Origin of the sequence: Runella zeae DSM 19591, assembly GCF_000423565.1 — a bacterium.
Taxonomy (GTDB): Bacteria; Bacteroidota; Bacteroidia; order Cytophagales; family Spirosomataceae; genus Runella; species Runella zeae.
The window spans coordinates 21,524-79,194 of record NZ_KE384044.1; the positions used below are offsets into that span (position 1 = coordinate 21,524).

General features: G+C 41.5%; 41 protein-coding genes. 24 read left to right on the top strand and 17 right to left on the bottom strand.

Annotated features, from left to right (window positions below):
- Positions 1-109: 109 nt before the first annotated feature.
- The 3 genes from G563_RS0129920 to G563_RS0129930 all read right to left on the bottom strand — a co-directional run bounded on the left by G563_RS0129920 (position 110) and on the right by G563_RS0129930 (position 4,154).
- Entirely contained in the window at positions 110-1,315 is a 1,206-nt protein-coding gene (locus G563_RS0129920; RefSeq protein WP_028668575.1) for an acetyl-CoA C-acetyltransferase, read from the bottom strand.
- Between the two features lie 330 nt (positions 1,316-1,645).
- On the bottom strand, positions 1,646-2,200 hold the full coding sequence (locus tag G563_RS36245) for a hypothetical protein (protein WP_037328577.1): 555 nt from the start codon (positions 2,198-2,200) through the stop codon (positions 1,646-1,648).
- Positions 2,201-2,507: 307 nt separating this feature from the next.
- Positions 2,508-4,154, bottom strand: a complete 1,647-nt coding sequence (locus G563_RS0129930; RefSeq protein ID WP_157585727.1) for a reverse transcriptase/maturase family protein — start codon at positions 4,152-4,154, stop codon at positions 2,508-2,510.
- 308 nt (positions 4,155-4,462) lie between these two features.
- Between G563_RS0129930 and G563_RS0129935 the strand changes: the two genes are divergently transcribed.
- The 14 genes from G563_RS0129935 to G563_RS0130000 all read left to right on the top strand — a co-directional run bounded on the left by G563_RS0129935 (position 4,463) and on the right by G563_RS0130000 (position 17,593).
- The gene (locus tag G563_RS0129935) at positions 4,463-5,617 is read left to right on the top strand and encodes a WYL domain-containing protein (protein WP_028668577.1); all 1,155 of its coding nucleotides are present in this window, start codon (positions 4,463-4,465) and stop codon (positions 5,615-5,617) included.
- 204 nt (positions 5,618-5,821) lie between these two features.
- Positions 5,822-7,021, top strand: coding sequence for a mechanosensitive ion channel domain-containing protein (locus tag G563_RS37375; protein ID WP_051211291.1), 1,200 nt, complete (start codon positions 5,822-5,824; stop codon positions 7,019-7,021).
- Between the two features lie 57 nt (positions 7,022-7,078).
- Positions 7,079-7,690, top strand: a complete 612-nt coding sequence (locus G563_RS0129945; protein WP_028668578.1) for a fumarylacetoacetate hydrolase family protein — start codon at positions 7,079-7,081, stop codon at positions 7,688-7,690.
- Positions 7,691-7,722: 32 nt separating this feature from the next.
- Positions 7,723-9,726 (top strand): M23 family metallopeptidase, encoded by a 2,004-nt coding sequence (locus tag G563_RS36255; RefSeq protein ID WP_037328579.1) that lies wholly within the window; start codon positions 7,723-7,725, stop codon positions 9,724-9,726.
- Entirely contained in the window at positions 9,659-10,108 is a 450-nt protein-coding gene (gene bcp / locus G563_RS0129955) for a thioredoxin-dependent thiol peroxidase (RefSeq protein WP_028668579.1), read from the top strand. Before G563_RS36255 ends, bcp begins: the two co-directional genes overlap by 68 nt.
- Positions 10,109-10,195: 87 nt before the next feature.
- Positions 10,196-11,053, top strand: a complete 858-nt coding sequence (locus G563_RS0129960; RefSeq protein WP_063828454.1) for a transketolase — start codon at positions 10,196-10,198, stop codon at positions 11,051-11,053.
- A gap of 12 nt (positions 11,054-11,065) precedes the next feature.
- A complete protein-coding gene (locus G563_RS0129965; RefSeq protein WP_028668581.1) occupies positions 11,066-11,656 on the top strand; it encodes a Uma2 family endonuclease in 591 nt (196 codons plus the stop codon).
- Positions 11,657-11,658: 2 nt separating this feature from the next.
- Positions 11,659-12,651, top strand: a complete 993-nt coding sequence (locus G563_RS0129970; RefSeq protein WP_028668582.1) for an AAA family ATPase — start codon at positions 11,659-11,661, stop codon at positions 12,649-12,651.
- Between the two features lie 14 nt (positions 12,652-12,665).
- Positions 12,666-13,238 (top strand): DUF4276 family protein, encoded by a 573-nt coding sequence (locus tag G563_RS0129975; RefSeq protein WP_169579824.1) that lies wholly within the window; start codon positions 12,666-12,668, stop codon positions 13,236-13,238.
- A gap of 40 nt (positions 13,239-13,278) precedes the next feature.
- A complete protein-coding gene (locus tag G563_RS0129980; RefSeq protein ID WP_028668584.1) occupies positions 13,279-14,235 on the top strand; it encodes a transketolase family protein in 957 nt (318 codons plus the stop codon).
- Between the two features lie 69 nt (positions 14,236-14,304).
- Complete coding sequence (locus G563_RS0129985; protein ID WP_028668585.1) at positions 14,305-14,862, top strand: RNA polymerase sigma factor; 558 nt, start codon at positions 14,305-14,307, stop codon at positions 14,860-14,862.
- Between the two features lie 77 nt (positions 14,863-14,939).
- The gene (locus G563_RS0129990; RefSeq protein WP_028668586.1) at positions 14,940-15,374 is read left to right on the top strand and encodes a hypothetical protein; all 435 of its coding nucleotides are present in this window, start codon (positions 14,940-14,942) and stop codon (positions 15,372-15,374) included.
- A 36-nt stretch (positions 15,375-15,410) separates the two neighbouring features.
- Positions 15,411-15,851, top strand: a complete 441-nt coding sequence (locus G563_RS0129995) for a Spy/CpxP family protein refolding chaperone (RefSeq protein WP_028668587.1) — start codon at positions 15,411-15,413, stop codon at positions 15,849-15,851.
- A gap of 47 nt (positions 15,852-15,898) precedes the next feature.
- Positions 15,899-17,593 (top strand): M14 family zinc carboxypeptidase, encoded by a 1,695-nt coding sequence (locus G563_RS0130000; RefSeq protein WP_028668588.1) that lies wholly within the window; start codon positions 15,899-15,901, stop codon positions 17,591-17,593.
- 252 nt (positions 17,594-17,845) lie between these two features.
- Here G563_RS0130000 and G563_RS0130005 read toward each other — a convergent pair whose 3' ends face one another.
- Both G563_RS0130005 and G563_RS0130010 read right to left on the bottom strand, forming a co-directional pair.
- Positions 17,846-21,202 (bottom strand): UvrD-helicase domain-containing protein, encoded by a 3,357-nt coding sequence (locus G563_RS0130005; protein ID WP_028668589.1) that lies wholly within the window; start codon positions 21,200-21,202, stop codon positions 17,846-17,848.
- A gap of 526 nt (positions 21,203-21,728) precedes the next feature.
- Positions 21,729-24,458, bottom strand: a complete 2,730-nt coding sequence (locus G563_RS0130010) for a TonB-dependent receptor (RefSeq protein ID WP_037328581.1) — start codon at positions 24,456-24,458, stop codon at positions 21,729-21,731.
- A gap of 187 nt (positions 24,459-24,645) precedes the next feature.
- Here G563_RS0130010 and yiaA point away from each other — a divergent pair, with 187 nt between their 5' ends.
- From yiaA to G563_RS0130035, 4 genes are all read left to right on the top strand, one after another.
- The gene (yiaA, locus tag G563_RS0130015; RefSeq protein WP_028668591.1) at positions 24,646-25,038 is read left to right on the top strand and encodes an inner membrane protein YiaA; all 393 of its coding nucleotides are present in this window, start codon (positions 24,646-24,648) and stop codon (positions 25,036-25,038) included.
- A 108-nt stretch (positions 25,039-25,146) separates the two neighbouring features.
- Positions 25,147-26,073 carry a polysaccharide deacetylase family protein gene (locus tag G563_RS0130020; RefSeq protein ID WP_051211292.1) on the top strand — a complete coding sequence of 309 codons (927 nt, stop codon included), beginning with the start codon at positions 25,147-25,149 and terminating at the stop codon, positions 26,071-26,073.
- Between the two features lie 31 nt (positions 26,074-26,104).
- Positions 26,105-26,500: a VOC family protein gene (locus tag G563_RS0130025; protein WP_028668593.1), complete on the top strand. Its 396-nt coding sequence runs from the start codon at positions 26,105-26,107 to the stop codon at positions 26,498-26,500.
- Positions 26,501-26,752: 252 nt separating this feature from the next.
- Positions 26,753-29,233 (top strand): bifunctional UDP-N-acetylmuramoyl-tripeptide:D-alanyl-D-alanine ligase/alanine racemase, encoded by a 2,481-nt coding sequence (locus tag G563_RS0130035; RefSeq protein WP_028668594.1) that lies wholly within the window; start codon positions 26,753-26,755, stop codon positions 29,231-29,233.
- A gap of 48 nt (positions 29,234-29,281) precedes the next feature.
- On the opposite strand, the gene G563_RS0130040 is transcribed toward G563_RS0130035, so the two are convergent.
- The gene (locus G563_RS0130040; protein ID WP_028668595.1) at positions 29,282-29,923 is read right to left on the bottom strand and encodes a coiled-coil domain-containing protein; all 642 of its coding nucleotides are present in this window, start codon (positions 29,921-29,923) and stop codon (positions 29,282-29,284) included.
- 285 nt (positions 29,924-30,208) lie between these two features.
- Between G563_RS0130040 and G563_RS0130045 the strand changes: the two genes are divergently transcribed.
- A complete protein-coding gene (locus G563_RS0130045) occupies positions 30,209-31,324 on the top strand; it encodes a fatty acid desaturase family protein (protein WP_028668596.1) in 1,116 nt (371 codons plus the stop codon).
- Between the two features lie 7 nt (positions 31,325-31,331).
- Here G563_RS0130045 and G563_RS0130050 read toward each other — a convergent pair whose 3' ends face one another.
- From G563_RS0130050 to G563_RS36265, 5 genes are all read right to left on the bottom strand, one after another.
- Positions 31,332-31,982, bottom strand: coding sequence for a response regulator transcription factor (locus G563_RS0130050; RefSeq protein WP_028668597.1), 651 nt, complete (start codon positions 31,980-31,982; stop codon positions 31,332-31,334).
- Positions 31,983-32,004: 22 nt separating this feature from the next.
- Positions 32,005-32,838 (bottom strand): sensor histidine kinase, encoded by an 834-nt coding sequence (locus G563_RS36260; RefSeq protein ID WP_051211293.1) that lies wholly within the window; start codon positions 32,836-32,838, stop codon positions 32,005-32,007.
- A gap of 199 nt (positions 32,839-33,037) precedes the next feature.
- Entirely contained in the window at positions 33,038-33,466 is a 429-nt protein-coding gene (locus G563_RS0130060; RefSeq protein ID WP_028668598.1) for a hypothetical protein, read from the bottom strand.
- Between the two features lie 152 nt (positions 33,467-33,618).
- The gene (locus G563_RS0130065) at positions 33,619-34,293 is read right to left on the bottom strand and encodes a hypothetical protein (protein ID WP_157585729.1); all 675 of its coding nucleotides are present in this window, start codon (positions 34,291-34,293) and stop codon (positions 33,619-33,621) included.
- Between the two features lie 2 nt (positions 34,294-34,295).
- Positions 34,296-34,706: a hypothetical protein gene (locus tag G563_RS36265; protein ID WP_051211294.1), complete on the bottom strand. Its 411-nt coding sequence runs from the start codon at positions 34,704-34,706 to the stop codon at positions 34,296-34,298.
- A 364-nt stretch (positions 34,707-35,070) separates the two neighbouring features.
- Between G563_RS36265 and G563_RS0130080 the strand changes: the two genes are divergently transcribed.
- On the top strand, positions 35,071-35,823 hold the full coding sequence (locus G563_RS0130080) for a hypothetical protein (protein ID WP_037328585.1): 753 nt from the start codon (positions 35,071-35,073) through the stop codon (positions 35,821-35,823).
- 39 nt (positions 35,824-35,862) lie between these two features.
- Here the strand turns inward: G563_RS0130080 and nadC are convergent, their stop codons facing one another.
- Positions 35,863-36,696, bottom strand: a complete 834-nt coding sequence (gene nadC, locus G563_RS0130085) for a carboxylating nicotinate-nucleotide diphosphorylase (RefSeq protein ID WP_028668602.1) — start codon at positions 36,694-36,696, stop codon at positions 35,863-35,865.
- A gap of 322 nt (positions 36,697-37,018) precedes the next feature.
- Here nadC and G563_RS0130100 point away from each other — a divergent pair, with 322 nt between their 5' ends.
- Complete coding sequence (locus G563_RS0130100) at positions 37,019-37,933, top strand: VOC family protein (protein ID WP_028668603.1); 915 nt, start codon at positions 37,019-37,021, stop codon at positions 37,931-37,933.
- A gap of 43 nt (positions 37,934-37,976) precedes the next feature.
- On the opposite strand, the gene arfB is transcribed toward G563_RS0130100, so the two are convergent.
- The 3 genes from arfB to uvrB are packed head-to-tail and all read right to left on the bottom strand — an operon-like array spanning position 37,977 to position 40,833.
- Positions 37,977-38,378 carry an alternative ribosome rescue aminoacyl-tRNA hydrolase ArfB gene (arfB, locus tag G563_RS0130105; RefSeq protein ID WP_028668604.1) on the bottom strand — a complete coding sequence of 134 codons (402 nt, stop codon included), beginning with the start codon at positions 38,376-38,378 and terminating at the stop codon, positions 37,977-37,979.
- Between the two features lie 10 nt (positions 38,379-38,388).
- Positions 38,389-38,805, bottom strand: coding sequence for an acyl-CoA thioesterase (locus G563_RS0130110; RefSeq protein WP_028668605.1), 417 nt, complete (start codon positions 38,803-38,805; stop codon positions 38,389-38,391).
- Positions 38,806-40,833 carry an excinuclease ABC subunit UvrB gene (uvrB, locus tag G563_RS0130115; protein ID WP_028668606.1) on the bottom strand — a complete coding sequence of 676 codons (2,028 nt, stop codon included), beginning with the start codon at positions 40,831-40,833 and terminating at the stop codon, positions 38,806-38,808.
- 759 nt (positions 40,834-41,592) lie between these two features.
- On the opposite strand from uvrB, the gene G563_RS0130120 reads away from it, so the two are divergent.
- From G563_RS0130120 to G563_RS0130130, 3 genes are all read left to right on the top strand, one after another.
- Positions 41,593-42,507 (top strand): TIGR01777 family oxidoreductase, encoded by a 915-nt coding sequence (locus tag G563_RS0130120; RefSeq protein ID WP_028668607.1) that lies wholly within the window; start codon positions 41,593-41,595, stop codon positions 42,505-42,507.
- Between the two features lie 144 nt (positions 42,508-42,651).
- Positions 42,652-44,586, top strand: a complete 1,935-nt coding sequence (locus G563_RS0130125; protein ID WP_028668608.1) for a polysaccharide biosynthesis protein — start codon at positions 42,652-42,654, stop codon at positions 44,584-44,586.
- On the top strand, positions 44,583-46,055 hold the full coding sequence (locus tag G563_RS0130130) for a bifunctional ADP-dependent NAD(P)H-hydrate dehydratase/NAD(P)H-hydrate epimerase (RefSeq protein ID WP_028668609.1): 1,473 nt from the start codon (positions 44,583-44,585) through the stop codon (positions 46,053-46,055). Before G563_RS0130125 ends, G563_RS0130130 begins: the two co-directional genes overlap by 4 nt.
- Positions 46,056-46,166: 111 nt before the next feature.
- On the opposite strand, the gene G563_RS0130135 is transcribed toward G563_RS0130130, so the two are convergent.
- Positions 46,167-52,256 carry an Ig-like domain-containing protein gene (locus G563_RS0130135; RefSeq protein ID WP_028668610.1) on the bottom strand — a complete coding sequence of 2,030 codons (6,090 nt, stop codon included), beginning with the start codon at positions 52,254-52,256 and terminating at the stop codon, positions 46,167-46,169.
- A 60-nt stretch (positions 52,257-52,316) separates the two neighbouring features.
- The gene (locus tag G563_RS0130140) at positions 52,317-56,852 is read right to left on the bottom strand and encodes a collagen-binding domain-containing protein (RefSeq protein ID WP_037328588.1); all 4,536 of its coding nucleotides are present in this window, start codon (positions 56,850-56,852) and stop codon (positions 52,317-52,319) included.
- Positions 56,853-57,671: the final 819 nt, after the last annotated feature.

Below are 57,671 nucleotides of genomic sequence, written 5' to 3' on the forward strand. Positions count from 1 at the left end.
GAGCATATTATTTTGTTCAAACACCTAAATCCTTATAAAGTCGGAGACTTTATACATAGCTTGCCCCAAACTATCATTTGGGGCAAAAACGGTACTGCGTCTCCGACGCTCAAATCCTTTCAAAAATAGTAGCGATTCCCATGCCTCCGCCGATACACAAAGTAGAAAGGCCGATTTGTTTTCCCGAACGTTCTAATTCATCGATAAGGGTCGCCGAAATAATCGCCCCCGTAGCTCCCAACGGGTGTCCAAGCGCAATAGCGCCGCCGTTTACGTTTACTTTGGCATGGTCAACCCCCAACTGCTCCATAAAATACAAAGGCACCGCCGCAAAGGCTTCGTTGACCTCAAACAAATCAATGTCGCCTATCGTCATCCCCGCTTTTTTCAGGACTTTTTGGGTAGCCGGTACAGGGCCCGTGAGCATGATTGTAGGTTCAGAACCCACCACCGCAAACGCCCTAATACGGGCGCGAGGCTGTAGTCCAAGTTGCTGTCCGATGGCCTTCGAGCCAATCAAAAGCCCAGCGGCACCATCCACAATCTGCGACGAGTTTCCGGCATGATGAACGTGATTGATATGGTCAAAATCGGCGTATTTCATCAATGCCAAAGCATCCAGCCCCATCGTACCCATCATCTCAAAAGCGGGTTTTAGCTTACCCAACGACTCTACGGTAGTACCAGCGCGCACGCCTTCGTCGCGGTCGAGGAGGGTGATTCCTAACTCATCTTGATAAGGCACGAGCGATTTCGCAAAGCGGTTTTCTTGTTGCGCTTTTTCTGCCCTACGGTACGACTCTACTGCAAAAGAATCTACGTCAGTACGGGAGTAGCCGTATTTGGTGGCAATCAAATCTGCCGAAATCCCCTGAGGCACGATGCGATGACGCGCCACAATTTGAGGATTCATGAACAACGCCCCGCCGTCGGTGCCCATTGCCACCCGACTCATGGACTCCACGCCGCCCGCCACTATCAAATCTACTTGCCCCGACATCACATAGGCGGCGGCCTGATTGATAGCTTCTAAACCCGATGAACAAAACCGATTGAGTTGCACTCCTGCCACGCTCTCGGCGTAGCCTGCTTCTAGCACAGCCGTACGGGCAATATCGGCTCCCTGCTCACCGATAGGCGTAACACAGCCCACAATGACATCATCTACATGACTGGTATCCAATTGGTTACGGGTTTGAATAGATTTCAATACCGACGTTAGGAGCTGAATAGGCTGCACCTCATGCAGCGACCCGTCAGATTTTCCGCGTCCGCGCGGGGTTCGCACGGCATCATACACATAAGCTTCGTTCATGAGAAATAGGGGAGTTTGAAAAATAATAAGTAAATGTGCAAATCGCTACGATGACCTAATTGAAAAATAAAAACTGAAAATCAGTGAGTTACATTACACATTATTAATAAAGTAACAAGAACCTCTCCTAATCCCACGCCCTTAGGCTGGGGAAAAATAAAGAGACGATATTTTTTGGTTTTAGCCCTGATAACATTCTCATTATCTATTACATTGACGGGTCAAGATTTACCGATACCCGATAATATTGCATAAGTACTCTGCTTGCATACTGTTGAAAGCAAAATTAAAGCCTAATTCTCAAAAAGCAAGAGTCATGAAGAATAAGTGTTACCCCAAGAATATTTTTTTGAGACATCCCCACAAAGCGCGTTTGTTTTTGTCGTCGGCTTGTACAATATCAAGCGACTCAGCCAACAAGAAATTGACACCTGCAATGCGCTTAGGGTCGTAGCGGTTCATCATGATTTCGAGGTTGATTTGGATGAAAGGTACCCCAAACGAAATAAAATGATGCACTTGCTTGTGCTGTAGCACCGCTCTAAAATCCATCTGTTTTGAACCTGCGATATTGAGAATATCTACGCCATCGAGGTTGAGATTGACCGCTTTGAGTACTTTCTCCAAAAAAATAGTATTGCTAGGCGATAAAGCGGGAGATTCGTCTATCAAGATAAGGGTTTTGTGGTTGAGCTGCGGAGGAGGAGCCCAAGTCGGTACCACAGCGGCAGGAACAGGTGCAGGAGGTTTTGGCACAATCGGCTCCGCTACCGGCTCACTTACCAGCACAGGTGCCTCAGCAATAGGGGCTTGTGCCACTTTTTGATCTTCCTGCACCCGATAGAGGGTTTCGTGCTGAAACAGTATCTTGTAGAAATTATCCATTTGAGCACAAATTTACAAACAGTTTGCTGCTTGATGCGATATTTGAGATTTAAAGTCTAACAATTTGCTATTAAAGCACTATTTCCAATTGACTATCAACTAGTTACAAAAATATGAGCACTTTTTTGATGATTGGGTTTCAAAGACTTATTTTGAAATTTGACCTAAAGAAAGATGAAGAATGATACTCAAAAAACAGCTCTCTTCTATAACGTTTTACGAAAGTGAAAAATTGAGATTGTTTAATTGAGTAGAATACCCTTGAAAGACTATCAAATATATATGGGAGATGCTTCTTATAAAATAGCTATTTTTTATTGTTACAATGTCTCTGTAAAGCTTGATTAAATAATTTTCTGTGATTCCTTAACTGAGCTTTAATTGCATCCTCCTTCATAATTTTACTTGCTCGCTTTACATAAGAAAAGTAATTACTGCGTAAGTTTTTTGGTTTCTCTTCACTTTGAAGTCGAAAATCTCCAACATGATTAATCTTAAAGCTTTTACGTCGTGTAAATATCTTAGTTTTATTTAAGTTGGCTAATCTGTAAAGTTTAAACAAGCGGCGTTTAAAAATAACAGGAGTTTTGCTTCCTTGCTTCTCTGCTATTTTTATAGCCTGTTTTGATTTGCGTTTTACCGTGCTAATCATTCTACGATAAAACTTCGCTAGGTTTGCTGACTTTATAAGGGTTTTATTCCCATAAAATTCAAATCCTAAATAAGTAAAAGGAGCTTCAATTTTACAAACTGTATTAGTCAATTTAATAGAAGTCAGTCTTGGAGGTTGATTACCGAAACGTCTTTTTGTAAACCAGAATTTTTCAGTCTTATCTTCACTAATTTTTATTAAACACTTTTGAATCTCTTGCTTTACAATCAACTCTATTTGCTCCGCAAATTCAGGATTACAGACAATAACCATATCATCAGAATAACGTCTGTAAAATCCATTTAGTCCTTTCACGACTTGATTAAACATCTCATTATCAAAATCTAAAAGATAAAGATTCGCTAATACAGCACTAATAGGCAAGCCTTGCGGAATACCCATTGGCCGTTTTTCTTTATCACGAAACGGAAAACGATGGATTCTTAATTCTCGATTTTTAATCTTGTTCCGAAACTCTTCTGCTGACTCAAAAAAGGCATGTATTCCGTATTTGTTTCTGATTTTAGCCAATTTTTTTTCATCAAAACCCGCTTTTCGTCCCGTTTTTCTGTCAGAGATACGAAGATCATCTAAAAGTATATAGGAGAAACGAGTTACTGCTTTGAAAACATTAAAATGGTCATCAGGTAGTTTATCTTCATTGATCAGATTAGTCCAAACTTTTTTGAGAAGTTGATGATTAAGGCTTGAAAAGAAGCTTTTAATATCAAAGGTTAAGACCATGCAACCGCCTTCATTTCCTCTATTTTTGATTTCCTCAAATACTTCATGAGCAAAATGAATTGTATTTTTTTTCTTTTGACTCTCTTCGTCCCATATTTTTCGATAGGCAATGATGCACTCTGATAATGAAGGGTTTTTGTCTAAGAGAGTTTTATATTTATCCTGTAATATTTCGGCATAATACCCCAAAATAAGCGCATCCATGTGAGTAGCATAGTGCAAAGGCCGACTTTTGATATGTCTCTTAAATTTGCCATTTATATCTTGGTAAGAGTGACATCTTTCTCCTTTTTCAGGATGAGCTTTATACCTTCTCTCATCAATACTTGCATGAATCAAAGGGAAAAAAGCATACTTAGCTACGTAGTTTTTATTCTTGATTTTGGACAAGATTTCTTTGCGACTTGCATAAACATCAATTTGAGGGGTAATGTGAAGATAACCTCTATTTTTTAGCCAAGAATGCGGTAGATGTTGATTCATAAAAACCTTGAAAGGGGGCGGTGTAACAGATTTTAATTCAGACATACGCTCAATAAGAGCAAGACCAGTACCCAAATTCTTGAGTCACACTTGTTATTTGCAATTCTGTACCTTTAACCCAAATTATTGTCCTTATGATGGAACTTACTTTTAGATTTATCTGCACAGTCGATTCTGTGAATAGCATAGTAACTTCCTTGAAGAAATTAATCCAAGAAAGTGCTTGCTTTATTCATGACAATCTTTGACCTGTATAATCTACATATACAGTGAGTTTTTTAAAACTTTATAGTCCATTCCAGATGTCTGTCATCTTACATCCCCTAACAAGGTGTAACAAAGATACGAAATTTTTGTAGATTTGTTAAAAAGTTATTTCATTCATGATAAGTAATACACCTTCTATCGGGGACATTGTAGCCCTAAATTCTCACCCTTACTACTCTGATCAAACTAATATATTGATTGGAGGTGATCCTCAATTAATATCACCTTTGATGATTGTAGTAGAAACCGTGGGCGATACCCAAAATTCATTCGATGAAAATGTTGGGATGCAAATACAAGAAAAAGGTGAAAGTTGTCAGTGCAAGTGTATCTGGTACTCTACAAAATCACATCAATTTGAAGAATCATGGCTTTCATCTAAAGCTTTAAAAAAAATAACTTCCAAGAATTTGAACCATACTATTGATAAACAACAATTTATTGATAAATCAATAGGTTATGGCTCTCTCGTAACTTTGAAAACAACTTCTTTGGAAATTGCAAAGCAGAAAAGTTCATTTTCAATAGAAAGTAATCGAGAGAAATCAACTATCAATCCCGTCCTTTCTTTTCTCAGCCCTGTAATGCAGGTTATTGGAACCAGCAAAAGCGATTCAAAAGAACCAAAATTTGATAGTAAAACAGGAAAGGCACGAAGTGTATCTGAATTGTTGGTAAAGTGCAAATGGTTTAATAGTTCATCAGATAAAATGTCTGAGAAACTCCTACCTATCGAAGCATTAATTTCTATACCCCCTATTAATGAAGAGCTTTTTAGCAAAATTGAAAAACTTATCAAATCACCAACCTCAATTAAATTAAAAATAGGGGATGAAGAAACTATTTTCACACCTCAAAAAATCAAATATACCCATGGGTTCTATTCAGTTGTTGGTTATGACCACTTACAAAATCGAACTATTAATGTTGAGATATTAAACTTAGATAATCCTTTAGAAGAGTACAAATTAATTCAAGAACGCTTTCCCTGCTTTAACCTTGAAAAGCACCCTGAAACTCAAATCGAAACGGGTATCAAGAAGGCAATTGAGCAAAAAAACTATATCAGAATAAAATATAGAGACCGAGCTGGCAACGTAACAACAAGAACGGTAAAACCCCATAGAACTCATGTTGTAAGTGAACCTTCTCCCATAGACAGTGTCTATTTAGTGGCTCATTGCCTTCTTAGAAATGCTGAACGGTATTTTAGAATCGAAAGAATATCAAGTGTGGAAATTTTTAATTTAAAGTATTCTACTAATCCCTGAGCAATTAATTTCAAAATATATAGTATTTCAATCGTTTCCTAGAATCCCCAAAGTTTGTTTATTTCTTTATAGAGGGATGCCTTACTTTCGAGTTTCAGAAGCTTGATGAAAGGCAAATGACCTCCATTTTAACCATAAAACACCCATTTACTGGCATATTTTTTTAACTTTGATTGATAGTTTTTCATTCAATCCATCGCGCCTATGCTGTTTTTACGTTCTAAATTCCCCTCCTTTGTATTATTCATTTCGTTGACATTTACCTCCTTTTTTGCTCATTCTCAATCACTTCAAGGTTTCAAGCTCCCTTCCCTTACCCAAGATACTGTTAAGCGAACTTCCATACGGGGGATGTTTTCTCAACTCAACAATACCGCTACGGTTAGCGATTGCAAAACGGGGAAAATTGTGCATATCCTTCCCCAAAAAGCCTACAAAGACCTCATGACCGCTTATGAGGAAGTGCGAAAAGCAGGCGAAAATAGAATGTACGTCGAAATTGAGGGATATTTGGCGGAGGGTCGCGCCGAAAGAGTCATTGTCGAAAAGCTGCGTTTTTATGAAAATACCCCCGTTTGTCCCTCGGCGGCCAAGTCATATTTTGCTCGTATGAAAGCCGATTTTTTTGAATACGGCGAAGCCACTATCGAGTGGGGTATCAAATTGGGGATTGCTTCGTTGATCCTTACGTTTGGTTTTTGGTTTATCAATTTTCTTAATAACCCCATCAAATCTTTCATTGATAAACGCCTCAAGATTGACCCTTCCGTCAAGAGTTTTTTGAAAAGCTTGTTGTTTATCAGTTTACGCATCAGCCTTATCATGCTCGCAGGTGGTTTTTTGGGCATTCGTGTCACGGGTATCGTAGCGTTGTTTAGTGCCGCTACGCTTGCCATTGGTTTTGCGCTGCAAGGTAGTCTTTCCAATTTTGCGGGAGGTTTTATTATCTTATTGATGAAACAATTTAAAGTAGGCGAGAAAATCACCGCTCAGGGTTATACGGGTGAAGTACGTGATATTCTGATGTTTAACACGGTGTTGGACACAGGAGACGGTCGCCGCGTGATGATTCCCAACGGCCCCCTCCTCAACAATACAATCATCAATCACACAAGGGCTGGCTATGAAAAGCGCGTCCTTAAGATTTTTACGACTTCTGATGTAGATACGGAACATTTGAAAGCAATCATCATTGACCAGATGACCACGCTCAACGATGAGACCCTGACCCTCGCCCCTGACGTAAAAGTGACGGATTGGAACGGCGACCGCATCGAAATCACGGTTTCTTACCAAACTCCTTCTGCCCAAAGTGGTGTCATTTACGAAAAAGTGATTCAAAGCATCAACAACCGCCTCCGCGCCGAAGAAATCAAACTATATCCTACCATGACAGGGACGTAATCAAGGTTAGGGTTTTGAGAAAATGCGTACCTTTGCGGACGATAAAAAACCGAATCTATGAAAATCATCTGCATTGGTCGCAATTACGTAGATCATATTCACGAACTACAAAACGCTATTCCCGAAGACCCCGTTATTTTTCAAAAGCCTGATACGGCTTTGCTAAAAGACAATGCCCCTTTTTACTATCCCGATTTTACCCAAGACCTTCATCATGAAGTAGAGATTGTGGTTAAAATCAATAAAATGGGCAAAAACATTGATGAGAAGTTTGCTCATAAGTACTACAATGAAATCGGTATCGGAATTGATTTTACCGCGCGTGACTTACAGTCTAAACTCAAGTCTAAAGGTTTACCTTGGGAATTGGCCAAAGCATTTGACGGCTCTGCTCCTATTTCGGAGTTTATTCCCAAAACTGAATTTGCGGATTTGCAAAATTTGAATTTCCATTTGGATGTCAACGGCCAAACCCGCCAACAAGGCAATACCTCACTGATGCTATTCAAAATTGACTATATTATTTCGTTTGTTTCGCGCTTTTTTACCCTCAAAACGGGCGATTTGCTCTTTACAGGAACCCCCAAAGGCGTAAGCCCTGTGAAGGTCGGCGATACGCTTACGGCTTACATTGAAGGTAAAAAGATGCTTGAATTTGAAGTAAAATAGCTCAAGTATTTCGTCACAAAAGAGGTTCTCGCATGTTCTTATTCAAACGTTTTTTACTGGTTTTTAGCTTTTTGCTTTCAAGTTTCTCCGCAGTTTTTGCCCAAAAAGAATCTTTTCCTAAAGGATATTTTCTATTTCCTATCTATCCTGGGCAAAAAAACACCTTAGCGGGGGTGCTAGGCGACCTCCGCACCAATCATTTTCATGCCGGAATTGACATTCGGACGCAGCAGCGTGAGGGGTTGCCTGTAGTGGCTGCGGCTGATGGCTATGTATCACGCATCAAAGTGCAAACTACGGGCTATGGCAACGTGATTTTTATCAAGCACCCCAATGGCATGACTACCGTCTATGGTCACTTGTTGTCGTTTGAGGAGCCTATTGGAAGTTATTTACTTGAAAAACAATACGAAAGGAAATCTTTTGAAATAGAATTGAATCCCTCTCCTGAACAATTTCCCGTAAAAAAAGGACAATTGATTGCGCTTTCTGGTAATACAGGAGGGTCGGCAGGGCCACACTTGCATTTTGAAATTCGTGATTCGAAAGACAATTATCTTAATCCTCTTTTTTTTGATTTTGACGAAATCGAAGACGAAATCCCACCTTATTTCAATTCCGTGGCGATTCGTCCGATAGGTCTAGAAAGTCGTGTCAATGGCGAGTTTGAAAGAATCAGCTTTCGCCCCGTTCGCCAAAAATCTGGAGTGTATAGCTTTGCGCAAACCATTAAGGCCTGGGGCGAAATCGGCCTAGAACTCATCGCTTTTGATGCGATGAATGGCGTTAACTTCCGAAATGGCGTCAATTGCGTAGAAATCAAACTCGACGGCGAAGAAGTTTTTGCTTACAATATGACGTCTTTTCCTAGCTGGTCAACACGTGATTACAACAACCTGATAGATTATAAAACCGAACAGAAAACGGGCTCTCGCTATTTGAAATGCTATAACCCTGACGGCAACAATTACAACATACACCGTACTGACGGCTACCGTGGAAAACTCCAAATCCGCGATACCCTCACGCATGAGGTACAGGTCACTTTGTTTGACTCTTACGAAAATTCGGCAATACTAACTTTAAAAATCAAAGGGGAACCTCCTCAGGAATTACTTCCTCCTCTTACCGAAAGTGCGCCTTCGCTGTCGTATATCAAAACCGACATGGAAGAAAATATACTTAAAATCAGTGCTTTGGGATTGTCTCAGCTCAGTTATGCGGAGGTATTTGTAAAAAGCAAAAGCGTTCAGTTAGCCCCTGCTTATCAGAGCAGTGGCGAAACCGTATACTTGCTGGATTTGAGAGAACACCTTCCTGATTCGATTCAGATTGGCAACAAACTTCTCCGAACTGATTTCAAACAACGCATCCGGCCCAATGCCCTTGCCACTTACGAAGGCGACCGCTATACCTTGCGATTTGGGAATCAAACTATTTTTGATACGCTTTATTTAGCAGTTCAGTCGCGCCCCAATGGCCTCGTTATCAACGATGAAATCATTCCACTGCGTGATGCACTAGGGATTAATTTCCGCCCCGATATTATGCCTTCCAACCCCGACAAAACCCACGCCTACCGCATGGATGGCAATCGGGTGCGTTTTATGGGTGGTAAATGGCGCGGCGATGTACTAGATTTTACAACGCGTGAATTGGGGAATTTTTCTCTTGCCACCGACGAAACGCCTCCTTCTATCCAATTGATTCAATCCAACAAAAAAAGCATTTCGGCTCGTATTTCAGATGGTATGTCGGGTATTGCGTCCTTCAATGCGTACGTAAATGGAGAGTGGGTGTTGATGAATTATGAATACAAACGAAATTATATTTGGTCGTCTAAGCTAGTTGATAGCCTTGATTTTGAAGGGGAATTAAGACTAGAAGTGACTGACCGCGCCGGAAATATCGCTATCTTGCAGGCCGAAATCAAAGAACCTGTCATAAAACCCACTACTCGAAAAAAGCATGGCACTGCAAGTAGGAGAAAAAGCGCCCCTGTTCGAAGCAAAGGATCAAAACGGAAACGTCGTTAAACTCAGTGATTTTGAAGGTAAAAAAGTAGTTCTCTATTTTTATCCCAAAGACAATACCCCTGCCTGTACCGCCCAAGCATGCAGCCTGCGTGACAATTATGAAGCTCTTCTTGCCAAAGGATACGTGGTACTAGGGGTAAGTATCGACGACCAAAAATCGCACCTCAAATTTGCCACTAAATACAACCTTCCTTTTCCAATCCTAGCCGACCCCGACCACTCGCTCGTCGAGGCTTTTGGCGTTTGGGGTGAAAAAATGCTTTATGGCAAAAAATACATGGGTACCATACGTACCACTTTTATTATCAATGAAGAGGGTATGATAGAGGATGTAATTACGAAAGTAAATACCAAAAACCACGCCGAGCAGGTACTCAACTAAGTTTTTTTTCAAATTTTGTCTTAAAAGTGTCAATATGACATTTATATTTGTATCAATTTCCAAACTACCAATATTTCAATAATTCAAATGACTGAACTTCAAAGCATTGCTTCGCAAGTAAGACGCGATATTTTACGGATGGTACACGGTTGCCAATCTGGTCACCCAGGAGGGTCGTTGGGCTGTGCCGATTTGTTTGTGGCACTTTATTTCCAACAAATGAAAATCAACAACCGTAAAGGCAAAGGAGGCTACTTATCTTTCAACCTCGACGGCAAAGGTGAGGATTTGTTTTTCTTGTCAAATGGCCATATTTCACCTGTATTCTATAGTGTATTGGCTCGTCGTGGGTATTTTGATGTCAAAGAATTAGCCACTTTCCGCAAAATCAACAGCCGCTTGCAAGGCCACCCCACTACGCATGAGCACCTGCCAGGTGTACGTATTGCGTCGGGTTCGCTCGGACAAGGTCTATCGGTGGCGATTGGAGCGGCTTTGGCCAAAAAACTCAACGGAGAAAAAAATCTCGTTTATTGCCTCATGGGAGACGGTGAGCAGCAAGAAGGCCAAGTGTGGGAAGCGGTACAATTTGCACCCAACAACAACGTGGACAATCTAGTGGCTTTTGTAGATGTAAACGGCCAACAAATCGACGGGTCTACCGACAAAGTCAACAACAACCGCGACCTCGGCGCTAAATACAAGGCTTTTGGATGGCGCGTACTGAGTGTAGATGGCAACAACATGGACGAACTTGTGACCTTGCTTCGCAAAATCAAACGCTTGGTGGGCAAAGGACAGCCTATCGCCGTAATGATGAAAACCGAAATGGGTCAAGGGGTAGATTTTATGATGCACAGCCACAAATGGCACGGCGTAGCTCCCAATGACGAACAACTCGCCAAAGCCTTGGCACAGTTGCCAGAGACTTTGGGTGATTATTAATCCCTCAATACCATGATTACGAGCCTCGACCAACTCGACTTGTCAAAGCAATACACCTATGCAGACTACCTCAAATGGCGGTTTCAGGAAAGGGTAGAGCTTATCAGAGGGCGGATTTTCAAAATGTCGCCCGCACCGGCGCGAAAGCATCAGGCTATCTCGATGCAGCTCATCAGTATGATGTATAGTCATTTTAAAGAGCATGAATGCCAAATGTATCATGCCCCTTTTGATGTGAGGCTACCTCGCCAAAATACTCAATCTGGGCAACAAATCTATACTGTTGTACAACCCGATTTGTGTGTCATCTGTGATAAGACGAAATTGGACAAAAGAGGATGTGTAGGTGCTCCAGATTTAATCATTGAGATCCTTTCGCCAGGCAATAGCAAAAAGGAAATGAAAGATAAATTTGAGGTGTACGAAGAGGCAGGAGTACGGGAATATTGGATTGTTCAATCGACCGATAACAACGTACTCGTTTATACCCTCAACGAGCAAGGCATTTTTATTGGACATCGGCCTTTTATCGAAGACGAAATCATGCACTCCTTCATTTTTCCCGAACTTAAAGTTGATTTGAGGGAAGTTTTTAAAGATTAAGAATGAAAATTCAGCGCATTCATATCAAAAATTTCAAGTCAATTGTGGATTTGGAAATCATCGAACCCAACCCGTTTACGGTCTTTGTAGGCCCCAACGGGTCGGGTAAATCGAATATTTTTGAGGCGTTGGAGTTTTGGAGTTATTTTACAAAAGTAAATACTTGGGATTTTTCTTCCCTCTTTGGGGGAGCCGAATACATTATAAACAGAACAAAAGAAGTCAATGAGTGCGAATTTGAAACTTCTATAGAAAGGTACGCTGAGTCAAAAGCAAGAATAATCTTAGGGGATTCAAAAAATAATACAAGTGGCAGCTTTTTTCATGGATTGTATACAGAAAGAATTCCAGATAGAGAAACAGCTCTTGATAAATTATTTAGTAGTTTTTCTAGAATTTTTGTTAAAAATAAAGAACTCCAAAAAATTAATTACTCCGATAATACTAGGCTAAACCTCTCAACCGATAATCTCGAAAAAGTACTCAAACGCATTCTCCAAGATGACGAAAAAAAGCAAGAAATCAGAGAATGGTTAGATTTGTTTATTCCTGGGTTTGAAAGAGTTGAAATTGTCTCAAGCGAATTGAGTAGTACCGATACACTCGTCATCTACGAAAAAGGAGTCCAAAAGCCTTTTACCAAAGACCTACTTTCGGATGGCACTTACAATATTCTAGCGCTATTGACCGCCGTTTACCAATCCGACCAACCGCAGTTTTTGTGCATCGAAGAACCTGAAAATGGCCTTAATCCCTACGTAATCAGAAAGCTAGTAGATTTTTTTCGCGATGCTTGTGAAGAAAAGGGGCACTATATTTGGCTCAATACGCATTCAGGTACTTTGGTTGATTGCCTTACGCCTGAAGAAGTGATTCTGGTAGATAAAGTAGGAGGACAAACCCAAATCAAACAATTGAAAGGCTTGAATCTCCACGGTCTAGATATGGCGGAAGCTTGGCTTTCGGGAGCATTAGGAGGAGGTACTCCATGGTAAAAGTAGGTTTTATTGTGGAAGGAGATACCGAAAAGCAGATTGTATCGTCTGACTTATTCAAAGCTCTGTGCCGTAAGGCAGGTATAGAAGTAATCAATGGTATTTTTCCTACCAACAAAAGAGAACGAGGAAAAGATGTTTTCAAAAATGCAGAAAAATTGCACTCCTTCACTCAGCTGCTCCACGACATGGGTGCAGAGTATATATTTTGTATGAGGGATTTAGAAGATTTACCCTGCATTAGTTCAGCTAAAACAGAAATCCAAAACACTGATGAAACCGTCATAAAAATCATCGTTGTCAAACAGATTGAAACTTGGTTTTTAGGAGATGTAGCATTATTAAAAACCTATTTTGGCAGTAATTTTCTTGAATTATTTCCAGAAGTAGCAAATCCAGAGACAATCATAAAGCCTAGCGAAAAACTGAAGGAAATTTCAATAGCTACCAGAAATGGCAAGGGTATTGGCGACAAATTGCTTTTTGCAAAAAGTCTACTCAGAAATGGTTTTACGATTGAGCATTCGGCAGAAAACTGTCCAAGTGCTCGATATTTTTTAGATAAATTAAAGTCAATCAGTCACTAAATTGCAACTTGAAAGCGGATTGCCGCTCACATTTTTTTATATGAAAAAATACACATTCACCGAAAAAAAAGATACCCGTAGCGGCTTTGGCGTGGGTATGCAGGTACTAGGCCAAACCAATCCTGAAGTCGTAGCGCTTTGTGCCGACTTGGTAGGCTCCCTCAAGCTTGATGCTTTTATCAAAGAAAATCCAGAGCGTTTTATCCAATGTGGTATTTCGGAAGCCAACATGATTGGTATGGCTGCCGGCCTCACCATCGGCGGTAAGATTCCGTTTGCTACCACATTTGCCAATTTTGGTTCGGGACGGGTCTATGACCAAGTCCGCCAAAGTGTAGCTTATTCAAACAAAAATGTCAAAATCGCTGTATCACACGCCGGTTTGACATTGGGCGAAGACGGCGCCACTCACCAAATCCTCGAAGACCTCGCTATGATGCGCGCACTGCCCGGCATGACCGTCATCAATCCATGCGACTTCAACCAAACCAAAGCGGCTACTATCGCAGCTGCTGAGTACGAGGGGCCAGTTTACCTTCGTTTTGGTCGTCCAGTAGTGCCAGTATTTACGGATGCTGACCAAAAATTTGAAATTGGAAAAGCTTGGATGGTCAACGAAGGCACCGACGTAAGTATCTTTGCCACAGGCCATTTGGTATGGGAAGCGATTCAGGCCGGTGAAATCCTCGAAGCAGAAGGTATCAACGCCGAAATTATCAACATTCATACCATTAAACCTTTGGATGAAAAAGCTATCTTAAAGTCGGTGAAAAAAACGGGTTGTTTGGTTTCGGCCGAAGAGCACCAAGTAGCCGGCGGTTTGGGTAGTGCCATTGCAGAACTATTGGTGCAAGGCACGCCTTATCCACAAGAGTTTATTGCGGTAAAAGACAGCTTCGGCGAAAGTGGCACTCCCGCGCAGCTTATGGAAAAATACGGTCTCACCGCCAAAGACATTGTGGCAGCCGCCAAAAAAGCCATTTCAAGAAAAAGTTAATGATGATAGGTTATCCGTTGATTGAAAAAAAAATATTACCTACATTGACGGATAACCTTCTTATTTTGCATGACCGACCAATCCATCCTTGAGAAGTTTGCCAACCCTGAAAGCCGCAATTTTGCTTTCAACCAATTGGTACGTAAATACCAACAAAAAATATATTGGCATATTCGAAAGATGGTCATTGACCACGACGACGCCGACGACCTCACCCAAGAAACCTTCATCAAAGCTTGGCAATCGCTCGAAACCTTCCGAGGAGATTCTCAGCTTTTTACGTGGATTTATCGCATTGCTACCAACGAATGTCTCAATTTTTTGAACAAAAAAAGACGTCGTTTTTTTATGCCCATTCATGATGTAGAAGGGGAATTGCTCGAAAAACTTGAAAGTGTTTCAAGTCAATCCGAAAATCCTATGAGCGGCGATGAAGTACAATTGAAACTTCAAAAGGCTTTGTTGACGTTACCCGAAAAACAGCGTTTGGTGTTTAATATGAAGTATTTTGATGACCTCAAATACGAAGACATTGCCGAAATCACCGGCACCTCGGTGGGAGCATTAAAAGCAAGTTATCACCATGCTGTCACAAAAATTGAGAAGTTTTTGAACGATAGCGATTAAACTTTATTACTAAAGCATTGTCAAAAGTTTGTATGCTTAAATTCTTCATCCACAACAATAGCTGAACCTAGAGAAAAATGAAAAGGATAAAGTTAGAAGACCTCGACCGTAAGCTTCCTTATCGTGAACCCGCAGGATATTTCGAACAACTACCGACCACTGTTCAGTCTCGTATCTATGAGCAAACTGTTCAGAAAGAAAATCCTTTTAGCGTGAGCTGGTCGTGGAAGCGTACTGCCCTTGCAGGTGCCGCCGCTAGTATTGTGGGTGTTTTGTTGTGGGTGACTTATCCCCAAAAGCAGCTTTCTTTGAGTGAAGAAACACTAAGTCAAGTCACCAACGACGAAATTTTGACTTACCTAAAAGACAACAACATTTCTCAGCAAGAGGTGATTGAACAAACCCAAGCTCCGATTGAAAGCGAAGAAGATGTGTTGTTTCAGCAACTCAACGTCAACGACGAAGACCTCAAGAAAGCGCTTCAAGATGAAAATATTGAGGAAATGATTTAAGCGCAATCGTCTATTATGTTATCAAAAATTTTAATCATGAAAAAGGTTCTTATTGCATTGCTTTTCACTATTGTGGTCGGAACGGTATCCGCCCAAGAAGGTGGTAAACAAAAACTCGAAAACGCTAAAATTGGTCTCATTACCAATCGCCTCAATCTGACCGTCGAGCAGTCGCAAGAGTTTTGGCCAGTGTACAATGAGTTTGACGGCAAGAAAAAGGAAATTCGTAAACAAATGCGAAAACTCATTGCCGAAACGAATACTCTCACCACTCCCGACGAAAAAATCTTGTCTAATATTCGCGAGACCCTTAATCTTCAACAAAAAGAAGTAGATTTGGAACGCGAATACATGAACAAATTTTTGAAGGTTATCAACGTGAGACAGTTGGCTGAGCTTTATAAAGCCGAGCAAATGTTTACTCAGATGCTCTTACACCGCCTCAACAAAAAGGCAACGCCTGAGCGAAGCAACTAAACCTTGCGGCTGAATCCACCTTTTCAGCTTTTTATACACTTCATCTTATGAACAAACTCTGGCTTTTGGTCTTAATGAGTCATACTCTTTTTGCCCAAACCATCTCCTACGAAACCTCCCAAGGTAGAGAAACTGCCACTTACGACGAAGTCATTCGGTTTTATCAAGATTTAGATAAAAAATACGACCAAGCCACATTGGTACAAGTAGGGACTACCGACATCGGCAAGCCCCTACATTTGTTTGTAATGTCGGCCAACAAAATCTTCAAACCACAAGCTGATAAAGTCACTATCCTTGTCAACAACGGGATTCATCCAGGTGAGCCTGAAGGAATTGATGCGAGCATGATGTGGGTACGAGAATTGTTGGCAAAAAAAACATTGCCTCCCAATGTTGTATTGTGTGTAGTACCAGTATATAATGTGGATGGGATGCTCAATCGTGGGGTATCACGCATCAACCAAAACGGCCCCAACAGCTATGGGTTTCGGGCCAACTCGCGCAATTATGACCTTAACCGCGATTTTATCAAAACCGACTCTAAAAATTCGGAATCATGGCAGAAGATGTTTCAAACATGGAGGCCTCACCTCATAGTGGATACACACACGTCCAACGGCGCTGATTATCAACACGCTGTCACTTATTTTCCAACCCAAAAAGACAAGTTCCACCCACTGGTTTCTGAATTTTTCACCAAGCAATTCAAGCCCCAACTAGACGGGCTTCTTACCAAAGCGGGTTTTGACCCTGTACCTTATGTCAATGCTTTTGGGGCTACCCCCGAATCAGGTTATAATGGCTTCAATGATACACCACGCTATAGCTCAGGCTATTCGTCTTTGTTTAATTGTGAGACTTTTGTGGTAGAATTGCACATGCTCAAGGATTACCCTACCCGCGTCAAAGGTACTTATGCTTTCTTAGAAGCAACGCTTCAACTTAGTATCAAACACGCAGGGACTTTGATTAAAAATAAGCAAAAAGCTGACGAAGCGTTAGCTTCTCAAATTACATTTCCTTTAAGCTGGAAACTAGACCGAACCGTAGCCGATTCGATTACTTTCAAAGGATTTGGCGCCAAATACAAGCCAAGTGAAGTAAGTGGTCTCAATCGTTTATATTATGATCGCAACGAAGTGTTTACCAAACGTATTCCTTTTTTTGACCACTACGTACCTGACATCACTATCGAAAAACCAAAGGCTTATATCATTCCGCAAAGTTGGGCGAGGGTGATAGAACTTCTTAAAATAAACGGGGTGAAGCTAGAGCCGCTAGCCAAAGATATATCAATGGAGGTAGAGGCCTATTATATCGAAGATTACAAAAGCCCCGCCAAGCCTTATGAAGGGCATTATATTCATACAGGGGTAGTTTTGAGAAAAGAAAAACAAACTCTGCCTTTCTATAAAGGTGACTACATAATATATACTAACCAACCCTCAAACAGATATATCATTGAGACCTTAGAACCCCAAGGGCCAGATTCTTTCTTTGCTTGGAACTTTTTTGATAGTGTATTAGGGCAAAAAGAACACTTCTCCGCCTACGTATTTGAGGATGTAGCGGCAGACTTGCTCCGTAAAGATGCAGTTTTGAAAGAAAAATTAGAGGAACGTAAGAAAAAAGACGAAGCTTTTGCCAAAAGTGGCGCGGCCCAATTAGAATTTATTTATCGTAACTCTCCGTATTCTGAACGCTCTTATTTGCGTTATCCAGTGTATCGTTTACCATAGTAGATTCTATGGCAGGCTCAGCCTCATCTGAAGGCTCGGTTTCATCTTCGTCGAAGTAAAAAAATGGGTCCATATAAAAAGGGGTTTGCTTATAGTCGTTTAACTATATATACGCAAAACACCCCCTGAGGTCACTAAAATTCCCTAATTATCATAACTTTTTTTTAGGATATATAGAAAGAACGAAAGGGCATATAAAAATAGTAACAACAAACTATTTTTATATGCCCTTTTTAGCTTATAATCAAAGGCTTATACTTTTAATACTTCATTCCGCTCAATATATACCAAAAGAGCCTCTACTCGCTCATAGCCCATCTCTTTGTAAAGGTTGGCATACCTTTTGATCTGACGAATGTGATTTTCGAGAGGTACGCCTGTTTTGTAGTCTAATACTACTACACGATCTGCTAAGTAAACGATGCGGTCGGGGCGGTGCAAATTGCCATCGGGAGTGAGTATCTCACGTTCATTGAGGACTTTTGTTTCTTCGTCAAATAGCCCTGCTAAATCTGGATGCTGAAGGATTTTATCCAAGCTTTTTTGAATGTCTTTTGCCTCTGCTTGTTCAATAATTCCTTCTGTTTGCATCCGTAAAAGCGCCGTTGGCACATCTTCGGGCGTACGTACCATCGAGAGTGCATGGTGTACTTTATTGCCGTGGTCTTTTTTGTGTTCAAAAGTTTCTACGTCAAAAATACGATTGGCCAACCTTCGCAAACGCAACTCACGGCTTCGGTCAGTAGAGATCACTTGAGGCACATAAAAAAATGAACTTTTCTCATGATTATTATCTGATTTAGAAGGTGTTGTGGAAGAAGCTACCGTTTGAAGCTCTTGAGTTGTTTTCCCCATTTTTTCCAAATATTGATACAGCCAATAGCTTACTTTTCGGGGTGTTTTGATTTTGGCAAAATTTTCTTCTTTGGCCAATACATACAGCTTTTTGGTAGGTCTCGTAAAAGCTACATAAAGCAAATTGAGGTTTTCGACAAATACCCTTTGGCATTCGTCGTAGTATTGAGTAGCTATATGGGTAGTGGTAAGTTCTAAATCAGCTTTTACCTGAACCGACCCTGTCTTCATCCATTTTCGTTCGGCGTGTTCTATGCTACTGCCCTTTTCTACCTCTTCAAGTGTATAATCGGTCAGCGAAAGTTCGTCGGTGGGCTCAAGCTGTACCCACATCGTATCTCGCTTGGCATCGGGCACAAATTTCCAGTCGGCATAAGGAATAATCACGACGGGATATTCAAGTCCCTTAGACCGGTGAATCGTCTGAACCGTAATGGCATTGGGGTCAGAAGGTGCCGAAATCGAAACTTTATCTTGTTGGGTTTCCCAATAATCCAAAAAATCGGCCAAATGACTTCCTCTTTTGGTATTGTATTCGAGTACTACATCCAAAAACCTAAACAGATAATCTCGTTCCTCTACCATCTCAAAGAGTCGGAAGATTTGCACTAATTTTTCTACCAACTCATACACACTGATTTGCAGTAGCTTATAAGGATCCAACAAAGACATCCCCTCCGAATGATTTGGAACAGTGTGGGGCAATAGGTTTTCAACATAACCGTAGAAATCCTTCATTTCTACCGAATCTACCACCGTTTTGAGTTGTTTGTTGTCGGTGTTATCAGGAATCCGTTTCAAAATTATCCTAAAAAAAAGATACAGTGCTTCGTACTTATCGAGGCGGCTATCGGGCTTCACCAATACGCGCATAAAAGCCGTGACGAGATTGACTGCTCCCGAAAAACGCAACGAAAGCGAATCGTCGGAGATGATATTGTATCCATTTTCTTTTAGATAATTAGCGATTTTTTTAGCGTCTCTCTTATAGCGACAAAGTACCGAAATATCTCCCACACTGAATCCGTCTCTCTGCGTACTTTGTTCAATCAGTGCCAACGTCCGCTCAATCATCGCCGGCGTATCGTTTTCATCGTCAGTAGTATTGGTATCTGCCTCAACAAACTCAATCTCTACGCTTCCCCCCGCTTTTGGTTGGGGAGGTAATTCTTGAGCAACTTGTTCAAACACTTCCTTAGAAAGCGGGTAAGTGTCGCGGTAAAGTTCTTCTACGGTTTGAAAAAAGGCATTGTTGAATTCAATAATTTCTTTGGCACTACGTCGATTGGTCCGCAATACATCGCTTTCTAAATGCCAACGAATATTTTCGAGCCGTTCGATGGTAAGCTCGCTATCTCCCAATGATTGATAAAGACGGTCAAAGTTTTTGGAATATAAAGCGATGATTTGATCCATGTCGCCTCCCCTAAATCGATAAATCGCCTGCTTCGAATCCCCCACCGCCAAATTGAAATGATCATAACCGAGGCTATTGTCAATCAAAGGTAAAACATTGGCAAACTGCAACTTAGAAGTATCCTGAAACTCATCAATCAAGATATGATTAAACTTTTCCCCCATTCGTTCATAAATAAACGGCACAGGGTCTTCGGTTACGATTTGGAGGATTTTTTGGTTAAACTCCGAAATATGAACGCGATTGTTTTCGCGCAGTTGTCGGTCAAATTCCTCTTTGATTTCGTTGAGCAGCGACAAATGATACAAGTGCGGCGTAAGCTGCTGATAGAGATAGTAAAGCCCTCCATTTTGCTCACGCAGCCTTTCTATGTGTTCATAATAGCCTACCAATTCAGCTTTGATATTCTGTACGGTCTCTACCACAAAGGGTCGTGCGGTTTTGGTAAGCCATCCTTTATCATTTTCAAAAGCCTCCTTTTCACGGCTTCCTGGCGTAGACATTGCCTCAATGGCATCGGTGCGTTTCTTAAAATACTTAAATACCGTACCGTAGGCGAAGTCTTTTTCATCGAGGCCATTTTCTAGAATGAGTTGCAAACCTTGTTCGGCCCATTTACCTACTTGCCCTTCCCACTTTTTGACAGCTCCTACCAGCTGCCGCCTGATTTTCTTGAAGTCTTTGGCCGAAAGGTGCGTATTTTGTTTGATAGCTGCATAGCGCTGTTCGTTGAGCAAATCATGCGCAAAAGCAGCTAATGCTTCTGGTAAGCTGTGGTAGTTTTGTCCTTGTTGACTTGCTTCCAAATAAAATGCCTCCAAAATATCCGTAAGTTCGCCATAAGAATCGTCGCCTGTTTTTTCGAGCATTCGCTCTACTGCCATTAAAAGAAGTTCGCCTGCTTCCATTTCGACCTCAAACGAAAACGGGATTTCGAGTTCGTCAGTAAAAGCACTCACTACACGCTGCACAAAACTATCAATAGTCAGAATCGCAAAATCACTGTAATCGTGCAGAATTTGTTTAAAAATTCGTTCGGCACGTTTGCGCAAATCTCTCTCCCGCAACACATAAGCGCCTTCTCTATCAGCTAACGATTCGGGATACAATTCACGCAAAATATCATGAAGCATAGAATCATCTTGCCCACTCGCAAAGGCCTTCAGCTTGCTCATGATGCGCTCTTTCATCTCACGCGTGGCCGCTTTGGTAAACGTAATCGCCAAAATATGTTTGAAATAATAAGCGTTTTCGTTTTGTAAAACGAGTTTTAGATACTCTTTGGTAAGGGTATAAGTCTTGCCCGACCCAGCCGACGAACTAACGATTTTAAACATGTTTACCGATGTATAGCTCCTACGGAGCAAGTTTATTTATTTCATTCACCGCTATTGGCTAACGATTTGCAGCTCCTATGGAGCATTTAATTTATTTCATTTACCGCTATTGGCTAACGATTTGTAGCTCCTACGGAGCAATTTTATTTATTTTATTCACCGCTATTGGCTAACGATGTATAGCTCCTACGGAGCATTTAATTTATTTCATTCACCGCTATTGGCTAACGATTTGTAGCTCCTACGGAGCATTTAATTTATTTCATTTACCCCCAATTCGCTATCGATATGTAGCTCCTACGGAGCAATTTTATTTATTTGCTATTCCTCACTTGGCTCCCATGGAACAATTAACCTTCTGAGTATAGGCTGAGCATAACTTATTGATAGCACACTAAGAAGGCAAAAAAGTAAGAATAGAGGTTTCATCATGTGTATAAATATAGAACCTACAACAAAGGTATTTAAAAAAAGAGGCGACTATATTAGCTAGTCACCTCTTAACTTGTTTTTAGAATTATTTTTCTTATTCCAGCACCCAACCTACGTATACAATGCGCCCAATAGACGCAGCGCCATATACTTGAACGGCATTGGCATTGAGGAGATTTGTACCGCCAAGCCGTAAACTACTCTTTAGTTTGGGCAATCGGTAGCTGACTTGGCCGTCGAGTGTCCCGAAAGCTTCAATGTATCCTTCATCTACTGGCATAAAATACTGATAACCACTATTATGACGATAATTAAACGCATAAGTAAGATGCTTGATAGGCTCTCCATTGACGCCCAAATTGAACTTATGAATAGGCGTATTGAAGCCCAAAATCAGCCCAGGCACATCATTTTCGTTGATATTTGACCATGTATAATTAGCGTTGAAATTGAGCTTTTTATGATAAAAGTATTCAACACTTGCTAACACGCCTTGCGTCCGAACTTGGCGGTCGGCGTTGGCCCAAGTCTGAATCAAACGCCCACGGGTACGGTCGGTGGTGGGTTTGGCAAAATCACCCGTAGCCGCCGGAAGTGGCACACCTGTAGGGGTGAGACCGTCTTCTCGTCCATAAAACCGCAAAGTGCCAATGAAATCGTTGTACAAAGAACGATAATAGCTCAAATCTACGTACAAACCTCTGGCTAACTGCCCTTTATAGCCAATCTCCCACGTATTGACCTGCTCAGGAGCTATTTTTTTGATGGTGATAGGTTTCAGAAAATCAGGATTTGCTTGACCATTGGGAAGCGCCGAAACGGCATTGAGTCCTTGATAGCCTTGTGCTATATTGCCCGCCACTAACAAACTCCCAAAATCAAGATAGATAAATTGGTCTAACTGCGCAGGTTGACGATAGGCTTGGGCATAATTGAGCCGAAGATTGTGCTGACGGTTGCTGCCTACACTCAAAACCGCCGAAAGGCGTGGAGAAAAGCGTCCGCCAAAATTGCGGAATCTATCATAACGCCCTGCCGCCGCAAGTTTGAGGCGATTTTGCCAAAGCGAATAGCGTGCTTGTCCATATACTCCCCCATCCCAATTTACGATACGCTCACGGATTTGGAGGTCGTTGGTATTGGGAGAAATGGGGGAATTGGGGCCGTCAGAAAACAAAGTCCCTGCGGATTGCAGAAAATGAGTACGGTACGAACCTCCTGCAATCAAATTGAGTTTTTGGATATTCCATTCTCTTTGCGCGCTAAAATCCCAAAAACGAGCAGTGTTAGCAAAAGCAGCACCACGTACCGTTTTGGTGCCATTGATATCAATAAGACCTACACCGCTGACGATTTGTTCGCGCAATTGATTAAACAAAGGACTTCCTACGGGCAATTGCACTCCTGACGCCAATTGCGATGCCAATGCTTGCGCTGCTTCGATACTTTGCCCTCCTGCCACTGCTTGCGGCAAGGTATAATTGGCCGGAACTCCTCCCGTAGGATTAGCCGCATATACATTGGGCAAAGCCGCTCCCGCCGCTAGTCCATTGCCACGCGCAGCTGCAAATACTTGATTCCATAAAGCAAAATAGTTTTGGGCAAAAGTAGGATAACGTACCCCTGAAGTGGCAGGAGCCATGGGAGCATTCATCAAGCCATTTGCCAGTGAATTCATATCGTAGGCTTTGCCGCCATAATCAAACACCGTATAAGCCCTTATAAACCACTCATCAGTTTTTAGCTCGAAACGATGCACGTCGTATTTCATACCACGCTGAGCGTAGCGGCTTGTACTTTGAAAGATTCCATTACTCACAGCCAATTTATATTCATAAACGGCTTTCAAACGATTATTGATTTGCCAATGTAGCGACGGATTGATACGGAAGTTCCCTGCTTTATAGTTACCATTATTAAATAGTTTAAAAGGATTTTCTGCCGATTCATTCCAGTTGGCCATTTCGGCTTCGGTATATCCTTGGGTATATATTCGATACGCTGCGCCGTTGTTGAGAGCGGTCAAAGCAGGAGTCGATACCGTAGAGCCAATCTCTCCATAGCGGTTGATGGCGTTCCAACCCGCCGGATTGCCCGTGGCGTTGTTGAGCGGGTCAGAGCCGGCCAAGCCTCCAGAAGTCACTCGTTTGATAGCTGCATTGTTGGAAGACAAAAACTCATCAGCCTCAAAGTAGTTGGCGTTCAATTTAATAGCCCACTTGCTGCCTAATACTTTGGCATAGCGAACTTGGGCATCTATCATACTTCGATTGCCTCCTCTAAGCGATGCCGATAAGCCTTGGTATTTGAAGGGATCTTTGGAATGCATGAGCAGTACGCCATTGAAGGCATTAGAGCCGTAGAGGGCAGAGTTGGCTCCAAACACAATGTCCACGCTTTCTAGATCAAGTTCTCCGATTCCGACCCAATTTCCATAATACAACGAGGCAGTAGGAGAAGTTACATCCACATAGTCGGCCAACTGCACTACCCTCTCGGCTTTGGAGCTATTGAAGCCGCGCGTACTAAAACTCGTAATCAGCCAGCTCGACTGACTCACATCAATGCCTTTGAGACGTCCTAAAGAAGAAATCAGTTCTGAAGAAGGCTGCTTTTGTAATTGGGCATTGGTCACTCTCTCCACTGTTATGGGGGTTTCCATGAGGGGTTCCGCAGTACGCGAAGCCGAGACAATCACTTCTTTAAGATATAATGTATCCAATTCTAAACGCCCAACCGAAACTTTTTGGGGAGTTTGCGCCCTTAAAAGGCTCGAAGCACTGAGTAGCAAACTCATTAAAAATGAAGTAAACAGATTTTTCATAATCAATATTAAAGGTGGTTTTGAGGGGACAAACTTAGAAAGAAACCTTTAGGTTGTATATCTTTTCTAAGCTCAAAAAGACCTTAAAATAAGTGTATCCTCAGAAAATCAGTCATTTAGTTGCATATGAGTGGTTTTTCTTAAAAATTCGCTTCACAATTTTTTCACCTAAAATCAATTACAGCCAATGTACCAAAAACCGTCTGGTGCTTTTATTGCGGCGTCGTGGATTGCCTTAGCCGCAGGTATGGCAGGATTTATCATCGGCCTATGGAGAGCCGAAATGCTCCTCAACGAAAAAGGATATTATTTTACCATTTTAATGTATGGATTGTTTTCGGCAGTGTCGGTCCAAAAGTGCGTCCGCGACCGCCTAGAAGGCATCCCTGTTACGGACATTTATTATGGAATCAGCTGGTTTTCGACCATTCTGTCCATTAGTTTATTAGCCGTTGGGCTTTGGAATGCCACCATGCTTCCGAGCGAAAAAGGATTCTATGCCTTTGCTTTTTTGCTCAGTATCTTTGGGGCTATTGCGGTTCAAAAAAACACCCGCGATAGCGAAGATGCTAAAAAATAAACATAAACAGTAAATGACTTGGTAAAGGTAGCTTACCTTTGCCAAGTCTAGAATGCAGAAGAGAGAATCATTCTAGCGAGAATAATACACCCCAAAAATCTCATTTGTATGATTGCTCGCTTCCTGATGTTGGTTTTTTGTGTTGGTTTTGTAAAACTCTACGCTCAAAAAAAACAAATCGCCATTACCGTCGATGATTTGCCGTTTGTAAATGAAATTTCGCTTCAAAACTCCGTTGAGAATACGCAAAAATTCACACAAACTTTGAAGAAAAATCACATTTCGGCGATTGGATTTGTCAACGAATCGGCCCTTTATCGGAAATGGGGAGAAGTCGATGAGCGCATTGATTTGCTCAATACCTGGCTCCTCAACGGGCATTCGCTCGGCAATCATACCTATTCCCACCCTTCTTTCAATACGACTTCCCTTGAAGATTACAAAATTGACTTTCTCAAAGGCGAAAACGTAACCTCCAAACTTACCAAAACACACGGCAGTGTGTTGCGTTATTTTCGGCATCCTTTTTTACAAACGGGTAGCGATAGCCTCAAGAGATATGGCTTCAACCAATTTTTGGCACAACGTGGCTATCAAATAGCCCCTGTCACTATCGACAACGAAGATTATATTTTCAATAAAGTATATCGCGATGCTTATTTGAAAGGCAATCAAGCCCAAATGAAACGGGCCGTAGAAGCTTATATCTCGTATTTAGAGGCTTTGTTTGACTATTTTGAAAAATTGGCTTTTGCCCTCGAAAATCGCCCCATCAAGCAGGTTTTGCTTTGTCATGCCAACTTGATTAATAGCCAACATTTTGACAAGGTAATCGCGGTGATGCAAAAACGAAATTATGAATTTGTAACGCTAGACGAAGCCCTCACCGACCCCATTTATCAGAGTACCGAAACCTACGTGGGCAAAGGAGGATTTTCGTGGCTTCATCGCTGGAAACTAAGTAGAAACGTCAAATTCCCTCACCATGAGCCGTCTATCCCCGACGATATTATGAAGCTGTACGAGGCCAAATAATGTTTTGCTCTAAATTGATGATTATTTTTCGATGCACATTGGACATATTTCCTTGTTGGTAGCAGATTACGACGAAGCCATTGATTTTTATACTCAAAAACTTGGATTTGTTGTTTTGGAAGATACACTTCTCTCTCCTCAAAAGCGGTGGGTGCTTGTGTCGCCTTCGCCTACGTCAGAGTGTAGTTTATTGCTAGCTAAAGCCGCCAATGAAGATCAGCAAATGCAAATTGGGAGACAAAGCGGAGGGCGTGTTTTTTTGTTTTTATATACCGATACCTTCTGGGAAACGTATGAGCACCTCAAAGCGCAAGGGGTTATTTTTTTGGAATCACCACGGCAAGAGCCTTATGGTTGCGTAGTTGTATTTCAAGATTTATACGGCAATAAATGGGATTTATTAGAAAACAAAAAGCCTAAAAGCTAAGTACCTTTTATTCTCTAAAGATTTGCGTCAGAGACGCAGCACCATTTTTGACCCAAATGATAGTTTGGGTCAATCTATCGCTCATCCCAGCATGAGGTCGGTACGGAATCGTATCGCCAATACAACGACATAAAGCCCCTGACTTTAGTTAACATTAGGTAAACAATTACCTCTATTTTATCTATCTCATTTTGAGTTTTACCAAAAACATCAGGCATAACCATTATTTTTGGCAGAAATTTTCTGACAAAAATGACGATCACAACCTTCCAAAACACAGATATTCAAACCAATGCGACTTATTTATTGACTGATAGTCGACAATTGATTTTCCCTCAGCAAACCCTCTTTTTTGCCATCAAAGGCGCGCGACACGACGGGCACCAATATATTTTAGAACTCTATCAAAAAGGCGTACGGCAGTTTGTGGTAGAACAAAAATCCCTCTCTGAGGCGCTTATAGCGCAGCTGGAGCCTTTGGAAGACGCTCAAATCTGGGAAGTAGAAAGTAGTCTCAAAGCCCTGCAAGACTTGGTCAAACGCCACCGTGCACAGTTTGACATTCCAGTGATTGGCATCACGGGAAGTAATGGCAAAACCATCGTAAAGGAATGGCTCAGTCATCTTTTAAGTGCTGATTTTCGGATTGTTAAAAGCCCCAAAAGCTATAATTCACAGATTGGCGTACCGCTGTCGGTATGGCAAATGAATGAGACGCATACGCTAGGGATTTTTGAAGCAGGTATTTCGCAAGTTCACGAAATGAAAACCCTGCAAGAAATCATCAAACCTAGCATTGGCATTTTTAGCAACATTGGCTCGGCTCATGATGAAGGTTTTAGGAGTCGCAAACAAAAAGTAACCGAAAAACTTCGCCTCTTTACTCAGTGCAAACAGCTCATCTATCGAGCCGACTACTCTGATATTGACGAAGAAATCAAGCTTATTCTGAAACCAGTCAATCCTCAATGTGAGCTTGTCAGTTGGGGGCAAAGTCCTCATGCTACGATTCAAGTAGAATGGCAAATCGACCAAGAAAATAGCTACATCGTACTGAAGTCGGCATTAGAAGTGTACGACAATCATCTGTTTTCTGTTCCCTTTACCGATGAAGCCTCTATCGAAAACATCATTCATTGCATCATACTGATGCTTACAATGGGCATACCCTCTCACGAAATCCGTCAGCGGGTATTGCGCCTCCGCCCGATTTCGATGCGCCTTGAGCTCAAAGAAGGCACTAACAATTGTTACTTGATTGACGATACCTACAACAACGATTTGGTAGGGTTGAGTATCGCCCTTAATTTTCTGAGCCAACAAGAACAACGTCCTCAAAAAATAGCGATTTTGTCGGACTTGCTCCAAACTGGTCAGAAAGAAGAAGAGCTATATGCTCAAATCAATACTTTACTTCAAGAAAAAGGGATTCAGAAACTTATAGCCATTGGCGAGGCTTTTGCTCGCAATGCCCATTTGATACAAATCGAGGCCGCCTATTTTGCTTCTACCGACGATTTTTTGGCAAACCTCAGGCCTCATTCATTCCGCGATGCGCTCATACTTATCAAAGGAGCTAGGCCTTTTCAGTTTGAGCGAATCGTGCACCGTTTACAACAAAAAGTGCACGGAACTGTACTCGAAATCAACCTTGATGCGCTCACTCACAATCTCAATTTTTATCGAAACAAGGTGGGCAACAACACCAAAATCATGGCAATGGTCAAAGCCTTTGCGTATGGCAGTGGTAGCGCAGAAGTAGCGCAGTTGTTGCAATTTCACCGGGTCGATTATCTAGCAGTAGCCTACGCTGATGAAGGAGTGACCCTACGTCAAAATGGGATAGAGCTACCAATAATGGTCATGAACCCTTCGCCCAACACCTTCGATAAACTCATTGAATACCAACTAGAACCCGAAATTTATAGCCACAAAATACTAGACGAATGGTTGTTCTTTCTGAATTCGTTCGTTACTGATTCTACCCCCAACTATCTCATCCACCTCAAGCTTGACACCGGGATGCATCGGCTTGGGTTTACAGAAACAGACATACCGTTGCTAATTCAAAAATTAACCCAACATCCTCATATTCAAGTAGCGTCGATATTCTCCCACTTAGTAGGTGCCGACGAAGCGATTCATAATGACTTTACGCAATTACAGCTCAAGCGTTTTGAAGCCGGTACAGCCTTGCTCCAAGAAGGTTTGGGTTACAAGCCTTTGCGCCACATTCTCAATTCTGCGGGTATAGTGCGCTTTTCTGAGCATAAATTTGAAATGGTTCGATTGGGGATTGGACTGTACGGGGTAGAAGTCAATCGTCTCGAACAAAGAGCTTTACAGCAAATTGGAACTTTCAAGACGGTAGTATCGCAGGTCAAACAACTACCCGCTGGCGAAACCATCGGCTACAGCCGTATGGGAGTTTTGAGCAAGCCTTCGACTATTGCAACTATAGCGATTGGCTACGCCGATGGCTACGACCGTCGTTTTGGAAAAGGCGTGGGCAAAGTACTCATTAATGGCGTGCTATGCCCGGTAGTCGGCAATGTATGCATGGATATGACGATGGTAGATGCCACAGGAGTGACCGTACAGGAAGGCGATGAAGTGATTATTTTTGGCAACGATTTACCGATTTATCAATTGGCCCAGCAGATCGGGACTATTCCTTACGAATTGTTGACAGGCATCAGCGAACGAGTCAAACGTGTTTTTTATAAAGAATAAAGGCTAGGAAATTGCTCCCTAGCCTTAGTTTCATTTCTGTCAATTGAATCACTGTTTGGTCGGAATTTTGGCTTTGGCATCATCAAAGCTTCTCTTTTTAGTTTCTAAGTCCGTTTGGGAAGTAGCTACATCTTTCTCGTTGATTTCTAGCTCCTTTTTAAGATTTGCTAGTTCTTTTTCGGTTTTTTCGATGTCTTTTTTAAGACTTTCTCCCTTACGGGTAAGTTTGCTAAAATTCTTTTCGGCATCTTTCATGGCTTCTTCGGCTACGCGTGCATCATCATACAAAATAGCATCTTCGGCAAATTTTTTCAAGAATGCCTCCGCTTCCGCATATCCTTTAGTACCTTGGGTAACATAAGAGCCATTTCCTAAGTCCAAATAGATAAAAACCTGCGAAAGTCCTTTTTTTGAAGTCACTTGACTTGCCAAGTTGATCGATGATGAAGATACACTAGGAATATTAGCGGTAGCTACACGATACACTCCGCCTCTGGAGCTATTGACTTTACCATATTGTTTTAAATAATCTTCCCAGTACTTTCCCAAATACTTTTCTTCGATTTTCGTCGTTACATATAAGCCTTCAAAAGTAGATTTGTCAATTTCTCTCTTGTCAGGTAAAACGGTTTGTGAGCTGGCTGAGTATCCCAAAACACAGGCTAAAGCAATAATAAGTATCTTTTTCATTCTTATTTGGTTTTTAATTTTGACGTAAAATACGCCCTTTAAGTCACAATTTTACGAATAAGACTCGACAATTTTCCCAATGAACCAAAAGGTATTTTTATGATTTTTAGCAGTTTTAGACTAAATTTCGTACTTTTACCATAATTCAAACTTATATTTATACCCTCGTTCAACCACGATTCATAGGAAAGCTTCACTATCCAGTCTGCAAGTCCCTATATTGCCTACTCTCAATGCAGTTTCCTACCAATCTATGATGAGCTTACATCTCTAAACCTGTAGCAAGTGAAGTCTAAAAGTAATCCAAGATTTGTCAACAAAGACAAGAATTTATTTTTTCCTACCCTCAAGAAAAGAGTAGATGCCTATTTTAAAGAACGCAATCTTTCCAAAAATGCCAACCAAGTCTTAGTTGTAAAAACGATAGCGCTTACCGCTCTGTATGTGCTTCCGTTTATTGGGGTGTTGGTTTTTCATCCTCCCTTAGGAATCAGTTTAGTGCTATGGTTTTTGATGGGTATTGGCCTAGCTGGCTTAGGAATGAGCGTGATGCACGATGCAAATCACGGTGCTTATTCCGAAAATGCTACCATCAACTACTGGATAGGCAACATCTATCTTAGTATGCTGGGTGGCTCTACTTTCAATTGGAATCTACAGCATAACGTCTTGCACCATATGTATACCAATGTGGTACATGTCGATGAAGACATTAACGATAAGCTCGTGCTTAAGTTTTCGCCCCATACACCCGTCAAATCATTTCATCAGCTTCAATGGCTATATGCCTTCTTTTTTTATGGTTTGCTTTCGCTTTATTGGGTTACTTTAAAAGACTTTATTCAATTTACGATTCATATCCGCAACGGTGTCAATACCAACACTAAAGCTCAAAATGCCGTAACGTTGTCCAAAATCATATTGGCCAAAGTGCTGTATTACGCTGTGATCATTGGTATTCCTACAATTGGATTTCATATTCCTTTGGGAGAAGTAATCCTTGGCTTTTTATTGATGCACTTTGTAGGGGGAATTATCTTGACCACGATTTTTCAATTAGCCCATTCGGTTGAAGGTACAAGTCATCCACTACCCAACGAAAAAGGGATTATCGAAAACGACTGGGCGATTCATCAGCTCAACACGACGGTCAATTTCTCACGTCACAACAAATGGCTGTCGTGGTACGTGGGTGGGTTGAATTTTCAAGTAGAGCACCATTTATTTCCCAAGATTTCGCATGTTCATTATCCGGCTTTGTCGGGGATTGTCAAACAAACTGCTCAGGAGTTTGGTGTGCCTTATCTCGAAAATCCAACTTTTGGAGTAGCCCTTAAGTCTCACATGGCTACCCTATACCAGCTTGGAAGGCTTCCCGACATGAATGAGGCCATCGGGTAAAAAAAGCTTATAACAAATCGTTTTTGAAAGCATAAGCTACTAAGCCCGCTGTATTTTTGGTACCTGTTTTTTCGAGCAATCTCAAACGGTGCCCTTCCACAGTACGCGGGCTTACAAAAAGCTTTTCGCTGATTTCGAGCGTCGACAGCCCTTCGCAAAGCTGCTGCAATACTTCCATTTCACGGGGCGAAATTTGCACTTTACTATTGAAAAGCGGCGCTGGTGGCGTAGCACGAGTGATTACTTTCCGGTGGAGAGCTTTGGATACAAAATCACTATAATAAAAGCCATCAGACATTACCCGCCGAATGGCATTTTCAACTTCTCCTGGTTCTGAATCTTTCAGTAAATAACCATTTACCCCTTTTTCGAGCAAGTGAATAATAAATCGGTCTTCTTCGTGCATTGATACAATAATGACTTTCACATGCGAAAAATGTAATTGAATCTGCTCGGTAGTTTCGACCCCATCCATGACGGGCATTTGCAAGTCTAGTAGGGCAATATCGGGCGTAACTTTCCCTAAAAGATCCAAAAGTTCTTTTCCGTTTGCAGCTTCTCCTATCAGCTCAAAGTCCTTGATTTGATTGAGCATCGCGGTCATACCTTTTCTAAAAAGATTATGATCATCAGCTATTACCAATTTTATCTTCTCCATTTGCATGTTAAATTAAGTCTTTCTACCGTTGAGTATTCATTTTTTCTATACTCGCTTTTTTGTCCACCAAAGCACAACTTTTTAGTTCTATTACGGCCCTACATCCTTTATTAGGGGCGGTTTCGTACTTTATTTTACCTTCTATGATTCGGAGTCGTCCTTCTATATTGTCAAGGCCAAGTCCGGGCGAAACCCGTTTGCGTATATCTTGCAAGTTGAAACCCTGGCCATTGTCTTCCACCACAAGCCCAAAATAATGCGGCGGCAATGACATCTGAATGTGTATGTTTGTCCCACCCGAGTGTTTGAGCGCATTGTTGATAAGTTCTTGTACTACCCTATAAAGCATCAATTCTACTTTGGGCTCAAGTCTGAAATTTTCGTCTCCTGCGTAGCCAAAAGTAATTTTTACGTCGTTGCCATAATTACTTTTAGCCACAAACTCCTGCAAAGCAGCCGGTAGACCAAAACGCTCCAACGTAGTAGGGACCAGCTCTCTACTAATACGCCGTACATGGCTTATGGTTTCGTCAAGAGCTTCTCGCACTTGTTGGGCTAGGCGCTCGGCTTGCTCTTTTGAACCTAGCTGACCATACAAAGCATTGAATGTCAGTTTTGTAACTGAAAGCAGTGCTCCTATGTCATCGTGTAGGTCTTGGGCGATGCGTCGTCTTTCAGCTTCAGTCGAAGCCATAGACACCTCCAAGAGTTTTTGCTGAAACTCTGCTTCCATGTCTTTGACGCGAATCTGCTGCTCAATCTGTTTGCGTTGGTAGTACATCACAAACAATACAATGAACAATGCCATGATGAGCATGATACCCGTTCCAATAATTACGATATAGGGAGATTCCATATACGGGTTCTGATGACTCTATGAAGTCACCTCAAAAATACACAGAAAAACGGTGGGGTAGGATTAATTTTAGTAAACGGTTCAAAAAAAACATATCCTTCGTCTTACCCCTAAGCAATTGATTTATAGTTATAGAAAGCAATATATCTACAAAAAAAGCCGAGCTATTCACTCGGCTTTTTAATTTTTTTATTCAAGATTAAGGATTGCAAAAACCCGGGCATGGTAGTGCTTCTCCTCCTGCCACTTCACTATCAGTTGTACGTGCATTGGCAATGGTTGTAATGTCTCTACCGTCTTTATCAATACCAGTAAAAACCAATGAGTTCTTGCCGTTTTTATCTTTTGCAAAATAAAAACGTAACCCCACTACTCCTTTTTTGTTCATAAGCTTTTCGATTACATCTTTTCCAAAAGCCACTCCTCTGATTTCGTCAGAGCTTGTCTTTTGATACTCTTCCATCTGTTCTTTTGCATCTTTAAAAGAAATAACAGAGCCAATACTCGGCGATACGCGTTGTTCTTCAGCGGTCAGTAATTTTTTTGTAGGAGCTATGCTTACTTCTTCATCTTTTTGACAGGCGAACGCTAACACAGCAAGGCTAATAGAGATTAATTTTCTTTTCATATTCCGGCAGTGGTTTAGGCAAAAAATAGAATTCACAATTCACTGACCAAAGGTATTGAATTGTAAATTCTATGACAAACACTTTAACAAAATTATTGGGAGGTTAAAGCATTAGCAGCTATCAAGTGCAATATACAATTAACTCATTATCATCAAATTCCAGCATCTGGAGAGTCAACCTTCCAAATAGCGACCGTTGCTAAAATATTAAAAGCAATACTGAGAATAGCATCTATGGGCCAATAAAGTTTCCCCAAATCAGGATTGCCATTAAAACTATTGATTGCCAAATACATAAAAAAAGTTCCTGCGTAGTAAATCAAAGCTCCTGAGCTAAACCAAAACAAGGGAAAGTTACTCAACCGTGGAACTTCTAATTTTTTTAGCAACTGGAAAAAGTACTGTAAAAGCAAAATAATGGCAAAAGCCCCAGCAAGTTGATAGGAAAATCGATTAAAATGGATTGTATTCCAGTTTGAAACAGTTTCAAAATCATATAAGGTAAATATAATAAAAAAGATATTTGAAACTATAATAAAATACTGCCAAAATTTACCAGTCAATAACTGAGCATATAAATATGAAATAAGCCAAAAATTAACCATACAGTGGATATTATACAGAAAGACAGTATTTAAGTCAATTTCTTTTATATTCCTTAAAATTTCAATGACAATACTTAGCGTATTTCTAATGAAAGTCATTAAAATATATAAAGCTATTATAAAATGTGTATCCTTTAAAACTGCTTTCTTCTGTAGAATTATAAAGAAAGGCAACAAAATACTAACATCCGAAAGAGTTGTAATAATATCTGGAAAACTCATTTTTATTGGCCAAATGGAGGAATAGGTTTACCTTCTCCTGCTCCACCAAACTCCTCACCATCCTTGAGACCAGTGCTATCCACTTTGAAAGGTATTTCATTGCCTTTTTCATCCACTGGAACAATAAACAACCGAGGCATGATTTCTGTCCCTTTGTTTGTATCTATTTTATATTCTGCTTCCGAAGCTACTCCATAGTAAAGAACAAATCCAACGCATCCCGTACGCTTGGCCATCTCTTCAAATACTTTTGCGCTAAAATATTCTCCTTTTCTAATTCCTTTAGTATCTTTTTTTTCCCCAGCCAAAGGGATATGTTTCTCCCGATGAGCTTCCCGAAATGATTTAATTTCAGCAGACGACAAATACTTGCCTGCATCACCTAATAATTCTTCCTTATAATCTTTGGACATAACTACATAAAGTTGAAAGGTTTAACAATGCTGCAAGCTAGTAAGGCATAGTCGAATCTCCAAACCGTTCAATCAATCACTTAACTAAATTTACTTTTTTTGAAAAACACGTATTTCTACTCTAAAATATTCCAAACTTAGGCACGACCTTTGTAGTGGGTTTGGTTGAATCAGCATCAAACAGGTGCAAGATTTTTTCTCATAGGTTAGGTTAGGAAGAAAAAGCCGAAGGCATTTGCCTCCGGCTTTTTTAGTATTATCGAAAATTTCCCCCTAAATCCTTTGGCGTCTTATATTATATATGTTCTTTTGTAAACATGAAATTAGCTTCCATGCCCTAATTCGGGACATTTATTCTCAAACAATGGTACATCTTATTTTTAGAGCATCTCTATCCACTCTTCTTGGTTTTGTTATCTCTTATAGTTGTTTTGCCCAGCCAGTAAACCCTATTCGTAGAGTAGTGGATGCTGGTGTTGCCTTCAAAGACAATGCCCTCAATATTAACTTTTTGCACAATCAATACTTGCGAGTAGACCGTCAGGGATTGCTTCAAATCGGATGGGGTTTAAGAGTGGCGCATGTCCAAGGAAGTAGCCTAGATTTTATTACAGCTCCATCCAAGCTTACCACTGGTAAGACTGGATTTGCGTCGCTGAGTGCCCCTCTTTTATTACGCCAAATAGACACACTCCAAATCAAAACTGGCATCACTTTGCTAAACTTCAATTTAGGAGTACAAGTGGCGCTGTTTGACCGATTAGACGTAGGAGTCAATGCCGATATTATTGGGTTTGCTTTAGGCACCAAACGCAGCGGATACTACTTAGGGTCAAGGGGTTATAGTGCTACCGATTCGCTCAACATTCACCAGACTTATCAAGAAGCGAAGCCCGCTCGTTTCAATTTACAATTACTTGGCGACAATGCTTTGGGAAGTCTTAATAGTGAGATTTACGCTCGTTTACGGCTTACTCAGAGGGTGGGGATTAAGGTAGGCTATTTATTTGCCATCAATGAATACAAAACTAGTCAGCCGTTGGTAGACGACAACCGTCGGTTTCGGTTTCGGTCACAAATGCTCTATTTAGGGCTTAGTTTCCCTATTTATAACTAAAGACGAACCTGACGCTATCAACAGCAGATTCGTCGTTGATTAATAAGCCTTTAAGCTTAAATCTAAGCTTTTGATTTGGTGCGTAAGTGCCCCACATGAAATATAGTCCACGCCCGTTTCGGCTACGGCCCTCAACGTATCTTCTCTGATACCTCCTGAGGCTTCGGTAGGGTACTTATCTGCTACTTTCTCAACGGCAGTTCTTAAATCTTCCAAACTGAAGTTGTCCAACATAACTCTCTGAATACCACCTACTTGAAGCACTTCATCCAATTCTTTAAGGTTACGAACCTCTACTTCAATTTGGAGTTGACGGCCTGTACGCCTTACGTAGTCATTGGCTTTGGTGATAGCCGCTTCGATTCCGCCCGCATAATCGACGTGATTGTCTTTGATAAGAATCATATCGTATAGCGCATAACGGTGATTAACAGCCCCTCCAATACGCACGGCCATCTTTTCAAAAATACGGAAATTAGGGGTTGTTTTACGGGTATCAAGAAGCTTGGTCGGTAAACCTTCTAGTAGATTTACCAACGAACGAGTATAGGTAGCAATACCACTCATTCGTTGCATCGTATTGAGAACCAAGCGTTCAGCTTTTAAAATAGATTGAGCATCGCCACTTACATGTAAGACTATATCTCCTTTTTTGATAGGTTGTCCATCCTCAATCAAAATCTCTACTTCTAAGAGAGGGTCTACTTCCTCAAAAATAATTTTCGCTACTTCTACCCCTGCAATTATGCCGTCTTCTTTGACAAGGAGGCGAGCCCGACGCTCAGCATCGCGCGGAATAGTAGAAAGTGAAGTGTGGTCTCCATCGCCCACATCCTCCGAAATTGCTAACCGAATGTAATCACGTATATCCATGCTGCAAGATAGGGGTTTGTGAGCGATACCACAAATATCTACCCTTTTTGAAAAAACTATCAAAAATAAAACGTCGCCTATTTTCCCCAAAAATCCCCAAAAGCGTGTATTTTTTTCTACTATAATTTACCCCTCTATCTGGCACCTATGATTGATTGAGAAAAAAATTTTAGGGTTTATTTTTTATGTATCCTCCTCACAACGAGCCTCAATAAAATCATATTTTTTCTCTGCATTGTAAAACCCCCGACTCTTTACTATTGCCCCTATAACGAGGTACAATTTTTTTGATTTTGGAATATCACCTCTTATATATATAAAGATGAAAAAAGCCACTGAAACACAAATGATGGGGAAGCTCCAAGCCGTAACGGTAGTTACCAATAGCTGGGTGCAAAGCATCCGATTTTATACTGAGGCGTTGGGATATTTTCTTCTCGAACGCGGAGAACTTACCTTAGTTCAAAAAGAAATTTTTGGTCGCCATTTAGGTAAATATGCTCTCCTAGGACACGAAGATGGTGCCGTCATAAGACTTATTGAAACATCACATGCGGGTGCTTTGCCCAATCGTATAGGCGCTCATCCATGGGATAGCGGATTAGCATGTATAGAGACCACTACGACTGATTTAGAAAAAGCTTACTGGAAAGTTTTAAGGGCACGTTTTGGGGCGATTGTATCTCCTAGCGAAATAGGCGCTCGCTCGAATCGTCAAGCTACTTTTATTGGGCCTTCTGGAGAGCAGCTCATTGTGAATGAAAATAAGCAAAAGCTTCCATTCAATAGTTCTTTTTTGCGCAGAGAGGGCGTAGAGGCTCCTTTTAATACGCTTGTAGCGCTGCCAAGCAAAGAACATATCAAATTGTATGACCAAGTTTTGGGGTTTGCACCTGCCACGCATTTCAATCCTTCGTTTGTACCCGAACTTGTAAATTCTGAAGCCAATGTAATGGATGAAGAGTATTCGGGAAGTTATAGTACAGCTCACGCTTTCTCTCTCGACCCTGTGTGTGTATCATCGACCCAATACCAATCTTTCCCCTGTGATTTTTTTAAAACTGGCATAGCTTCCGCCTGTTGGAAAGGCACTTATACGGATGATTTATCTTTGAAGCTACAAGAAGTAGGTTGGAATATCTTGAGCGAGGTAGGCTTACCTGTACGCCACAATCCCGAACCCGCAGCACTGGTATTTAGGGGCGTAGTAGGAGAAATTTTAGAGATAATACACTAAAAATCAAAAGACTACCAAAGTAAGGACAAGTACTTGTGTGTATTTATTCAACGATTTTACGACGCATGGCTTTTACGGCGGCATTTCGCTGCTTGGCTTCAAGCCTCTTTTCTTTGGACTCTGCCGTAGGGCGTGTGGCTTTGCGAGGTTTGGGTTTTTCAAAACACTTCTGAATCAAAGCGTCAAACTTCTTGATTACTTTGTCTTTGTTGGCTAATTGGCTTCGTTCGGTTTGATGATACAATACCAATATCCCCTCGCTGGTGAGTTTTTGACTCAGCTTATTTTGCAATAAAACTTTGGTATCTTCGTCGAGTACGTTTGAGTTAGGAATATCAAAACGCAACTCTACTTTTGTCTCTACCTTATTGACGTTCTGTCCTCCTTTTCCACCACTACGGGCGGTTTGAAATTGGAGTTCTGTATGGAGTATTTCGGGGTTCATTTTTAATATTTTATTCACTTGGTTTTTCAAAAAAACAATCTTTTAGAGAGCCTTCTATCCGTCTCACCCTCATCGACCTCCGGTCAACGGCCACCCATACACTTTTGGCTTTTACCAAAAGCTGCTGATTCACTTTGTGATAGATTTCATAGTGTCTATCCCAAGTAGCAGCAGTGTAAGCTCCCACCCATGTTTTGATTTGAAGGCTATCTCCCAAGACCGCTGCTTTAAGATAATCTATTTCATGACGACGTACTATCCAACTGACTTCGTTTTGGAGGTCGGTCGATGCCCTACTTTCCCAATGCGCTATGGCAGCTTCTTGTAAATATTGTAAATATACCGCATTGTTGACATGGTTGAGCATATCAATATCAGCCTCGGCTACTACTTTTGTAAAAAAGAAAGGGCTTGCTTCTTCTATCATTTACGTTTGTTGCCCTTTTAGTTTTTCTCTCAATTGTAGCAATTCATCACGATAACGAGCCGCTTCCAAAAAGTCTAAATCCTTGGCTGCTGCTTCCATTTTGCGTTGTGTTTCGGCGATCAGTTTTTCAATTTCTGATTTACCCATGTACTGAACTACGGGATCAGCCGCAATCCTTATTTCTTCAGGCTCTACGTAGTAGCGTTTAGCACTTCCTTTAGCATCGGCCACCGACGTCTGCTCCATGATCGCCTCCCTACTCTTCAAGACCGTACGCGGTACAATCCCGTGCTCTTCGTTGTAGGCCATCTGAATCGCCCTCCGTCGGTTGGTTTCGTCGATAGCCTTTCGCATAGAGCCTGTCATCGTATCAGCATACATTAGTACTTTACCATTTTCGTTACGAGCAGCCCGGCCAATGGTCTGAATCAACGACCTTATATCCCGCAAAAAGCCTTCTTTATCGGCATCCATAATCGCTACCAAAGATACCTCTGGCAAATCAAGCCCTTCGCGTAACAAGTTTACCCCTACTAAGACATCAAAAACCCCCAAGCGTAAGTCTCTCAAAATCTCTACCCTATCAAGGGCTTTTACTTCGGAGTGAATATAGCGGCCTTTGATTCCCACTCTTTCAAAATATTTGCTAAGCTCTTCGGCCATTCTTTTGGTAAGAGTAGTAACCAATACTCTTTCGTTGCGCTTTACCCTGGCATCGATTTCTTCCAACAAATCATCTATCTGATTGAGACTAGGCCGTACCTGAATCTCGGGATCAAGCAAGCCCGTAGGGCGAATAATCTGCTCCACCACTACCCCATCTGTACGGCGCAATTCATAATCGGCAGGAGTAGCACTTACAAATATGACTTGTTTGGAAAGGTTTTCAAATTCTTGGAATGTCAGAGGGCGATTGTCGAGTGCACTTGGCAGCCGAAATCCAAAGTCTACCAATGATTCTTTACGAGAGCGATCGCCGCCCCACATTGCGCGGATTTGGGGCATGGTGACGTGGCTTTCATCTACCACCAAGAGATAATCTTCTGGGAAATAATCCAACAAACAAAAGGGTCGTTCGCCGGGTTTGCGACGGTCAAAATAGCGCGAATAGTTTTCGATTCCTGAACAATAGCCCAGCTCTCGCATCATTTCCATATCAAATTCCGTTCGTTCTTTGATACGCTGCGCTTCCAAATGCCGACCATCCAATTCAAAATAGCGAACTTGAGCCACCAAATCATCTTGGATTTCGTGGATAGCATTCAACAATACATCGCGTCCGGTCACAAACAAATTGGCGGGGAAAAGAGCAATCTTTTTTTCGGCAGAGATTTTTTTACCATTGTTGGGATTGATACGTTGAATGTCTTCAATTTCATCCCCAAAGAAAATAATACGATAGGCAAAATCAGCATAGCCAGGATAGACGTCTACGGTATCACCTTTGACCCGAAAGTTGCCACGAGTAAACTCGGCTTCGGTACGACTGTATAATATCTCTACCAAGCGAAACAAAAACTGATTGCGGCTGATTTTATCCCCCAACCCTACTTGTACAATACTCTTGCGGTACTCATCGGGATTGCCTGCACCGTAGATACAGGAGACCGAAGCCACCACCAGTACATCTCGCCTGCCAGACATCAACGAAGATACTGTTGAAAGCCGCAACTTATCAATTTCTTGATTGATAGCTAAGTCTTTTTCGATGTAGGTATTGGTCGTAGCAATGTATGCTTCGGGCTGATAATAATCATAATAACTAATGAAATACTCGACGGCATTGTTAGGAAAGAACTGCTTAAATTCTCCGTACAACTGTGCTGCGAGGGTTTTGTTATGGCTAAGTACAAGCGTTGGACGATCCAACTGAGCCACCACATTAGCAACTGTAAAAGTTTTTCCGGAGCCTGTCACCCCCAATAACGTCTGAGCAGGTTCGCCGTTGGTGAGTCCTTCTACGAGCTGAGCTATTGCTTGGGGCTGGTCGCCCGTAGGTTGATAATCAGAAATAAGTTCAAAGGGCATAGCTGCAAATGAATAGTAGCTTATATAACAAGCTTCTATACCCCAAAAGTTCGTTGGTATATCGCTAAAAAAACATTGCCTCACTTCCAAAAAGTGAGGCAAGTGCCACATTACCCTACTCTATAAAATTATACTTTAGATACTAACAACTATCATGCCAAATTAGATACCGTTTCTCTCAAATACACTTTAGGGTATACTTTTAAAACTTATAGGAGTAAGTATCGACAGGCTCTACTGTTAGATATTATTTTAAAAAAATCTAAAATAAAATAATTTAAACTAAAAAAAATACAATAAAAAAGATAAGGTCAATTTCTAAAAAAACGCTCTACAAATAAAAAATCGTCCCACCATAATTGTATTAACAACTAAAAATCAGCATCTTAACTCTTTAAATCTTAGATTTAGTTGTATCTACGCTGTTTTTCTACCTCGCCAAAAATCTATCACTACTTTAAATAGTACTATTTTAACCAAATTACAAAAAAATGTAATTACTAAGCCTCTTATTACATGACAGATAAGTACCTAAAATACAACTATTTATATGCCAAATTTCGCACTACCCTCAAAAATATTCAAAAAAAACATACCATAGTAACAATACGACGCTTTTTGTTTGTGGTTATCCATCGTCTTCCTCTTCTTTTCTTACAATTACCGATGATTTGTAATGAATTCTATAAACAATCGTTGTATCCAAAGACTTTTATATGAACCTTATTGTATTCTTACGTTTAAAAAAAATTCACAACGATGTCTCTGACTGTTTTAATCACTGGAGGAACCGGTATTATTGGCCGCCGACTAACGGAGCTTTTATTAGCGAAAGGCTATAAAGTAGCATACTTGAGTCGTCGAGAAGTAGAAATTTCTGATGTAAAAGTCTACAAATGGAACCTCGACAAAGGATGGATTGACCCCAAAGCATTAGCCGAAGCGGATTATTTAGTTCATTTAGCGGGGGAAGGAATCGCCGATGGACGCTGGACGAATCATCGCAAACAAACGATTATCAATAGCCGCACCAAAACGATTGAATTGATTGCGCGTGAGCTGCAAGGGCGTCCATACAAGTTAAAGGCATTTGTATCAGCCTCTGGTATCAGCTTTTATGGAACTGACACTGGCGATAAGCACCTTTTAGAACAAACGCCCTCTGGAAGCGATTTTTTGGCGCATGTTACACGCAGTTGGGAAAATGCCGCTGATTTGGTAGCCCATGTAGGTATCCGAACTACCAAATTACGCACCGGAGTAGTACTAACTGATAAAGGCGGAGCACTACCCAAAATAGCCCTTCCTATCCAATGGGGAGTAGGCGCTCCTTTGGGCAATGGCAAACAATGGGTATCTTGGATACACATCGACGATCTTTGTAATATGTATATCGAAGCCCTTGAAAATAATCAATGGAGAGGCGTGTACAATGCGGTAGCACCTAGCCCTGTGACCAATACCGAACTTACCCGTCTTATTGCAAAAGTGATTCAGCGTCCTTTGTGGCTTCCTAATATTCCAGCATTTGTCTTAAAAGCTATTTATGGTGAAATGGCAAATGTAGTACTAGGGGGCAACTATATCATCAACCAACGGATTACGAAAGAAACTGATTTTCGTTATCAATTTAGCGACCTTGAACAGGCTTTAGAAAATCTCTTTAAAAAGTAAAAACTGACACATCAACAAAAGGATTTCAAAATGATTGCTTATCTTTGAAGTTGTTCGTTTATGTATGAAGTGTTCACAAGCATATTTTTAACTTCACTTCAAAAATAGTGGCCTTTTTGCCAGCTAATAGTACACTTACCCATTATGATTGAACGATTTTTATCCAGTTATTCAAATCGATTTGTTTCTCGCTATTTGATATTAGCTATTGATGGAGGCATCGTCGTCATTTCGTTTGTAATTGCTTGTATTTTACGTTTCAATCTCAAAGTTTCGGATGTCAACTGGGCACTATATAAGTATTATTTATTGACGCTATTTATAAGTAGACTCCTATGCTTTATTTACTTTCGCTCGTATAGTGGTATCGTACGTCATACTAGTGTAGAAGACACCTCTCTCATTTTCAAGGCCATCACTCTTAGTAGTTTTCTTACCATTGTCACGTCTTCTTTACTTACCTATACCACTGACAATTACCTATTTTATATTCCTATTTCGATTCTTATCATCGAATACTTTATTTCTCTTTTTTTGATGGTAGCGAGTCGTTTTTTGGTGAAAGATATTTATAAAACCCTCATCGCCAATGCCCCCGGAGAAAAAGTAGACGTTCTCATCTACGGAGCAGGGGCTTTAGGTATCTTGACCAAAAACACCCTCTTGCGAAATCGTTATAAAAAGTACAACATTATAGGTTTTATTGACGATAACGCATCATTGAATTTCAAAACAGTAGAGGGGGTACAGGTCTATCCCGAATCAGAAGCTATTCATCGTTTTATCAAAGACCGAACCGACACTAACCTTGAAGTGGTGCTGGCAATCCAGCATATCAAACCCCACCGTAAAAACGAAATCATCGAAAATTTCCTAAAACAGGATGTGGTGGTAAAGGTGGTTTCGTCTGTTTACGAAAAAATAACAGATCAACAGCTCAAATCCTCCGAAATACGCCCGATACGTATCGAAGATCTTTTGGAAAGAGAGCCTATTCAAATAGACAACCAAAATATCAACCTTCTTTTGGCCGGCAAAATCGCCATAGTAACAGGTGCAGCGGGCTCCATTGGAAGTGAAATAGCCCGGCAGTTGGTTCGGTTTCGGCCCAAAACACTTCTCCTTTTAGATCAATCAGAATCAGGATTATATGATTTAGAGAACGAACTAAAACAACGTTTTCGACAATACTTAGGCGAATCTACCGAGATTGTTGTACAAGTAGCCGACATCACCGATGAAATCAGAATGCGTTACATTTTTGAGAATTATCGACCTCAATTTATATTTCATGCAGCCGCCTACAAACACGTCCCTTTGATGGAAGAACACCCCTATGAGGCGGTCAAAGTAAACGTATTTGGGAGCAAAATTGTGGCCGATTTGGCAGTCGAAATGGGAGTAACAAAATTTGTGATGATATCGACCGACAAAGCCGTAAATCCAACTAATGTAATGGGAGCTACCAAGCGCCTAGCTGAGATGTATGTGCAAAGCCTCAATAATCGCTTTCATTCAACCCGTTTTATTACTACCCGTTTTGGAAACGTACTTGGCTCAAATGGCTCAGTGGTACCACTTTTTCAGAAACAAATTCAGGCAGGCGGCCCGCTTACGGTCACCCACCCTGATGTCATTCGGTATTTCATGACTATTTCAGAAGCGTGTCAGCTAGTATTGGAAGCAGGAAGTATGGGGAAAGGTGGGGAGATTTTTGTTTTTGACATGGGCGAACCTGTTAAAATCGCTGATTTAGCCCAAAAAATGATTAAACTCTCGGGGCTTCGTTTAGGCAAAGACATTGAAATTCAATACACAGGTTTGCGCCCAGGAGAAAAGCTTTACGAAGAATTACTAAGTGACAAAGAACATACCCTACCTACCTATCATCCTAAAATACAAATTGCCCAAGTTGATACGCAGGCTTTTCTTGAAATAGCCAATTCTCTCATTGAACTTAAAAGAATACTTAAAAAAGGGGATAAAGCTTTGCTTGTAAATAATCTCAAAATCATTGTTCCCGAGTTTATCAGCAACAATTCGATCTATGAAACTTTGGACGACTTGGAGTTAAAATGAAAATCTTTTCGACTTCTCAAATCAGAGCTTGGGATGAGTATACCATTACTCACGAACCTATTTTGTCTATAGCTCTCATGGAAAGAGCCTCCTCCGCCTTTGTGAAATGGTTTTGTGCCCGTTTTGACAATCACCAACCTATCAAGATATTTTGTGGAATGGGCAATAACGGCGGCGATGGACTGGCTATTGCACGCCTTTTACACCAACAAAACTACCAAGTAGAAGTATTTCTTCTTAAACATTCGCCACAGGGCTCTCCTGATTTTGAGACCAATCTGGCCCGTTTCAGCTCATTTCTAAATCCCCGATGGTTGGTTGATTCAGAAGATTTTCCACCCCTCCTCCCTTCCCATATTATTATTGATGCTCTTTTGGGGTCGGGGCTTTCACGCGCCGCTAGTGGCACCCTCGCAGATTGTATCCAACATATCAATCAAAGCACGGCCACTATCATTTCGGTAGATATTGCCAGTGGGCTATTTGCAGATTTTCCCAATGCTCCCGACAATGTGATTGTGAAACCTACTTTTACGGTGTCATTCCAATGCCCTAAACTTGCGTTTTTGCTTCCTCAAAACGCTGATTATGTGGGCGATTGGCAGGTAGTAGAGATTGGGCTTCATCCAGAATACAAAGCCTCAACCCCTTATCTTTATACACCTGTTTGTCCTAATATAGGAAACTCACGACAAAAATACGCTCATAAGGGAAGTTTTGGCCATGCATTACTTATTGCAGGAAGTTACGGAAAAATCGGTGCGGCAGTTTTAGCAGCTAAGGCTTGTTTGCGCGCTGGCGTTGGATTATTGACTGTCCAGTTGCCCCGTTGTGGATATGATATTTTACAAACTAGCCTACCAGAAGCTATGGTAAGCCCCGACTGGCATTGGATGGTCAATACGACCGTTCCTGATTTAAAACCTTATTCAGCGATTGGAGTAGGACCAGGCCTAGGAAAAGATTCTTTTACGCTTATTATGCTCAAAGAACTGCTCAAATCGGTAGAGTCACCCATGGTAATTGATGCCGACGCACTCAATTTGATAAGCGAAAATCCAGAATTATTGAGTTTGGTTCCTCATCATTCTATCCTTACGCCTCATCCTAAAGAATTTCAAAGATTGCTAGGCAAAACTTGGGACAACGATTTCCAAAAAATAGAAGAACTGAGAAATTTTTCTCAAAAGCATAATGTAATTGTTTGCTTAAAAGGAGCTCATACGGCTATTGCACTTCCGGATGGCTCTGTTCATTTTAATTCGACTGGTAATCCGGGAATGGCCACAGGTGGCAGCGGAGATGTGCTGACAGGGATTATTACTGCTTTGTTGGCTCAGGGTATTTCGCCTATCGAATCGGCTATTTTTGGGGTTTATCAACATGGGCTAGCTGGCGATCGAGCTGCCCAAAAGTGCACCCAGCCTGCCCTAATTGCTTCGGATATTATAAATGCAATGGGCTGGTAATTACCAGCCCATTGCACGTTAACTATTCCTCTTATATAACTTCTTTTTACGATACTCTCACACACCGATATTTTAAATTTTTAAAACTCAGAATATCGGTGTTTACAAACTTTATTTTCCTCCTATTGGATTGTACGTAGTGACGGCTTTTCTCTTAGTAACCGTATAAGGTACACATTTTTGAGGTGGGCAATTACAATCAGGTGCATTGATAATTAGTTTAGTTTTGCACAAATCGGTAGAAGTTACCGTCACTTCTGCATTCTGATTTACCGGCACCCCTGTTATTGTAAACGTACCATTTTCGTTGTTCACAACCTGTCCTAATGTACTTGTTACGGCATCATTTGAACTCACTGTAAAGGAATAAGTCTGCTGATTATCGGCACACTTAGGTGCTTCGCTTAAGGTGAGGGTTGGAGCGGGATAAATGGTAAGCGTCAAAGCAATACGTGAACTTGTACAATTTGAAGCATCTATTTTACGAGCTTCTACATAATACGTACCCGCCGTTGTAGGCTTATAAGTCAAAGTACCTTCGGCAATTTTGTTACCACCTACAGCAGCATCATACCAATCTGCCGTTTCTCCTGTTCCTACAATTACGGTCAGAGCAGTGGCCGTATCTCCTTGGCAAAAAGTCTGATTAGTACCAATAGGAGGGTTTACAGAAGGACAATTACAGACAGGAGCAGCTACTTCCAATGTAGTTTTACAGTCGTTGGCGCTAGTTGCGGTTACGACTACATTTTGACCGCTAGGAATGCCATTGATTGTAAAAATACCACCGCCATTGTTGGTAACAGTATACGGGGGAACTGTCGTAATCGTGCCATTTGAAATTACTTTTAAAGAATATGTTTGTAAATTAATAGCACAAATTCTTTCGGAAATCTCCAATATGGGTTTTGAAGTATCTGCCCCTACAGTTGTAGAATTACTACCTTTACAACCATTGATAGCGTTTGTTACTTCGACCGAATAAGTTCCTGCCACACTTACTACAAAAGTTGATACATTGCCCGGATTAGCCACACCTTGTGGCACTTGCCATACATAGGTGGGATTGGCTCCCCCGTTTTGAACCGTGGCTTTGATAGTATCACTTGGCAACGCACAAGTAAGATTTAAAGTATTCAAAGATACGGTTACACGATTGGTATCACTTTTGACAGTGGTATTGGCAGTAGCCTTACAGCCATTAGAGCTGTTGATAACTTCTAAAGTATAAAGCCCAGCCATGGTAACAAAAACTGAAGGATTATTTCCGGGATCAATGGCGCCTGCTGGTACTGTCCAATTATAGATAGGGCTGCTTCCTCCATTCACAATAGAGGCAGTAAGTGTTTGAGAAGGCTCTTCACAAGTTAAGGTGATAGACGGCAGGGTTACCAATACTTTAGCAGTATCTATCGTAACGGTGACATTGGCCGTACCACTACATCCATTGGCAGGATTGGTTACGATTACAGTATACTTACCTGCCACACTTACCAGCAGACTATCTACATTGCCAGGGTTAGTAGCACCCGCAGGTACTGTCCATGCATAATTGGGAGTGCCGCCATGCACAACCGATGCTTTGAGCTTACCCTGAGGCGCTACACAAGTTAGATTAAGCGAATTAAGAGACACAATTACTTTGGCGGTATCAGCTTCTACCGATACAGTAGCACTTGATTCGCATCCGTTACTTGGATTGGTTATTTCTACAGTATAAAACCCGATTTTGCTTACGCTAAAACTGGATACATTGCCTGGGTTGGATACACCCGCAGGTACTGTCCAAGTATAAGTAGGGTTAGCACCGCCATTCGTCACAGTAGCAGTCAGGGTTTTTGTAGGCGAAGCACATGTCAATACAATGGGGTTCAGTGCTACGGATATCTTAGCAGTGTCGGTAGTCACAGTTACTGTCGTATTGGCTTTACATCCGTTGGTAGGATTAGTCACTTCTACGCCATAAAGTCCTGCCACTTCTACTTCAAAACTCGACACATTGCCCGGATTGCTAACCCCTGATGGGACAGTCCATACATAAGATGGATTTAATCCCCCATCGGAAACCGTAGCAGTTAATATTTGACTAGGCGATGCACAAGTCAATTTCACCGGATTCAAACTTACTTTTACTTTAGTAGTATCTGCCGTCACTGCGGCATTGGCAGTAGCTTTACATCCATTGGTGGGATTGGTCACTTCTACCGCATAGTTTCCAGTCGCTGAAACACTAAAAGTCGCTACATTGCCCGGATTGCTAACGCCTGACGGTACCGTCCAAGTGTAAGTCGGGCTAGCACCCGCATCTGATACTTGCACGGTTAGGGTTTTGGTAGATTGTGCACAAGTAAGGGTAAGAGGCGCTAAACTTACTTTTGGTTTAAGTGTATCTTGAGTTACGTTCGTGGTCGCTTCTTGTGTACAACCATTGGAAAGATTTGTTACTACTACCGAATATACTCCCGAGATTGTTACCCCAAAATTGGATACATTTCCAGGGTTTGTCACTCCTGATGGAACGGTCCAAGCATAGCTAATGCTAGCACTTGCGTTTGTAACAGTAGCAGTAAGTATCTGCGAAGGAGCTGTACAAGTTAGTTTAATGTTGTTTAAAGAAACAGTTGGTTTTACTTTATTTTCTGAAACGATTGCAGTGTCGCTTGCCGAACAACCCGTAACAGGATTAGTCGCCGTTACGGTGAAAGTTCCTACTGTTGACGTTGTATAATTTTTCGTCGTCGTATTGGCTGGCACTTCAGGGCCTGACCATACATAGGTCAATCCATTCACAGGATTGGTGGTAGGAGCTAGTTGCAAGCTCGTAGTAGTACAGGTCAGTACGCCACCATTGACCGCGATTGTGGGCTTGGTAGTATTTGAGCTTACGATAGCAGTATCACTTGAGGTACAGCCATTGGATGGATTGGTGGCAGTTACGGTAAAAGTGCCCGCTGTTGACGTTGTATAATTTTTCGTTGTCGTATTGGCTGGTACACCAGGGCCTGACCACACATAAGTCAACCCACTTGCAGGATTGGTCGTAGGGGATAATTGTAAACTTGTAGTGGTACAAGTCAACACACCTCCACTGACCGCAATAGTAGGCTTAGTAGTATTTGTTGCAACAACTGCTGTGTCAGAAGCAGTACAACCATTATCTGTATTGGTTACGGTGACGGTATATACTCCTACTACATCCACTGTAATGCTTGAATTAGTAGAAGAGAAATTATTAGGGCCTGTCCACTGATAAGATACTCCTGGAGGCGCTGCCTGAGCTGCAATTGTTACAGAGGCATTGGTACAAGTAATCTTCCCGCCTGTCGCAATCACAGTAGGACGATTGATATCTTGACTCACAATAGCCGTATCTGAAGCTGTACAACCACTTGTTTTATCAGTGACAGTGACTTGATATACTCCAGAGGAAGACACCGTTACATTTTGAGATGTTTGTCCATTTATCCCTAGACCACTCCATAAATAATCAACATTGTTTGAAGCATTGGCCGTCAACTGTAAATTCAGCGTGCTACAAGTAAGCTCTCCACCGTTGACAGTGACCGTTGGGACGGTAGTATTAGAAGTCACGATGGCGGTATCACTCGCCGTACAGCCTGTAACAGGATTCGTAGCCGTTATGGTAAAAGTACCCGCAGTTGAAGTCGTATAGTTTTTCGTCGTTGTATTGGCTGGCACACCCGGTCCTGACCATACATAAGTTAATCCATTTACAGGGCTAGTGGTAGGAGATAGTTGCAGGCTGGTAGTGGTACAAGTCAATACTCCTCCGTTCACAGCAATCGTGGGCTTGGTAGTATTAGAAGTCACGATGGCGGTATCACTCGCCGTACAACCTGTAACAGGGTTTGTAGCCGTTACGGTAAAAGTACCCGCTGTTGAAGTCGTGTAGTTTTTCGTCGTCGTATTAGCTGGCACACCTGGTCCCGACCATACATAGGTCAATCCATTTACAGGGCTAGTGGTAGGAGATAGTTGCAGGCTGGTAGTGGTACAAGTCAATACTCCTCCATTCACAGCAATCGTGGGCTTGGTAGTATTAGAAGTCACGATGGCGGTATCACTCGCCGTGCAGCCGTTGGAAGGGTTAGTTGCTGTGACGGTAAAAGTACCCGCTGTCGAAGTCGTGTAGTTTTTCGTCGTTGTATTGGCTGGCACACCCGGTCCTGACCATACATAAGTCAATCCATTCACAGGACTGGTCGTAGGAGATAGTTGCAAACTCGTTGTAGTACAAGTCAATACTCCTCCATTCACGGCAATCGTGGGCTTGGTCGTATTTGAAGTCACGATGGCGGTATCACTCGCCGTACAGCCTGTAACAGGGTTTGTAGCTGTTACGGTGAAAGTACCCACGGTTGAAGTCGTGTAATTTTTCGTCGTCGTGTTGGCTGGTACTCCAGGCCCTGACCATACATAAGTCAAGCCATTCACAGGGCTAGTCGTAGGAGATAGCTGCAAACTCGTTGTAGTACAAGTCAATACTCCTCCATTCACGGCAATCGTGGGTTTGGTTGTATTTGAACTCACGATAGCGGTATCACTCGCCGTACAGCCGTTGGAAGGGTTAGTTGCTGTGATGGTAAAAGTACCCGCTGTTGAAGTCGTGTAGTTTTTTGTCGTTGTATTAGCAGGCACGCCCGGTCCCGACCATACATAGGTCAATCCATTTACAGGGCTAGTCGTAGGAGATAGTTGCAAACTGGTAGTAGTACAAGTTAATACCCCTCCATTGACTGCGATTGTGGGCTTGGTGGTACTTAATGATACTAAGGCGGTATCAGAGGCCGTACAGGTAACGCCCCCTTTAGTCACTGAATAAGTAACCGTATAAGTACCTGCCGCCGTGACAGATGGGTTTTGGCTAGTGCTATTGAAACCACCCGGACCTGACCAACTATAACTAGAAGATGTAATCCCCGAAGTAGGACTTCCCACTGCCGTAATTTGCAAATTAGCAGGAACACATTTTACCACACCTCCTGTAGCCGAAACCACCGGCTTTACTACGTCTACTTGATAGCTCACAAAGGGTTGACAATCATCGGTTGCATCTTTTAAGCAAGCGTACACATAGTAAGATTTTACTTGTCCATCTACCGCTGGGAAGTTATTAGAATTAATGGAAGCCGAGCCATTTGAAATACTCCCCGACCCTAGCACTGTTTTACCATTACCAGTCGCCGTGTATGGATTTGTAACCGCCGTGTTGAAGCGTACCCATTCGATAGTAACAGGCGACAACGCAGTAGTGCTTGCAGAAAATGATACACTGGTATTGGGGCAAATGGTCTTCACCGCTGAAGGATTCGGATTTGTGAGTGTAGGACACGTAATATTCAAGCACGCAGCATCTACTTTAATATAATCTCCACTTGCAAAACCTTCTACTCTTACATAACTAGTATTAGCCGGGGCTGTACCACTCAAAGTATAATACTGAGTACGTGGGTAAGGCCCAAAATCAACATCCTTGTTTACTTCTACTTGTTGGGTACTTAAGGCCTGATTGGAAGCATTATAAAATATCAGCCTTATATAATGATTTAAGCTTGGATCATGCGTACCAGCCCAAATTGACAAACTAGCAGTGCTCCCTGGCGTAATCGATACATCTTGCCAGAAGCGAGCATTATTATTGGCGGTATTTTCTTCTAAATAACCATTTTTAGCCCCGCACACTTGATATCCTGTACCATTGTAGAAATTTCCTCCTGAAGAACTCCACCCCGTGGTTCCATCTTCAAAACTGGGATTTATCAATTTATTGTCGGGACAAGTACATGATGCTTCACAAGTAACTTTGACATTCAAATTTGTAACCACTGAAGTACCGGTAGCCATATACGTAATACCATTATAGACCACTTCAGCTCTTACCGATGTACCATTACTAATGGGAGAAGCATCATAAAAACCATTAGAATTTGTAGTCACCGTTCGGATAACGTTGTTGGTACTCAGATTCCGAACAACTACTGAAATCCCACTCAATCCTTCTCCAGAGTCATATACACTATCTCCATCTTTATCACAAAAGACATAACCCGTGACGTCTGTTGCAAAAGCAAATTGGGATGTAAATACCAGTATCGCCCCTAGCATACATCGCAGAAGCAACAACCGTAAGTCTTCTATAAGGGTTTTACCCTTCTGTTTGGGAAATGTAAAAGTGGCCATAACGGGCATAAAGTTTAAATTAAAAAGCAGGATATATAAGGGGGGTTGGGGAAGGTGGAGTTATTTGAGGATAACCCCACCTTTCTTAACTTTTTTGATTGTCATCGGGATACATAAATCTTTAGGACAACAATTTGTCGAAGGTTCAACAATGATAGCACAGCATCCTTGCGTAGGGCATGTATTGTTGGTTGCTTCAAAGGTATAAATGCCCGGCTCTGCGATAAGAAACACATTCCCTGTAGCGACTACCTCGGTTCCTTGGTTTTTAAACCATTTTACGTTTTTATAAAACTCAGGTAGCGTGGCTTCTATGACTTCCCCTGGGCACACTTCCATCGGAACTGTAAAGCATTCGTAATCAATATCATCTTCCTCTTCTTCCCCATTACATGGCGTAGAGTCCTTGTCTTTTTGGGTCATACTACAGATCTCCGCTGTGTTGAACCACACTCCTTGCCGTACTACTTTTACCACTAATTGCAGAGTGGCGGTATCGCCCGGTGCCAACGTGCCTATTGTCCATTGTTTTGAATTAAAATCGTAGTTGCCCGTGGCAGTAGCATAGGTAACATACGCTACTCCAGCGTTTAATGTATCCCTCACTACGACGTTGGTAGCAGTAGAAGTACCCTCATTCCACACTTTGATGGTATAGGTAAGCGCATCCCCTATTTTTGCTACTTTTTTATTAATTGACTTATCAAGGGCAAGATCATAATCTCCTTCGCAGTTTTGAAAAGTAGGCGCAGGAGCAGGCAAAATACTCGCACAGCCGTTAGCATTTTTCACAAAAATGATATGCCCTCCATTGGTCGACAAATTCAGCACTGTAAGTTGATTATTACCAGCTACATTTGTCAATGTTTGCTTTATGCCGGTGGGAACTGGCCCATTACCTATCGACGAAAAGCCCGTAGCCACCACTACTTCAAATACTCCTGCTCCCGAAATCCGTAAGTTGACACTATAGGTAGTATCGCCCGTACAAGCAGGAATGGAATCCAAGCTGAATTGAGGAAGGGGCAATATGGTGTAAATCTTTTCGGCATAAGGCGCACAATTAGGAGCGCTCGTAGGGAGGTTTTTCAAAATGGCATACACATAGTAATTGACAGGGACCGTACCTGAATTGGCAGGCAATACCAACCCCGGCAAACCATTTGGAATAGAAGCTACCCCATTTGTAGGCTTCACTTCTTCTAGCAATGTTCCCCCTGAGTACATGCTATTGCCCGTTTGTGGGGTGGTAAAATAAACAAATCGTAGGGTTTGAGAAGTATCAGACACATTCACAACCATAGATTCTCCATAACTACCCGAACAAAGTGTATCACGCGCGTCTGATGTGGCAATGGTAGGGCATAGACTATTACAAGGACTCGCCGATACTGTCACAGTAGTATCTTTAAAACAGCCTGCTTCCCCAAAAACTCTTACGTAATAAGTTACTGTAGGGGTATTGTTGGCAATATTTTGTGCCAAAACTAGCGGTAGAGCGCCAATAGTAGTAGCGGCAGCAGCGGCAGTAGGCAACGTTCCAAAACCAGTCGTATTGAATGCATAACGCCCGTCAACATTTCCTGTAACAATACTTACTTTACCATTGTTTTTGGGTTGCCCGTTTTCACATTCTGGAGTTTGTACTTGTACCAAATAAGAAGGTTTAGGTATAATTGACAAAGTCACCGGAACACGCGTCGGATTTACTTCTCCGTTGCATCCTTGTACCGTACTTTTTGCTTGCATATAATAAGTACCCACCGAAGGCGCCGTAAAGGTGAGAGAATTGGCCTGAAGTAAAGTACCATTGGAAGGCGCGTTATACCAATCTACGGTGGTATTGGTATTTACTACTGCCGTGAAAGTTGGATTAGGAATCGTACTACCTTCACAAATACTCACACTAGAAGCCAAAGCAGAAGGTATGCTAGGCGTACAACTACAATTGGGTGCTATGATAGTAGTATCTACTGTACATCCATTGAGGTTTGAATTCAACACCAAATTTTGTCCAGCGGGTATATTAGCAATCGTATAAGGATTTGAACCCGAAATATTAGTCCCACTAGGTGATACTACCGTTACGAGTCCCGTTGAGGCAATTGTTAGGTTATAAGTAGAACTTTGAACAACGCAATTGGTACTTATCCCGCTGAAAGCTGGTAGGGGTTTGATAGTAGCAGTCGCCTGCACAGGGGTACTCCTACAAATAGACTGTGAGTTGCTTACACAAGCCACATAATATATTTTATTCTCTGATAGAGAAGGTGTTATGAAACTATTTCCTGTACCCAATTGATTGGTGAGTGCTATATCGCCATACCATGTAGCAGTAGTACCAGTAGCACAACCCGAAGCCGTCAACGTCGCGGTTCCCACTCCACATCGAGTAGCAGAAGTGGTAGTCGGAGCGGCGATTTGCGGACAACCACAATCGGGCTTATTTACAGTAAGCCTTTTCAGACACCCATCTAAAGTAGCTGTAATGCTGTACTGAGTTGTATCTTTTCCTACAGTCACCGTAAAAGTAGTACCACTTCCCGTCACACTGCCCGCGTTGGCGGTTACAACGGCCCCGTTGGATACAGTCACGGTGGTTATGTATTTACTGTTGTCTTGCGAACATACCGACGACACCAGTACTAATGTAGGTGTTGGTTTTACTACTACCGTCACTGTATCAGTAGCCTGACATTGATTTTGAATATTGGTAACTGTTACGTAATAATCGGTGGTAGTGTCTGGCTTTACGGTGATTTTGGGGGTTGTAGCACCTGTACTCCACAAATAAGTAAAATCTGTCGTATTTGTAAATCCAAAATTCAACTCCGTCCCCGGACAAATCGGGTTAAGTTGGATTTGCGGAACAGTAACTGAGGTTTTTTGTACCCTTATTGTATCCTTACATCCGCTAGTATTGGTTAGTACAAAACGATAAAAACCATTTTTATCCAAACCCGCGATGTTTCCTTGTGCATCAATCGTGGCGGCATCTGTATTGCTAGGATTGTTGGGGTCATTGAAAGATAAAAATGACCAACTTTCCCCGTTTCCTGCACCTTTGATTTTGGCATCGGTGGTACATACTACCGTATCTTTGCCTGCATTGGGCTTAGGAAGCACCACCACCTGAACAGTGTCAGCTATTTTGCAACCTGTGGCATTGGAAGTAACTACGACACTATATGTAGTTGTTTGTAAAGGACTTACACTAATAGTAGCAGAGGTAGTATTGTTGCTCCACTTATAAGTTACATTTGAAAGACCTTGATACCCGAAAGTCAACGTCTGACCAGGGCAAATATCATAATCGGGTAGATTAGCAACTACAAAATTGGCTTTTGTGACCGTCACTGTATCACTACAGCTTGCATCAGCATCTTTTTTCAACATAAAACGGTAAGTACCATTCACGGTCAAGCCTGTCACTAGACCTGCATTCGAAACGGTGGGGGTGTTGTTGTTGCTTGATGACAAAAACGACCAACTTTCTCCCTGAGCTGCTGTGGTCAGTTGAATACTCGTGCTACACACGGTCGTATCTTTGCCTGCATTAGGTTTAACACACACAACATTGCCACAACTCGGTACACTCCCTAGAAAAGGATAAATGTGCATCTCTCCGCTAGTCATTACATAATTTTGTGCAATGAGCTGCCCTTCAATGTTTGAATTGTTTCCTCCCGTTTCTTTGTCTACACTTGCATAAGGAGCCAAAATACTTCCTTCCACCGTGGCACTTCCCCCAATCACCAGATTGCCGGTAACTGCTGGAAAATTCCAGAGGATATAATTCATGGTTCCGTTGACATTCTGATTTTTGACTTGCCACGTAAAATCAGCACCAGTAGTCACGTTGATAATGAGTGGACGACTAGCCGAGGGAGTAAAATCTAAATTAAGGTTATTGATTGAATTTAGGGCAGCCCCTGTCACATTCCAAATTCGTGGGCCCGTGGCTCCTGCTGCATCTTTTAATAGTAAATTTTTTCCATTTATATCCGTTATTTTTTGTCCATCTGCCCAAGTCTCAATATTGTTTTGACATAAAGTAAGATTTTGAGAGTTGGTTTTGAGTTGTGTAAAAGCATTTCCAAAATCAATTACATTGGCTTGACACACAGGGTTACTAACGGTATCGACTCCTAGTCCCGAAAAACTAGAAGTTAAGGAAATATAAGCAGGAGAAGGGCTATTGTAGCTACTCCCTTGGGTCGTAATTCTGATATTACTAACTGCATTGTTGGCGTCTTTATACCATACTTTAAGTGGATCCAAATTAGCATTGCCGGTGGCCAAACAATTTCCAATTTTTAAATATCCATTATTTAAAATTTTAAGTTCACCTTGCACCAATTTCACCCCTCCTCCTACTACTAGCCCCACAGTGACACCACCCACCTGAAAAGGAGATGCTCCATTTGTATTACTAGGTGTGACTAGCAATTGGTATCCTTTCACCGTAAGATTTCCTCCAATGGCAATCGCCCCCTCACTTTCATTGGATTGGAGGGTGGCATTTCCTTGTAAAAAAACATTGAAACTTCCCGCAGGAGCAAGTGGATTTTGAGCGCCAATATATACAATAGGCATTCCCACTAGTAGGGCTAAAATAAAAATTAACTTGTGCAAGACAAGCCTCAAGAGTGAGCTCAACGTAGAGTTGAGCCCCTCAAGACTTCTGTGTAAAATGAACATATAGAGTAGGGTAAAATAAAACGCTAATACAAAAACATCACTTTAAAGTCATTCCATTAGCCTAAACTAGAAGTACGATTTTACTTCTAGTCTTATCATGGATTTTGACACCGCTATCCTAATTCGTAAGACCTTATTCTTTCCAATTGTCAACCCATAGAAATATAACTCTGTCAACAAATGGCAGCTTCAAGTCTAGTATATTATGGCTAGTTCTAATTAGATAAAATATTATTATCTACTATATATACAGAACTTCTATTATATCTTAAGAATAAAATATTTGTCTATCAAAAATCACGTACTTCATGATCCAAAACTCAAAGTAATTTTAGTCCTTAAATCACGAAATCTTAGTTTTCATCTAGAGACACGTTATAATATTTTTAAATAGAAAGAAATGCAGTAACCTTAAGCTCTATGAAGTGCTTGAGGGACTTATGGATAAAAAAGAGATTACTCAGCTCCTTAAGAGTTTTTAATTGAATTGCATCTAGTGCAAAATCTTCTCGAAAGAAGATAGAAGATTTATTTATCATGATTTTTATATAAAGTAGGGATTGCTAAATAAACACATCCATAAACGATGCATATATTCCTATTGGTTACAATTTTTATACCAAAAAAGCTTTTTGAACAAAAATTACCTTTACTTTAAAGAATAAAAAAATACATAAACACCTAAAAACCAAGTACTTACCTTTCGATATTTTA

Excerpts from the sequence above, each read along its gene's own strand:
- G563_RS0130140 (WP_037328588.1), bottom strand. The coding sequence starts at position 56,852 with ATGCCTATTGTATATATTGGCGCTCAAAATCCACTTGCTCCTGCGGGA.
- G563_RS0130020 (WP_051211292.1), top strand. The coding sequence starts at position 25,147 with ATGATTGCTCGCTTCCTGATGTTGGTTTTTTGTGTTGGTTTTGTAAAA.
- G563_RS0129995 (WP_028668587.1), top strand. The coding sequence starts at position 15,411 with ATGAAAAAGGTTCTTATTGCATTGCTTTTCACTATTGTGGTCGGAACG.
- G563_RS0130005 (WP_028668589.1), bottom strand. The coding sequence starts at position 21,202 with ATGTTTAAAATCGTTAGTTCGTCGGCTGGGTCGGGCAAGACTTATACC.
- arfB (WP_028668604.1), bottom strand. The coding sequence starts at position 38,378 with ATGAACCCCGAAATACTCCATACAGAACTCCAATTTCAAACCGCCCGT.
- G563_RS0129920 (WP_028668575.1), bottom strand. The coding sequence starts at position 1,315 with ATGAACGAAGCTTATGTGTATGATGCCGTGCGAACCCCGCGCGGACGC.
- G563_RS0129945 (WP_028668578.1), top strand. The coding sequence starts at position 7,079 with ATGAAAATCATCTGCATTGGTCGCAATTACGTAGATCATATTCACGAA.
- G563_RS36265 (WP_051211294.1), bottom strand. The coding sequence starts at position 34,706 with ATGTCCAAAGATTATAAGGAAGAATTATTAGGTGATGCAGGCAAGTAT.
- uvrB (WP_028668606.1), bottom strand. The coding sequence starts at position 40,833 with ATGCCCTTTGAACTTATTTCTGATTATCAACCTACGGGCGACCAGCCC.
- G563_RS0129970 (WP_028668582.1), top strand. The coding sequence starts at position 11,659 with ATGAAAATTCAGCGCATTCATATCAAAAATTTCAAGTCAATTGTGGAT.
- G563_RS0130010 (WP_037328581.1), bottom strand. The coding sequence starts at position 24,458 with ATGAAAAATCTGTTTACTTCATTTTTAATGAGTTTGCTACTCAGTGCT.
- G563_RS0130125 (WP_028668608.1), top strand. The coding sequence starts at position 42,652 with ATGATTGAACGATTTTTATCCAGTTATTCAAATCGATTTGTTTCTCGC.
- G563_RS0130050 (WP_028668597.1), bottom strand. The coding sequence starts at position 31,982 with ATGGAGAAGATAAAATTGGTAATAGCTGATGATCATAATCTTTTTAGA.
- G563_RS0130065 (WP_157585729.1), bottom strand. The coding sequence starts at position 34,293 with ATGAGTTTTCCAGATATTATTACAACTCTTTCGGATGTTAGTATTTTG.
- bcp (WP_028668579.1), top strand. The coding sequence starts at position 9,659 with ATGGCACTGCAAGTAGGAGAAAAAGCGCCCCTGTTCGAAGCAAAGGAT.
- G563_RS0130135 (WP_028668610.1), bottom strand. The coding sequence starts at position 52,256 with ATGGCCACTTTTACATTTCCCAAACAGAAGGGTAAAACCCTTATAGAA.
- G563_RS0129990 (WP_028668586.1), top strand. The coding sequence starts at position 14,940 with ATGAAAAGGATAAAGTTAGAAGACCTCGACCGTAAGCTTCCTTATCGT.
- G563_RS0130130 (WP_028668609.1), top strand. The coding sequence starts at position 44,583 with ATGAAAATCTTTTCGACTTCTCAAATCAGAGCTTGGGATGAGTATACC.
- G563_RS0130035 (WP_028668594.1), top strand. The coding sequence starts at position 26,753 with ATGACGATCACAACCTTCCAAAACACAGATATTCAAACCAATGCGACT.
- G563_RS0130060 (WP_028668598.1), bottom strand. The coding sequence starts at position 33,466 with ATGAAAAGAAAATTAATCTCTATTAGCCTTGCTGTGTTAGCGTTCGCC.
- G563_RS0130040 (WP_028668595.1), bottom strand. The coding sequence starts at position 29,923 with ATGAAAAAGATACTTATTATTGCTTTAGCCTGTGTTTTGGGATACTCA.
- G563_RS0129965 (WP_028668581.1), top strand. The coding sequence starts at position 11,066 with ATGATTACGAGCCTCGACCAACTCGACTTGTCAAAGCAATACACCTAT.
- G563_RS0130000 (WP_028668588.1), top strand. The coding sequence starts at position 15,899 with ATGAACAAACTCTGGCTTTTGGTCTTAATGAGTCATACTCTTTTTGCC.
- G563_RS0129985 (WP_028668585.1), top strand. The coding sequence starts at position 14,305 with ATGACCGACCAATCCATCCTTGAGAAGTTTGCCAACCCTGAAAGCCGC.
- G563_RS0129960 (WP_063828454.1), top strand. The coding sequence starts at position 10,196 with ATGACTGAACTTCAAAGCATTGCTTCGCAAGTAAGACGCGATATTTTA.
- G563_RS0130025 (WP_028668593.1), top strand. The coding sequence starts at position 26,105 with ATGCACATTGGACATATTTCCTTGTTGGTAGCAGATTACGACGAAGCC.
- G563_RS0130120 (WP_028668607.1), top strand. The coding sequence starts at position 41,593 with ATGTCTCTGACTGTTTTAATCACTGGAGGAACCGGTATTATTGGCCGC.
- G563_RS36260 (WP_051211293.1), bottom strand. The coding sequence starts at position 32,838 with ATGGAATCTCCCTATATCGTAATTATTGGAACGGGTATCATGCTCATC.
- G563_RS36255 (WP_037328579.1), top strand. The coding sequence starts at position 7,723 with ATGTTCTTATTCAAACGTTTTTTACTGGTTTTTAGCTTTTTGCTTTCA.
- G563_RS0129935 (WP_028668577.1), top strand. The coding sequence starts at position 4,463 with ATGATAAGTAATACACCTTCTATCGGGGACATTGTAGCCCTAAATTCT.
- yiaA (WP_028668591.1), top strand. The coding sequence starts at position 24,646 with ATGTACCAAAAACCGTCTGGTGCTTTTATTGCGGCGTCGTGGATTGCC.
- G563_RS0130110 (WP_028668605.1), bottom strand. The coding sequence starts at position 38,805 with ATGATAGAAGAAGCAAGCCCTTTCTTTTTTACAAAAGTAGTAGCCGAG.
- G563_RS37375 (WP_051211291.1), top strand. The coding sequence starts at position 5,822 with ATGCTGTTTTTACGTTCTAAATTCCCCTCCTTTGTATTATTCATTTCG.
- G563_RS0129980 (WP_028668584.1), top strand. The coding sequence starts at position 13,279 with ATGAAAAAATACACATTCACCGAAAAAAAAGATACCCGTAGCGGCTTT.
- G563_RS0130080 (WP_037328585.1), top strand. The coding sequence starts at position 35,071 with ATGGTACATCTTATTTTTAGAGCATCTCTATCCACTCTTCTTGGTTTT.
- nadC (WP_028668602.1), bottom strand. The coding sequence starts at position 36,696 with ATGGATATACGTGATTACATTCGGTTAGCAATTTCGGAGGATGTGGGC.
- G563_RS0130100 (WP_028668603.1), top strand. The coding sequence starts at position 37,019 with ATGAAAAAAGCCACTGAAACACAAATGATGGGGAAGCTCCAAGCCGTA.
- G563_RS36245 (WP_037328577.1), bottom strand. The coding sequence starts at position 2,200 with ATGGATAATTTCTACAAGATACTGTTTCAGCACGAAACCCTCTATCGG.